Origin of the sequence: Micromonospora sp. BL4 (genome assembly GCF_003667505.1) — a bacterium.
Lineage (GTDB): Bacteria > Actinomycetota > Actinomycetes > Mycobacteriales > Micromonosporaceae > Micromonospora.
The window spans coordinates 1-55,959 of the sequence record NZ_RCVJ01000155.1; the positions used below are offsets into that span (position 1 = coordinate 1).

Annotated in this window: 55 protein-coding genes; 29 read left to right on the plus strand and 26 right to left on the minus strand. The window is 71.8% G+C overall.

Annotation, left to right across the window (positions count from 1 at the left end; translation table 11 throughout):
- On the plus strand, positions 1 to 339 hold a 339-nt coding region (locus EAD89_RS20540; protein ID WP_199733571.1), incomplete at its 5' end, for a cellulose binding domain-containing protein.
- Positions 340 to 523: 184 nt separating this feature from the next.
- Here EAD89_RS20540 and EAD89_RS20545 read toward each other — a convergent pair.
- The gene (locus EAD89_RS20545; protein WP_121653052.1) at positions 524 to 964 is read right to left on the minus strand and encodes a hypothetical protein; all 441 of its coding nucleotides are present in this window, start codon (positions 962 to 964) and stop codon (positions 524 to 526) included.
- A gap of 222 nt (positions 965 to 1,186) precedes the next feature.
- Between EAD89_RS20545 and EAD89_RS20550 the strand changes: the two genes are divergently transcribed.
- From EAD89_RS20550 to EAD89_RS20570, 5 genes are all read left to right on the plus strand, one after another.
- Positions 1,187 to 2,482 (plus strand): MFS transporter, encoded by a 1,296-nt coding sequence (locus EAD89_RS20550; protein WP_121676905.1) that lies wholly within the window; start codon positions 1,187 to 1,189, stop codon positions 2,480 to 2,482.
- Positions 2,483 to 2,493: 11 nt separating this feature from the next.
- The gene (locus tag EAD89_RS20555; RefSeq protein WP_233578861.1) at positions 2,494 to 2,781 is read left to right on the plus strand and encodes a hypothetical protein; all 288 of its coding nucleotides are present in this window, start codon (positions 2,494 to 2,496) and stop codon (positions 2,779 to 2,781) included.
- Positions 2,782 to 2,949: 168 nt separating this feature from the next.
- A complete protein-coding gene (locus EAD89_RS20560) occupies positions 2,950 to 3,750 on the plus strand; it encodes an alpha/beta hydrolase (RefSeq protein WP_121676864.1) in 801 nt (266 codons plus the stop codon).
- A 68-nt stretch (positions 3,751 to 3,818) separates the two neighbouring features.
- Positions 3,819 to 4,211 carry a nuclear transport factor 2 family protein gene (locus EAD89_RS20565; protein WP_121676865.1) on the plus strand — a complete coding sequence of 131 codons (393 nt, stop codon included), beginning with the start codon at positions 3,819 to 3,821 and terminating at the stop codon, positions 4,209 to 4,211.
- A gap of 105 nt (positions 4,212 to 4,316) precedes the next feature.
- Positions 4,317 to 4,808, plus strand: a complete 492-nt coding sequence (locus EAD89_RS20570; RefSeq protein WP_121676866.1) for a YcxB family protein — start codon at positions 4,317 to 4,319, stop codon at positions 4,806 to 4,808.
- A gap of 27 nt (positions 4,809 to 4,835) precedes the next feature.
- Here the strand turns inward: EAD89_RS20570 and sthA are convergent, their stop codons facing one another.
- From sthA to EAD89_RS20585, 3 genes are all read right to left on the minus strand, one after another.
- The gene (sthA, locus tag EAD89_RS20575) at positions 4,836 to 6,239 is read right to left on the minus strand and encodes a Si-specific NAD(P)(+) transhydrogenase (protein WP_121653058.1); all 1,404 of its coding nucleotides are present in this window, start codon (positions 6,237 to 6,239) and stop codon (positions 4,836 to 4,838) included.
- Between the two features lie 74 nt (positions 6,240 to 6,313).
- A complete protein-coding gene (locus tag EAD89_RS20580) occupies positions 6,314 to 6,952 on the minus strand; it encodes a response regulator transcription factor (protein WP_121676867.1) in 639 nt (212 codons plus the stop codon).
- Positions 6,949 to 8,148, minus strand: a complete 1,200-nt coding sequence (locus tag EAD89_RS20585) for a sensor histidine kinase (protein ID WP_121676868.1) — start codon at positions 8,146 to 8,148, stop codon at positions 6,949 to 6,951. The genes EAD89_RS20580 and EAD89_RS20585 overlap by 4 nt, the downstream gene beginning before the upstream one ends.
- A gap of 146 nt (positions 8,149 to 8,294) precedes the next feature.
- Here EAD89_RS20585 and EAD89_RS20590 point away from each other — a divergent pair, with 146 nt between their 5' ends.
- The 3 genes from EAD89_RS20590 to EAD89_RS20600 all read left to right on the plus strand — a co-directional run bounded on the left by EAD89_RS20590 (position 8,295) and on the right by EAD89_RS20600 (position 12,514).
- Entirely contained in the window at positions 8,295 to 9,053 is a 759-nt protein-coding gene (locus tag EAD89_RS20590; protein ID WP_121676869.1) for an ABC transporter ATP-binding protein, read from the plus strand.
- A gap of 8 nt (positions 9,054 to 9,061) precedes the next feature.
- Positions 9,062 to 11,581, plus strand: a complete 2,520-nt coding sequence (locus tag EAD89_RS20595; RefSeq protein ID WP_233578863.1) for an FtsX-like permease family protein — start codon at positions 9,062 to 9,064, stop codon at positions 11,579 to 11,581.
- 111 nt (positions 11,582 to 11,692) lie between these two features.
- Entirely contained in the window at positions 11,693 to 12,514 is an 822-nt protein-coding gene (locus EAD89_RS20600; RefSeq protein ID WP_121676871.1) for an alpha/beta fold hydrolase, read from the plus strand.
- Positions 12,515 to 12,518: 4 nt separating this feature from the next.
- Here the strand turns inward: EAD89_RS20600 and EAD89_RS20605 are convergent, their stop codons facing one another.
- The 7 genes from EAD89_RS20605 to EAD89_RS20635 all read right to left on the minus strand — a co-directional run bounded on the left by EAD89_RS20605 (position 12,519) and on the right by EAD89_RS20635 (position 19,072).
- A complete protein-coding gene (locus EAD89_RS20605; RefSeq protein WP_121653064.1) occupies positions 12,519 to 13,352 on the minus strand; it encodes a helix-turn-helix transcriptional regulator in 834 nt (277 codons plus the stop codon).
- Positions 13,353 to 13,451: 99 nt separating this feature from the next.
- On the minus strand, positions 13,452 to 14,876 hold the full coding sequence (locus EAD89_RS20610) for an aldehyde dehydrogenase family protein (protein ID WP_121676872.1): 1,425 nt from the start codon (positions 14,874 to 14,876) through the stop codon (positions 13,452 to 13,454).
- An 84-nt stretch (positions 14,877 to 14,960) separates the two neighbouring features.
- On the minus strand, positions 14,961 to 15,926 hold the full coding sequence (locus tag EAD89_RS20615) for a zinc-binding alcohol dehydrogenase family protein (RefSeq protein ID WP_121676873.1): 966 nt from the start codon (positions 15,924 to 15,926) through the stop codon (positions 14,961 to 14,963).
- Positions 15,923 to 16,285 (minus strand): hypothetical protein, encoded by a 363-nt coding sequence (locus tag EAD89_RS20620; RefSeq protein ID WP_121653067.1) that lies wholly within the window; start codon positions 16,283 to 16,285, stop codon positions 15,923 to 15,925. Before EAD89_RS20620 ends, EAD89_RS20615 begins: the two co-directional genes overlap by 4 nt.
- Complete coding sequence (locus EAD89_RS20625; RefSeq protein ID WP_121676874.1) at positions 16,282 to 17,148, minus strand: extradiol ring-cleavage dioxygenase; 867 nt, start codon at positions 17,146 to 17,148, stop codon at positions 16,282 to 16,284. Before EAD89_RS20625 ends, EAD89_RS20620 begins: the two co-directional genes overlap by 4 nt.
- A gap of 32 nt (positions 17,149 to 17,180) precedes the next feature.
- Entirely contained in the window at positions 17,181 to 17,951 is a 771-nt protein-coding gene (locus tag EAD89_RS20630) for a citryl-CoA lyase (protein ID WP_121653069.1), read from the minus strand.
- Positions 17,936 to 19,072 carry a CaiB/BaiF CoA-transferase family protein gene (locus EAD89_RS20635; protein WP_121676875.1) on the minus strand — a complete coding sequence of 379 codons (1,137 nt, stop codon included), beginning with the start codon at positions 19,070 to 19,072 and terminating at the stop codon, positions 17,936 to 17,938. Before EAD89_RS20635 ends, EAD89_RS20630 begins: the two co-directional genes overlap by 16 nt.
- A gap of 195 nt (positions 19,073 to 19,267) precedes the next feature.
- On the opposite strand from EAD89_RS20635, the gene EAD89_RS20640 reads away from it, so the two are divergent.
- From EAD89_RS20640 to EAD89_RS20650, 3 genes are all read left to right on the plus strand, one after another.
- Positions 19,268 to 20,704, plus strand: a complete 1,437-nt coding sequence (locus EAD89_RS20640) for an amidohydrolase family protein (protein WP_121676876.1) — start codon at positions 19,268 to 19,270, stop codon at positions 20,702 to 20,704.
- Between the two features lie 4 nt (positions 20,705 to 20,708).
- On the plus strand, positions 20,709 to 21,512 hold the full coding sequence (locus EAD89_RS20645) for an IclR family transcriptional regulator C-terminal domain-containing protein (RefSeq protein ID WP_121653072.1): 804 nt from the start codon (positions 20,709 to 20,711) through the stop codon (positions 21,510 to 21,512).
- A 541-nt stretch (positions 21,513 to 22,053) separates the two neighbouring features.
- A complete protein-coding gene (locus EAD89_RS20650) occupies positions 22,054 to 23,634 on the plus strand; it encodes a DHA2 family efflux MFS transporter permease subunit (RefSeq protein ID WP_121676877.1) in 1,581 nt (526 codons plus the stop codon).
- A 54-nt stretch (positions 23,635 to 23,688) separates the two neighbouring features.
- Here the strand turns inward: EAD89_RS20650 and EAD89_RS20655 are convergent, their stop codons facing one another.
- The 3 genes from EAD89_RS20655 to EAD89_RS20665 form a co-directional block, all read right to left on the minus strand.
- On the minus strand, positions 23,689 to 24,150 hold the full coding sequence (locus EAD89_RS20655; RefSeq protein WP_233578865.1) for a DUF5709 domain-containing protein: 462 nt from the start codon (positions 24,148 to 24,150) through the stop codon (positions 23,689 to 23,691).
- Positions 24,151 to 24,259: 109 nt separating this feature from the next.
- On the minus strand, positions 24,260 to 25,147 hold the full coding sequence (locus tag EAD89_RS20660; RefSeq protein ID WP_121676878.1) for an alpha/beta fold hydrolase: 888 nt from the start codon (positions 25,145 to 25,147) through the stop codon (positions 24,260 to 24,262).
- 113 nt (positions 25,148 to 25,260) lie between these two features.
- A complete protein-coding gene (locus EAD89_RS20665) occupies positions 25,261 to 26,199 on the minus strand; it encodes an RNA polymerase sigma factor (protein WP_121676907.1) in 939 nt (312 codons plus the stop codon).
- Between the two features lie 105 nt (positions 26,200 to 26,304).
- Here EAD89_RS20665 and EAD89_RS20670 point away from each other — a divergent pair, with 105 nt between their 5' ends.
- Genes EAD89_RS20670 through EAD89_RS20680 form a run of 3 tightly spaced genes read left to right on the plus strand, consistent with a single transcriptional unit; the run spans position 26,305 to position 28,463 of the window.
- On the plus strand, positions 26,305 to 26,514 hold the full coding sequence (locus EAD89_RS20670) for a hypothetical protein (protein ID WP_121676879.1): 210 nt from the start codon (positions 26,305 to 26,307) through the stop codon (positions 26,512 to 26,514).
- A 5-nt stretch (positions 26,515 to 26,519) separates the two neighbouring features.
- Positions 26,520 to 27,677 carry a winged helix DNA-binding domain-containing protein gene (locus tag EAD89_RS20675; protein WP_233578866.1) on the plus strand — a complete coding sequence of 386 codons (1,158 nt, stop codon included), beginning with the start codon at positions 26,520 to 26,522 and terminating at the stop codon, positions 27,675 to 27,677.
- An 18-nt stretch (positions 27,678 to 27,695) separates the two neighbouring features.
- On the plus strand, positions 27,696 to 28,463 hold the full coding sequence (locus EAD89_RS20680) for a YqjF family protein (RefSeq protein WP_121676881.1): 768 nt from the start codon (positions 27,696 to 27,698) through the stop codon (positions 28,461 to 28,463).
- A 27-nt stretch (positions 28,464 to 28,490) separates the two neighbouring features.
- Here the strand turns inward: EAD89_RS20680 and EAD89_RS20685 are convergent, their stop codons facing one another.
- Positions 28,491 to 29,135, minus strand: coding sequence for a dihydrofolate reductase family protein (locus EAD89_RS20685; protein ID WP_121676882.1), 645 nt, complete (start codon positions 29,133 to 29,135; stop codon positions 28,491 to 28,493).
- Between the two features lie 168 nt (positions 29,136 to 29,303).
- Positions 29,304 to 30,281: an aldo/keto reductase gene (locus EAD89_RS20690; RefSeq protein WP_121676883.1), complete on the minus strand. Its 978-nt coding sequence runs from the start codon at positions 30,279 to 30,281 to the stop codon at positions 29,304 to 29,306.
- Between the two features lie 71 nt (positions 30,282 to 30,352).
- On the opposite strand from EAD89_RS20690, the gene EAD89_RS20695 reads away from it, so the two are divergent.
- The 3 genes from EAD89_RS20695 (at position 30,353) to EAD89_RS20705 (ending at position 33,507) form a co-directional block, all read left to right on the plus strand.
- Positions 30,353 to 31,114, plus strand: a complete 762-nt coding sequence (locus EAD89_RS20695) for a maleylpyruvate isomerase family mycothiol-dependent enzyme (RefSeq protein WP_121676884.1) — start codon at positions 30,353 to 30,355, stop codon at positions 31,112 to 31,114.
- Between the two features lie 93 nt (positions 31,115 to 31,207).
- Positions 31,208 to 32,080 (plus strand): hypothetical protein, encoded by an 873-nt coding sequence (locus tag EAD89_RS20700; protein WP_121653081.1) that lies wholly within the window; start codon positions 31,208 to 31,210, stop codon positions 32,078 to 32,080.
- A 122-nt stretch (positions 32,081 to 32,202) separates the two neighbouring features.
- Positions 32,203 to 33,507: a cellulase family glycosylhydrolase gene (locus tag EAD89_RS20705; protein WP_121676885.1), complete on the plus strand. Its 1,305-nt coding sequence runs from the start codon at positions 32,203 to 32,205 to the stop codon at positions 33,505 to 33,507.
- Positions 33,508 to 33,564: 57 nt separating this feature from the next.
- Here EAD89_RS20705 and EAD89_RS20710 read toward each other — a convergent pair whose 3' ends face one another.
- Positions 33,565 to 34,212 carry a GNAT family N-acetyltransferase gene (locus EAD89_RS20710; RefSeq protein ID WP_121676886.1) on the minus strand — a complete coding sequence of 216 codons (648 nt, stop codon included), beginning with the start codon at positions 34,210 to 34,212 and terminating at the stop codon, positions 33,565 to 33,567.
- A 172-nt stretch (positions 34,213 to 34,384) separates the two neighbouring features.
- Between EAD89_RS20710 and EAD89_RS20715 the strand changes: the two genes are divergently transcribed.
- Both EAD89_RS20715 and EAD89_RS20720 read left to right on the plus strand, forming a co-directional pair.
- Entirely contained in the window at positions 34,385 to 34,939 is a 555-nt protein-coding gene (locus tag EAD89_RS20715; protein ID WP_233578868.1) for a hypothetical protein, read from the plus strand.
- 73 nt (positions 34,940 to 35,012) lie between these two features.
- Positions 35,013 to 35,567: a dihydrofolate reductase family protein gene (locus EAD89_RS20720; protein ID WP_121656440.1), complete on the plus strand. Its 555-nt coding sequence runs from the start codon at positions 35,013 to 35,015 to the stop codon at positions 35,565 to 35,567.
- An 8-nt stretch (positions 35,568 to 35,575) separates the two neighbouring features.
- On the opposite strand, the gene EAD89_RS20725 is transcribed toward EAD89_RS20720, so the two are convergent.
- Positions 35,576 to 38,617, minus strand: a complete 3,042-nt coding sequence (locus tag EAD89_RS20725; RefSeq protein ID WP_233578870.1) for a BTAD domain-containing putative transcriptional regulator — start codon at positions 38,615 to 38,617, stop codon at positions 35,576 to 35,578.
- 59 nt (positions 38,618 to 38,676) lie between these two features.
- Between EAD89_RS20725 and EAD89_RS20730 the strand changes: the two genes are divergently transcribed.
- Positions 38,677 to 39,432: an alpha/beta fold hydrolase gene (locus EAD89_RS20730; protein ID WP_121656442.1), complete on the plus strand. Its 756-nt coding sequence runs from the start codon at positions 38,677 to 38,679 to the stop codon at positions 39,430 to 39,432.
- Between the two features lie 10 nt (positions 39,433 to 39,442).
- On the opposite strand, the gene EAD89_RS20735 is transcribed toward EAD89_RS20730, so the two are convergent.
- Positions 39,443 to 39,892, minus strand: a complete 450-nt coding sequence (locus EAD89_RS20735; protein WP_121676887.1) for a hypothetical protein — start codon at positions 39,890 to 39,892, stop codon at positions 39,443 to 39,445.
- A 200-nt stretch (positions 39,893 to 40,092) separates the two neighbouring features.
- Between EAD89_RS20735 and EAD89_RS20740 the strand changes: the two genes are divergently transcribed.
- The 5 genes from EAD89_RS20740 to EAD89_RS20750 all read left to right on the plus strand — a co-directional run bounded on the left by EAD89_RS20740 (position 40,093) and on the right by EAD89_RS20750 (position 46,301).
- Complete coding sequence (locus tag EAD89_RS20740; RefSeq protein ID WP_121676888.1) at positions 40,093 to 41,967, plus strand: adenylyl cyclase; 1,875 nt, start codon at positions 40,093 to 40,095, stop codon at positions 41,965 to 41,967.
- Positions 41,968 to 42,100: 133 nt separating this feature from the next.
- Positions 42,101 to 42,193, plus strand: a complete 93-nt coding sequence (locus tag EAD89_RS31370; RefSeq protein ID WP_368666375.1) for a putative leader peptide — start codon at positions 42,101 to 42,103, stop codon at positions 42,191 to 42,193.
- Between the two features lie 189 nt (positions 42,194 to 42,382).
- A complete protein-coding gene (locus tag EAD89_RS30790) occupies positions 42,383 to 42,529 on the plus strand; it encodes a hypothetical protein (RefSeq protein WP_233578873.1) in 147 nt (48 codons plus the stop codon).
- Positions 42,529 to 43,755, plus strand: a complete 1,227-nt coding sequence (locus tag EAD89_RS20745) for a YeiH family protein (protein ID WP_121676889.1) — start codon at positions 42,529 to 42,531, stop codon at positions 43,753 to 43,755. The genes EAD89_RS30790 and EAD89_RS20745 overlap by 1 nt, the downstream gene beginning before the upstream one ends.
- Before the next feature lie 158 nt (positions 43,756 to 43,913).
- A complete protein-coding gene (locus tag EAD89_RS20750) occupies positions 43,914 to 46,301 on the plus strand; it encodes a discoidin domain-containing protein (protein WP_121676890.1) in 2,388 nt (795 codons plus the stop codon).
- Between the two features lie 37 nt (positions 46,302 to 46,338).
- Here EAD89_RS20750 and EAD89_RS20755 read toward each other — a convergent pair whose 3' ends face one another.
- The 3 genes from EAD89_RS20755 to EAD89_RS20765 all read right to left on the minus strand — a co-directional run bounded on the left by EAD89_RS20755 (position 46,339) and on the right by EAD89_RS20765 (position 47,910).
- Positions 46,339 to 47,232 carry a metallophosphoesterase gene (locus EAD89_RS20755; protein WP_121676891.1) on the minus strand — a complete coding sequence of 298 codons (894 nt, stop codon included), beginning with the start codon at positions 47,230 to 47,232 and terminating at the stop codon, positions 46,339 to 46,341.
- A 70-nt stretch (positions 47,233 to 47,302) separates the two neighbouring features.
- Complete coding sequence (locus EAD89_RS20760; protein ID WP_121656423.1) at positions 47,303 to 47,596, minus strand: hypothetical protein; 294 nt, start codon at positions 47,594 to 47,596, stop codon at positions 47,303 to 47,305.
- On the minus strand, positions 47,590 to 47,910 hold the full coding sequence (locus EAD89_RS20765) for a hypothetical protein (RefSeq protein ID WP_121656424.1): 321 nt from the start codon (positions 47,908 to 47,910) through the stop codon (positions 47,590 to 47,592). The genes EAD89_RS20760 and EAD89_RS20765 overlap by 7 nt, the downstream gene beginning before the upstream one ends.
- 166 nt (positions 47,911 to 48,076) lie before the next feature.
- Here EAD89_RS20765 and EAD89_RS20770 point away from each other — a divergent pair, with 166 nt between their 5' ends.
- The gene (locus tag EAD89_RS20770) at positions 48,077 to 48,928 is read left to right on the plus strand and encodes an alpha/beta fold hydrolase (RefSeq protein ID WP_121656425.1); all 852 of its coding nucleotides are present in this window, start codon (positions 48,077 to 48,079) and stop codon (positions 48,926 to 48,928) included.
- A gap of 101 nt (positions 48,929 to 49,029) precedes the next feature.
- On the opposite strand, the gene EAD89_RS20775 is transcribed toward EAD89_RS20770, so the two are convergent.
- From EAD89_RS20775 to EAD89_RS20790, 4 genes are all read right to left on the minus strand, one after another.
- Positions 49,030 to 50,046 (minus strand): methyltransferase, encoded by a 1,017-nt coding sequence (locus tag EAD89_RS20775; RefSeq protein WP_121676909.1) that lies wholly within the window; start codon positions 50,044 to 50,046, stop codon positions 49,030 to 49,032.
- A gap of 56 nt (positions 50,047 to 50,102) precedes the next feature.
- The gene (locus tag EAD89_RS20780) at positions 50,103 to 50,498 is read right to left on the minus strand and encodes a hypothetical protein (protein WP_121676892.1); all 396 of its coding nucleotides are present in this window, start codon (positions 50,496 to 50,498) and stop codon (positions 50,103 to 50,105) included.
- A gap of 47 nt (positions 50,499 to 50,545) precedes the next feature.
- On the minus strand, positions 50,546 to 51,421 hold the full coding sequence (locus EAD89_RS20785) for an alpha/beta fold hydrolase (protein WP_121676893.1): 876 nt from the start codon (positions 51,419 to 51,421) through the stop codon (positions 50,546 to 50,548).
- 96 nt (positions 51,422 to 51,517) lie between these two features.
- Entirely contained in the window at positions 51,518 to 52,552 is a 1,035-nt protein-coding gene (locus EAD89_RS20790) for a LacI family DNA-binding transcriptional regulator (protein WP_121676894.1), read from the minus strand.
- A gap of 131 nt (positions 52,553 to 52,683) precedes the next feature.
- Here EAD89_RS20790 and EAD89_RS20795 point away from each other — a divergent pair, with 131 nt between their 5' ends.
- Together EAD89_RS20795 and EAD89_RS20800 are read left to right on the plus strand one after the other, a co-directional pair.
- Positions 52,684 to 53,640: a LamG-like jellyroll fold domain-containing protein gene (locus EAD89_RS20795; protein ID WP_121676895.1), complete on the plus strand. Its 957-nt coding sequence runs from the start codon at positions 52,684 to 52,686 to the stop codon at positions 53,638 to 53,640.
- A gap of 37 nt (positions 53,641 to 53,677) precedes the next feature.
- Entirely contained in the window at positions 53,678 to 55,780 is a 2,103-nt protein-coding gene (locus EAD89_RS20800; protein WP_233578874.1) for a sorbosone dehydrogenase family protein, read from the plus strand.
- Positions 55,781 to 55,959: the final 179 nt, after the last annotated feature.

Genomic DNA, 55,959 nt, shown 5'->3' on the forward strand with positions numbered 1-55,959 from the left:
CCTGTCCACTGGTTCACCGACACGGTCGCGGTGCAGCCCCCGGGGCCCGGTGGCTGCACCGCGACCGTGTCGGTGAACCAGTGGACAGGTGGCTTCGTGGCGACGGTGAAGGTGACGGCCGGATCATCGGCCATCAACTCCTGGGCGGTGACGATCACGTTGCCGTCGGGCGCGACGGTCACCAACGCCTGGAACGCCAACCGCAGCGCTGACTCCGGCGCCACGCGCTGGACGAACGTGGCCTACAACGGCCGGGTCGGCGCCGGCCAGTCCACCGAGTTCGGATTCCAGGCCAACGGCACGGCCGGCGGCCTGACCCCGGCCTGCGCCGCGGGCTGACGCACACCGGCCGGTGTGGAGGACGGTCCCCGATCCTCCACACCGGCCGATCCGGACCCGTCGTGGTTGCCGACGTCGATCCGGTGCTCGTAACTTTGCGAGGGCCACGGTGTGGACGTCGACCACCGTGAGGGTGACGCGGGCCGTCAGGGCAGTGCGGGCGGCGGGCATCTGGCGACGACGGTCAGCGGCGGCCGGTGGCCAGGGAGACGAGGTACTGTCCGCCGCCGGCGTCGACGCTTGCGGTCACCGGCAGTCCGGGCACCAGCCGGGAGAACCGGTCGGCCAGCCAGTCCGCCGCCTCCTGGGCGTCCTTCCTGCTTGGACAGCGGGCGACCAGCTCGCGGCCACCCTTGCGTTCGAGTCGCTCGGCGACGGCGATCAGCGGCGCGGGTTCCACCACGTGCAGACGGTCCGGCCAGGCGATGACAACCTTGACGGCGCCCTTGCGGGTGTTGCAGGCACGGTGCGCGAGTCGCTCGGTGACCTTGGCCTTCTTGTCGGCGGTGCGGCTGTCGACACTGGGACCACGCGGGTCGTTCACCGACATGTCGGCGTCGACGGGCTCGTCGCAGACCCAGCAGCGCCAACTGTCACGCTTCGCGACGTCATCGAGGAGACTCATCCGAGCAAACTAGCCTCCGTCTTTCATCAAGGGCGACGGAGGGGTTACGGGGTTCGGCTTGGCGGACTTGCAGGGATGCATACGGCATCGCTGGCGTGCTCACCGGCATCCAGGTGATGACGTTCGCCCGCCCGTTTGCCGGTGACCGGCACAGCGCGCGGCTCACCCCTCCTGCCCGTCGGTTGAACAATGCGCTGGGGTGACCGGCTTGGTGCCGGCATCATGGTGTCTCACCCCAGCTTTCGCCGACAGAGGAGATTCAACGTGTCAGGCGCAGCGTCCACCCAGGCAGGGGCTGGACCGGCGCGTCCAACCCAACTGCTGCGCCGCAACCGGCCCTTCCGAGCTCTCTTCTCGGCACGGCTTGTCTCGTACGCGGGCGACTCACTCAGCCTTGTCGCGCTCATGCTCCACGTCGCCGACACGACGGGCCAGGCTTTGGCGATCTCCCTCCTATTGCTCGTCGGAGATTTCGCCCCATCCCTGTTGGGTCCCTTCACCGGCGCCCTCACCGATCGGCTCAATCTCCGGCGGCTGATGGTCGTCTGCGAACTCATCCAAGCCGGAGTCCTGCTGGTCATTGTGCTGACCCTGCCTCCGCTGCCGGTGCTGCTGGCCCTCGTCGCGATCCGCGCCACCGCCTCGCAGATCTTCCAACCGGCATCTCGGGCGGCGGTGCCCGCACTGGTCGCTGACCGTGACCTGGAAACCGCCAACTCGACCGTCGGGTTCGGCGCCAACGCAGCCGAGGCGGTCGGCCCGCTCATCGCCGCAGCACTGTTCCCGTTGGTCGGGGTGCGTGGCCTGCTGCTCGTCGACGCCGTCTCGTTCCTGGTCTCGGCCGTGCTGCTCGCGAGGCTCCCCTCACTCCCGGCGGCGACCGGTGACGGGCATCAGCCGTCCTTGCTGCGACAGGCCAAGGCGGGGATCGGCTACTTGTTGAGCGTTCCAACGGTGCGAGTGATCTTCCTCGGCTTTACGGCGGTGGTCGCCTTCAACGGGGTCGATGACGTGGCACTGGTGCTACTGGCCCGGGAAACCTTCCAGGTTGGCAATTCCGCGGTCGGCCTCCTGCTGGGCGCGGTCGGCCTCGGAGTCGTGGCCGGTTACGCCATGCTGTCCCGGTGGGGCACACGGGCGTCAATGCCACTGCTGCTGATCGTAGGTTTCGCGCTCAGCAGTGTCGGCAACCTGCTGACCGGGCTCGCCTGGGCCGTCGCCGCCGCGATCGCCCTGCAGGCTGCCCGCGGGTTCGGGCTGGCGGCCATGGACGTCGCCTCCAGCACGCTGCTGCAACGTACGGTCCCAGCGGGCATGCTCGGCAGGGTCTTCGGCAACCTGTACGGTGCCATCGGAGTCGCCGCCGCGACGTCATACATCGCCGGCGGCCTACTGCTGGACGCCACCTCCGCCCCGGTAACCCTGGTAGTCGCGGGCGTCGGCGGTTTGGTGGCCACCGGTGTCGTCGCGCTGCGATTGCCAAGGGCGATGAGACGCGCTGAGCGCATTCCGGGATAGCCTTGGCACATATGGCTACCTTTCGCAGTGCCTCAGTGCTTCTTTCCTCGGACGGCATCAGGACCCCCGGCACGGCCGCGCTCTTCGCCGAGCCCGCTCGCAGGGGTGGGATCCCGCCGTGGGCAGGTGACTTTCGACTCGCCAACAGCGCCGGCAATGGCCTCAAGAACGCGGTCGGGAAAACCTTCACGTTGGAGCTGCCCGACGGCAGCAGCGGCAAGGTCGTGGTCCAGAGCCTCAAGAACGGCAAGGGCGGCGTCGTGCTGGCGTTGATGGGCGAGGACGCACCTCCCTTCTGATCAGGAGACGGATCGCCGCCGACGCCACCGGCTCCTGAACTGCCGCTGACGACCGCGCCCACGATGATCCGCTTACCGCACCTGGGCGTTGCCGCGCTCGTGCTTCTCACCGAGAGTGGAACGCGTGGCCGGCGTTCGCGGGCACGGATACCCGTGGGAGGGGCGGAGATGGCAGCGACCGGCAGGCCGGTGGTGTTCGTCCATGGCATGTTCCTGCACGCCGCGTCGTGGGCCAGTTGGGTCGAGCTGTTTCGGGCGGCGGGACATGACCCGTTGAATCCAGGCTGGCCCGGTGAGCCGAGCACTGTCGCAGAAGCGCGGCAGGAGCCCGACCGGGTCGCGGGCAATGGCATCGACGACATCGTCGCGCACTACGCACAGATCATCCGCACGCTCGGCACACGGCCGATCGTCATCGGCCACTCGACCGGCGCCGTGGTCGCGCAGCGCCTCCTCGCTCAGGACCTCGCAGCGGCGGCGGTGGCGCTGCAACCTCCACCGATCAAGGGCGTGAACCACCTCGCGCCATCGACCGTTCCCGTGGGCTGGCCCCTGCTGCGCAACCCGGCCAACCGGCGGCGGGCGCTGTCGCTGACCGCACGTCAGTTCCGCTACAGCCACGGCAATGCGCTCACCGCGACCGAGTCCGACCAGTTGTACCGGCAGTGGGCCGTCCCCTCACCCGGCAGGCCGGTCTTCGAGCTGGTATCGGCAAATCTCTCCCGACGCTCACCAGCCGCGATCGACGCCGCCAACCCGACCCGGGGACCGCTGCTCATGATCGCCGGCGGAAGAGACCACAGCGCGCATCGAGTCGCCGTCAAGGCCACCGTCAAGCGATACCGTGCCTCGCCGGCCGTCACCGATTACCAGGAGTTCCGCGACCGTGGGCACTCGATGCCGATCGACAGCGGCTGGCGCGAGATCGCCGACGCCACACTGGTCTGGTTGCGACAGCACCTCCGGTGACCGCGTCTCCGACACCGGGCCCTCTCCAGGCGTCGGCGACGACGGGAGCAGCCCCGTACGCTGGCGCGGTGATCGATTTTCGCACGGCGGTTGAAGCCCGCGACCCCGACGCCATCGCGGCGGCCCTGGCCGACGACGTGGTGTTTCGCAGCCCGGTGGCGTTCAAGCCCTACCCCGGCAAGGCAATCACCGCGGCGATCCTGCGTGGCGTGCTGCGGGTGTTCGAGGATTTTCGGTACGTCCGTGAGCTGAGCGGCGACGGCGGTCGCGATCACGCGCTGGTGTTCGAGGCCCGATTGGGTGACGTCGCTGTCGAGGGCTGCGACTTCCTGCACCTGGACGAGAGCGGCCTGATCGACGAGTTGACGGTCATGGTTCGTCCGCTGTCCGCCGCGCAGGCGGTGGCCGCCGCGATGGCCGCCCAGTTCGAGCAGATCCAGCACGAGGCCACCGCCGGCTAGGACGGTGTGGCACCGCAACGGCTGGCCCGACGGCGTCCGCGACTGCCCGGCCAGGGAAGCGGGAGTCAGACGCTGCCCGGAGGGTGGGGGCACTATCGTTCTGACGTGCATATCCGTTTCGACGTCCCCGCCGATCCCGCGTACCCGGGCCGCGTGGCCGCTGTGCTCGGCAGTGTCCGGCTGCGCAGGTACGGCTATATCGGCGCGGTGCTGGCGGCGGTCGGGGCGATCGGTCTGGTCGTCTCGCGGGGGTTCGCGTGGGGCGAGCAGGCTTCGCCGCTGTGGATGGCGATGGTCGTGGGTGGGCTGCTGTCGATGCTGTACCTGCCGTGGGTGCGGTGGCGCGCCCGGCGCCGATCCAGTCGCTACGCCGTCGAGGGCGCCTACGACATCACCGACGACAACATCATGATGCGCAGCGGCTCGGAGTCCGGCGGTATCGCCTGGGACGGGGTCGCCCAGGTGAGCGACACCCCGGACTTCTGGATCGTGTACGTCGGCCGGATGCCGGCGACCGTGATCCCACGTTTTCTGATGTCAGCCGAGGATGCCGAGACGTTGCGAGCCTTCATGGCCAGACGTGGGCTGCTTCGGTAACCGGGTTGACTGCGAGTCGTGCGCGGCTCAACCGTCGATGCGGGTGATGTTGCGGATCTTGTTGGACGCGTCCAGGGCGGCCACCTTGTACGCCTCGGCCAGCGTCGGGTAGTTGAACACCGCGTCGACCAGGTAGTCGATCGTGCCGCCGCAGCCGATCACCGCCTGCCCGATGTGCACGATCTCGGTCGCGGCCGTCCCGAACACGTGCACGCCGAGCAGCCGGCCGTCGTCGGGGGAGACGAGGAGCTTAAGCATCCCGTACGAGTCACCCACGATCTGGCCGCGGGCCAGCTCGCGGTAGCGGGCGATGCCCACCTCGAACGGCGTCGAGGTGTCGGTCAGCTGCGCCTCGGTCCGCCCCACGAAGCTGATCTCCGGGATCGTGTAGATGCCGATCGGCTGGAGGCCGTGCATCTCCCGGATCGGCTCGCCGCAGGCGTGCTGCGCGGCCAGCCGGCCCTGCTCCATCGACGTGGACGCGAGCGCCGGAAAGCCGATCACGTCACCGACCGCGTAGATGTTGTCGACCGAGGTGCGGTAGTTGGCGTCCACCTTGATCCGGCCGCGCCGGTCCGCCTCCAGCCCGGCTGCTTCCAGGGCCAGGTCGTCGGTCTGGCCCTGGCGGCCGGCCGAGTACATGACCGTGTCCGCGACGATCTTCTTGCCGCTCTTCAGGATGCACAGCGCCGCCGTCTGGTGCTTCTCGACGGCGGCGACCTCCTCGCCGAAGCGGAACGCCACGGACAGGTCGCGCAGGTGGTACTTGAGCGACTCGACGATCTCCTCGTCGCAGAAGTCGAGCATCCGGTCGCGGCGTTCCACCACGGTGACCTTGGTGCCGAGCGCGGCGAACATGGACGCGTACTCCATCCCGATCACGCCGGCGCCGACCACGACCATGCTGCGGGGTACGGCCTGGAGGTTGATCACACCGTCGGAGTCCACGATGGTGCGGTCGTCGAAGTCGACGCTGTCCGGGCGGGCCGGTCGGGTGCCCGCCGCGATGATGATTTTGTCGAACGTCACCCTGGATTCGCGACCGGAGCCGCCGTCGACCCAGATCGTGTGCGCGTCGGCGAACCGGCCGGTGCCGGTGATCATCGCGACGCGGTTGCGGGCGAGCTGGTTGCGGATGACGTCGGTCTGCCGGGTGATGACGTGCTGGGTCCGGGCGGCCAGGTCGCTGACCGTGATCTCCTCCTTGACCCGGTAGCTGCTGCCGTAGAGGTCCCGCTGGCTCAGGCCGGTCAGATAGAGCACGGCCTCACGCAGCGTCTTGGACGGGACGGTGCCGGTGTTGATGCACACCCCGCCGATCATGTCGCGGCGGTCCACGATGCCGACCCGCCTGCCCAGCTTGGCGGCGGCGATCGCGGCCTTCTGCCCGCTGGGTCCGGAGCCCAGCACCACCAGGTCGTAGTCATACACAACCGTTAGCGTCGCAAGATGGCGCGGCGTGCGCCAGACCCGGACGGCGAGCGCCCGGCATCGGCTTCGCCGACCTAGTCGACGAGGCGGCGTTCCCAGGCCCAGGCGGCGATCTCGACCCGGTTGCGGGCCTTGAGCTTCATCTGCACGCTGGCCAGGTGGGTCTTGACCGTGCCGACGGCGATGAAGAGCCGGGTGGCGATCTCGGCATTGGTCAGGCCCCGGGCGACGAGCTTCACGACGTCGAGTTCCCGCGGGGACAGGCCGGCCTCGTCGCGCGCCGGAGCGGGTGGGCTGAGGTGCTCCAGCAGTCGTACCGTGATGGACGGGCTGATCAGCGCGTCGCCGGACACGGCCGCGCGGACCGCCTCCACGAGCAGTGCCGGGCCGGAGTCCTTGAGCAGGAAACCGCAGGCGCCGTTGGACAGCGCGGTGTGCACGTACTCGTCGAGGTCGAAGGTCGTCACCACGACCACCCGGACCGGGTCGGCGACGCCCGGCCCGGCGAGCAGCCGCAGCGCTTCGAGGCCGTCGAGGCGGGGCATCCGGATGTCCAGCAGCACCACGTCCGGGCGCAGGCGCCGGGCCAGCTCGACGGCGACGACCCCGTCGACAGCCTCGCCGATCACCGCCATGTCCGGCTGCGCCCCGATGATCATGCCGAAGCCGGTGCGGACCATCGCCTGGTCGTCGGCGATCAACACCCGGATCATCGGCTCACCGCCGGGCGCAGCGGAAAGGCCGCATCGAGCACCCAGCCACCGGCGACGCCAGGCCCGGCGGTGATCGTGCCGCCGAGAGCGCGTACCCGCTCGGTGAGGCCGATCAGGCCGAAGCCGTGCCCCCGCGCCGGCGCGGTGCGCCCAGACGAGCCGTCGTCGGCCACCCGGACCAGCAACCAGTCCGGGGTACGACGCACGGCCACGTCCACGGACCGGGCGTCCGGCGCGTGCTGACGGGTGTTGGTCAGCCCCTCCATCACCACCCGGTACGCCGAGGTCGAGACCTCCACCGGCAGCCCGTCCAGGTCACCATCGACGTGTAGCCGTGCCGGCGCGCTCGCCGTGCCGTTGAACCCCGTCAGCAGCGGCGCCAGGTCGGTCACGCCGGCCAGCGGGGCCAACGGCGCCTCCGGCGGGGCGTCCGGGTTGCGCAGAATCCCCACCATCCGTCGCATCGAGGCCATCGTCTCCGCGCCGGCCCGCTCGATCTGCTCCAGGGCGACGATCACCCGCTGCGGGTCCCGCTCGGCGACGAACCGGGCGCCCTGCGCCTGCACCACGATGCCGGTCACGTGGTGGGCGATGAAGTCGTGCAGGTCACGGGCGAACTCGGCGCGCTGCTCGGCTCGGACCAGCGCGATCGCCCGTTCCCGGCCGGCCGCGATGGTCCGCAGATAGAGCCCCACCCCGGCGGCGCCGGCCGCGGCGAGCACCTGGAGCAGACCGAAGATCACGAGCAGGCTGTCGGTGCCGGACCGCAGCGGCAGCGCGGCGACGGCGAACCCGGCGGCCACCGCCGCCCACGGGGCGAGCCGGGACGCGCCCCAGCGGGTCACCACGAAGACCACCGCGAGCAGCCCGGCCGACTCGGCGAGCCCCCAGCTGCCCCCGAGCACGTAGCTGTTGTGGGCGACGACCCGGATCGCCGCGGTCACGGCGAGTGAGGCGGTGGCGAGCGCCAGCGCGGCCAGGGGCAGCCGGCGGGAACCCAGCCGGTGCACCGGCAGCCAGAGCGGCACCGTCGCCACCGCCAGCCCCAACCGCACCAGCAGGAGCAGCAGAGCGGCCGTGCTCATGCTCCCGGACGCGCTGAACCGCAGGTCGAAGAGGGTGAGCAGGCCAATGGTCACCAGGCCGGCGGCCTGGGCCAGGCGTACCCACAGTCGTCGAAGGTCCGGCGCGCTCATGGTGACCCAGCGTAGCCAGCCGGGCGGGGCTGGCAGATCAGCCGAAAGACAGACCCGACGCCGGCGATACCTGGCCCCGGGCCGATGCGCGGACCGGCCAGTGGCAGCGACGCTTCCCGGGTCACATCGCAGCCACTGGAGGAACAATGACGACGCATGCCCCGCCGGGAACCAGCCAGGCCGCGGTCGCCGCGGTCGACCTGGTGAAGGTGTACGGCAGCGGGGACACCGCGGTCCGTGCCCTGGACGGGGTCTCGGTCGGCTTCGGCCGAGCCGAGTTCACCGCGATCATGGGCTCGTCCGGGTCCGGCAAGTCGACCCTGATGCACTGCCTCGCCGGCCTCGACACGGCCACCTCCGGCCGGGTCCTGCTCGGCGGGACGGAGCTGACGGGCCAGTCGGACCGGACGCTGACGCGGGTACGACGGGAGCGGATCGGGTTCGTCTTCCAGTCCTTCAACCTGCTGCCGCAGCTCACCGCCGCGCAGAACATCACCCTGCCGCTGGATCTCGCCGGCCGGCAGCCCGACGCCGAACTCTTCGCCCACCTGGTCGGCGTGCTGGGGCTCGGCCAGCGGCTCGGCCACCGACCCAGCGAGCTCTCCGGCGGTCAGCAGCAGCGGGTCGCGTTGGCCCGGGCGCTGGTGGCGCGCCCCGAGGTGGTCTTCGCCGACGAGCCGACCGGCAACCTCGACTCCCGCTCCGGCGCGGAGGTGCTCACCATCCTGCGCGACTCGGTACGCGACCTCGGCCAGACCGTCGTCATGGTCACCCACGACCCGATCGCCGCCGCGTACGCCGACCGGGTGGTGCTGCTCGCCGACGGCCGGATCGCCGGCGAGATCGACAAGCCGGACCAGGTGTCGGTCACCGACGCGCTGCGTGACCTGGCGGCCGCCGCATGAGGGCGACGGTGCTGCGTACCCAGACCAGCGCGGCGGCCCGGCGGCCCGGCCGGCTGATCCTGACCGGCCTGGCGATCCTGGTCGCGTCGTTCGTCGTCTTCGGCACCGTGCTGGTGCAGCAGATCACCGAACGGACCGTGCGGGACAACCTCAGCGGCACCGCGGCCGCCACCGACCTGGTCATCGGCGACCCCGAGCAGCCGCCGCCCACCGTGACGGAGCTGACGCACGTCCGCGCCGTGCCGGGCGTGGCCGAGGCGGTGGGCCGGATGACGATCGGGGTGTCCCTCGGGGAGGGGTACCTCAACCTGCAGGCCGATCCGGGCACCGGGCCGCTGGCCACGGTCCGGCTGATCGAGGGCAGGTACCCGGACCGGCCCGGCGAGATCGCGATCACCCCGCGCACCGCCGAGCGGCTCGGACTCTCGGTCGGCACCTCTACCGACGGCATGGCCGGTGAACTCACCACGCCCGCCCGCCTGACCGTGACCGGCATGGTCGAGCCCACCGCCGACGCCGGCTTCGACGCGTACGCCCCGGACAGCGTCGTGATCTCCTGGGCCCGCCTGACGGGCGTGGAGCACGTCGATGTGCGGGTGGCCCCTGGTGAGCCGGCGGACGACGTTCGCCAACGGGTCGCCGCGGTCGCGGCCGGCCGGCCGATCCGCTCCGGCGCCGAGGTGCGCCAGGCGGAGGCCAACGCGGCGGCCGAGCAGGTCGGTGGGCTCTTCATCCTGGTCGGCCTGTTCGTCTCGATCGCGGTCGTCGCGGCGGCGCTGGTGGTCACCTCGACCTTCCGCATCGTCTTCGCCCAGCGGATGCGGCAGCTCGCGCTGCTGCGCGCGGTCGGCGCGGGTCGGGGCACCCTGGTCGGGGCGTTGACCGCCGAGGGAGCCCTGACCGGGCTCGTCGCCAGCGTCATCGGGGTCGTCGGCGCCCTCGCCCTCGGATACGCGCTGCCGGCGATCCTGCGCTCCACCGACCACGCGGTCTCGTCGCCCGGCCTGCCCCTCGCGGCGGCGGTCGCCGTGGTGATCGGCGCCGTCGTGATCACCGTGCTGGCCGTCCTGGCGCCGGCACTCTCGGCCGCCCGGGTCTCCCCGCTGGAGGCACTGCGCACGGCGAGCACCACCCCCGGTCGGCGTGGCATCGGAGGGCTGCGTTTGGTGTTCGGGCTGCTCCTGGCCGTCGGCGCGGTCCTGGCCGCCGCCGCAACGATCAGCCGGTTGCCGGAGCCGGAGCAGACGTCGTACGACCCCACGGGGCCACTGCTCCTGCTGATCGGATCCGGCGCGCTGGCGTACGTCGCGCTGGTCGCCCTCGGGCCGCTGCTGGTGCGTCCGGTGCTGGCCGTGGTGGGATGGCCGCTGCGCCAGCTCGGGCCCCTCGGCCGGATGTCGGTCGGCGGTATCGGCGGGGCGCCGCGCCGGGCGGCCGCCGTCTCCGTCGTGGTCGCGCTCGGCGTGACCCTGATCTCCGGGGTGGCCATCGGCGGCACGTCGCTGCAGGTCCTCGTCGACCGCGAGATGGCGCTCTCGGCGCCGACCGACTTCGAGGTCACCAGCAACGGTGGGACCCTGCCGGCCGCTGTCGTGAGCCGGGCCGAGGCCGCGCGCGGGGCGCTGGCCCGAGTGGTGCCGTACCGACGGATCGACGACGTCACGCTGCTGCGCGGCGGCGACAAGCTCGGCGACGCCGAGTCCGAGTACCCGACGAACGACCTGGACCTGACGGCGTTGCCCAGCACCGGCGATCTGGACGTGGCGCAGGGCAAGCTGGCCGACCGTGGCCCCGGCCGGATCGTGCTGAACAGCTGGGTTGCCCGGGACACCGGTCTGCGGGCCGGCGACACCGTCACGCTCGCCGTCGCCGCGCGCAGGGTCGACGTGCGCGTCGCCGCGGTCCTGCCCGGTGACGGCCCGCTGCACGCGGGCATCCTCACCGACCGGACCGACCTGGACCGGCTCGGCGTGCCGACGGCGTACACCGGTCTGCTGGCCGACGCGGCCGGCTCCGGCGAGGACGGCCGCACCGCCGGCGTGCGGGCGCTGCGGCAGGCGATCGGAGGCAGCGACGGGGTGGGCCTCGCGGTCCTCGCCGACGAACGGGACCGCAATGACGCGTTGGTACGCACCCTGGTCTGGATCGCGGTCGGCCTGGTCAGCCTCACCGTGTTGATCGCGGTCGTCGGCGTGGGCTCCACGACCGCGCTCTCGGTGGTGGAACGGGTACGCGAGTCCGGGTTGCTTCGTGCGATCGGCCTGTCCCGAACCGGCCTGCGCACGATGTTGACCGTCGAGTCCGGCCTCTACGGAGTGATCGGCGCGACCATCGGCCTGCTGCTCGGCGTCCCGTACGCCTGGTTGGCGGTCCAGGCTCTCGGGATCAACGCACCGTTGACCGTGCCGGTGCTGCCGCTGGTCGGGCTCTTCGTGACGCTGGTCGTCCTGACCGCGTTGGCCGGGGTCCTGCCGGCTCGGCGGGCATCGCGGGTCAGCCCGGTGGTGGCACTGGGGGCCGACGGCTGAGCACGGCCGCGGGTCGGCCGCATTCGGGCGAAGCGGCCGACCCGCCCGCCGGCCGCACCTAGCATCGGGACAGGACCGTCCGATCCCGGCCCACCACCAGGAGGCAGCGGCATGAGCTACGTCAAGGCCAAGGACGGCACCAAGCTCTACTACAAGGACTGGGGCGAGGGGCCGGTCGTCACCTTCTCCCACGGCTGGCCGTTGAGCGCCGACGCCTGGGACGGGCAGATGCTCTTCCTCGTCCAGAACGGGTTCCGGGTGGTCGCGCACGACCGCCGCGGGCACGGCCGGTCGAGCCAGGCCCGCACCGGCAACGACATGAACGGGTACGCCGACGACCTGGCCGCGGTCATCGAGGCGCTGGACCTGCGGGACGTCACCGTGGTCGGTCACTCCACCGGCGGGGGAGAGGTGGCCCGCTACATCGGCCGGCACGGGACGGAGCGGGTCGCCAAGGCCGTGCTCATGTCCGCCGTACCGCCGATCATGGTGCAGAGCGCGGACAACCCGGAGGGGCTGCCGATCAGCGCCTTCGACGACCTGCGGGCCCAGCTCTTCGCCGACCGGTCGCAGTTCTACCAGGACCTGGCACTGATGTTCTACGGCGCCAACCGAAAGGGCGCGAAGGTGTCCAAGGGGATCCTCGACCAGTTCTGGCTGTGGAGCATGCAGTCCGGCCTGTGGAACGCCTACGAGAGCATCAAGGCGTTCTCCGAGACGGACTTCCGGGACGACCTGGCGAAGTTCGACATCCCGACGCTGGTGATGCACGGCGAGGACGACCAGATCGTGCCGGTGAAGGACTCGGCGCACAAGACCGCGAAGCTCGTCGCGAACGCCAAGGAGATCTACTACCCGGGCGCACCGCACGGCATGACGGCGACGATGCAGGACCAGGTCAACAAGGACCTGCTCGCGTTCCTGCGGAGCTGACGGGTCAGACGAGCTGGGCGCCGATGACCGCGAGCAGCCGCAGCTTCTCGTCGCTCTCCGACCCGGGCACGGCGGTGAAGACCAGCAACGTCTGGGACTGGTCGGGATCCACCAGCGTCTGGCAGTGCAGCTCCAGCGGCCCCACCTCGGGATGCACGAAGTGCTTCGGCGGGCAGTAGCCGCCCGGCACCGGATGCTCCCGCCACAACTGCGCGAACTCCGGGCTCGCGGCCAGCAGATCGTCGACGATCGCGGAGGCCCGCGAGTCCCGTCCATCGCGGGTGTACGCCGCGTGCAGGTGCGCCACGAGGAGCCGGCTCTGCGTCTGGTGGTCCCGCGCCGGGTGCAACTGCCGTGCCTGCGGATCGGTGAACCAGCGGTGGTGCAGGCTGCGGGCCAGCCCGGTGTGCCGGGTCTCGTCGCCGAGCAGTGCGACCGCCGGCGCGGTCTGCGCCAGGGTCTCGCCGAGGTGGTTCACCACCTGGGCGGGGGTGTCGTGCAGCCGGTCGAGGATGCGCATCATCCCCGGGTTGACGTGGTCGGCTCGGACCGCTCGGTGCGGGACGGCGTGACCGGCGAGCTGGAACAGGTGGTCCCGCTCGGTCAGGGTGAGTCGCAGGCCACGGGCCAGGGCGGCGAGCATCTGCTCCGACGGGTGCGGCCCGCGCTGCTGCTCCAGCCGGCTGTAGTAGTCGGTGGACATCCCGCTCAACGCGGCCACTTCCTCGCGCCGTAGCCCACCGGTCCGCCGGCGCTGGCCCCGGGGGAGTCCCACGTCCTCGGGCTGGAGCGCCTCGCGTCGGGTACGCAGAAAGCTGGCGAGTTGGGCGCGGTCCACGCTGACTCCTCGATCGGTGGATGCCGGCGGTCAACCGGCACGTGCAGTGCAACAGGTGGGCAGGGGCGCGCTGTTCCACGCGATCCCCGCCCAGCCTGATCAACGCTGGATGGACTTGGTCTCCAGGAACTCCTCAAGGCCGAAGCGGCCGAACTCGCGGCCGTTGCCCGACCGCTTGTAACCGCCGAAGGGTGCGAGCGGGTTCCAGTGACCGGCGTTCACGTCGACCTGTCCCACCCGCAGCCGCTTGGCGACCGCCAGGGCGTGCTCCGGCTCGCCGAAGACGCCGCTGGTCAGGCCGTACAGCGTGCCGTTGGCGATGGCCACGGCCTCATCGTCGTCGGCGTACGGGATGATCGTCAGCACCGGGCCGAAGATCTCCTCCTGAGCGATCGCCGAGGCCGGGTCGACGTCAGCGAAGATCGTCGGCTGCACGTAGGCGCCCGTCGCCAGGCCCTCCGGGCGGCCCGGGCCGCCGAACACGAGCCGGGCGCCGTCGGCGATGCCCCGTTCGATGTAGCCGACGACCTTCTGCCGGTGGGCCTCCGAGGCCATCGGACCCACCCGGGTCGTTTCGTCGGTGGGGTCACCGACGGTGAACTGCTTCGCCGCCTCGACAGCCAGCGCCACGACCTCGTCCTGGCGGGAGGCGGGCACCAGCATCCGTGGCCACGCGCCGCAGACCTGGCCGCCGTTGGCGAACGCCATCATGACGCCCTTGGTGACCGCCGTCGGCAGGTCGGCGTCGTCGAGGATGATGTTCGCGCCCTTGCCCCCCAGCTCCAGCGCGACCCGCTTGACGGTCGCCGCGGCGACCGCCCCGATCCGCTGTCCGGCCCGGGTGGAGCCGGTGAAGGAGATCATGTCGATGTCCGGGTGGGCGGAGATGGCCTCGCCGACGACCGCGCCAGTGCCGTACACCACGTTGAACACACCCGCGGGTACGCCGGCCTCGGCGGCGACCTCGGCGAGGATGCGGGCGGTCAGCGGGGCGTTCTCGGACGGCTTGAAGACCATCGTGTTCCCCGCGAGCAGCGCCGGGGCCAGCTTGGAGACGATCTGCTGCAGCGGGAAGTTCCACGGCGTGATCGCACCGACCACGCCGATCGGCTCGCGGACGATCAGCGAGTTGCCGACCTCCTCGGTCCAGGCGAAGTCGTCGGCGAGGCCGGCGATTGATTCGATCACGGCGGCCGGAAAAGCGACCTGGGCGGTCCGGGACATGCCGATCGGGGAGCCCATCTCGGCGGTGATCGCCCCGGCGATCTCCTCCTGCCGGGCGGCGAGGCCGGCGCCCAGGCGGCGCAGCACCTCCGCCCGCTGCTGTGGCGTGCTCGCCGCCCAGGCGGGGAAGGCGGCCCGCGCGGCGGCGACGGCCCGGTCGACGTCGGCGGCGGAGCCTGCCGGCGTCTCGGCGACGATGTCGCCGGTCGCCGGGTTCACGACGGGAAGGGTGCCGGCCGAGCCGGCGACGATCTCGCCACCGATCCAGTGGCCGGTGACGGTGCGGGTGGAAGGTGTCATGCACCGACCGTGGCACCGGCGCCGAACCCCAACCAGGTGCGGTCTATCCAGGGTTTCGCGATCCCTGGCTGGGGTCCGGCCAGGTCACAGCGCGAGGACGACGCGGCCGGCCGCGGTGCCGTTGTCCTGCCGCGCCCAGGCGTCCGCGACCGAGGCGAACGGCACGATCTCATGGTCGACGGTGAGTCTGCCGGCGGCCGCATGCCCGGCCACCACGGCCAGCGACGCCGCCCGCTGCTCGGTCGACAACCCGTTGTTGGTGTAGCCGATCATCCGTAGCGATCCGCTGCGCAGCACGGCCGACTCGATCGGCGCGGTCGCGCCCGCGGCGCTGCCCAGGTTGACGAGGCGGCCACCCGGGCGCAGCACCCGCAGCGCCGCCGCGGCCGGCACGCCGAAGACCGGATCGAGGACGAGGTCGACCGGGCCCTCGGCGGCGTCGCGCAGCCGTTCGGCCAGCGACGCGACGTCGTCATCCGGGAGTAACGGAACGGAGACCGCGGCACCGAGTTCCTCGGCACGGGCCCGCGCCGAGGCGGAGCGGGCCACGGCGATCACGCGCCGCGCCCCGCCGAGCAGCGCCAGCTGGACGGCCGCCTGGCCGACCACGCCGCCGGCGCCGAGCACGATGACCTGCTCATCGGCTGCCAGGTCGCCGGCGTGCGTGAGGGCCGCGTGCGCGGCGACCGCGGAGAGGCCGAGGGCGGCGAGCAGGATCAGCGGTACGCCGGGCGGCAGCGCCACCACGTCCGCGGCGGGCACCGCGACGATGGTCGCCATGCTGCCGTCGACCCCGGACCGCATCCCGGCCGAGGTGCCGAACCAGACGGGGGTGCCGTCGGCGAGCCGGCCGACACCCTGCACGCCCGGCACGTACGGGGTCGCGGGCGTGCCGAAGTAGCTGGTGCCGCTGGCGCAGAGCACGTCCAGCGGGGTGATCGGCACCGCCTCGACGGTGACCGCCACCTCGCCGTCCGCCGGCACGGGGGCCGGCCGCTCGACGATCGTCGGTGGGGTGCCGCAGGCGGTGAGCAGGGCCGCGCGGATCACGTCGCGATGTCCGGGTAGGGCATCGCGAAGTGCGCCAACCGCGCGCCGTAGGACTTCTGGTACTCCAGCGGCTCGGTGTTGTCCCGCTCGAAGACGGCGATGAAGAGGGTCAGGGTCAGGAACGGGTGCGCGCCCAACTCGAACAGCTTCACGTGGTCGTGAGTGGCCAACGCCTCGCGCTCCACGTCGTCGAAGCGCAGCCAGGTGCTCGCCTCACCGGTGTGACAGTTCAGCACCGTGTTGGCGCACTCGGCCTCCCACCAGGCCACCAGCTCGCGCGGCTCGCTGCGGTAGCGCTCGACCAGCTCCGGGTCCCGGTCGACCATGAAGAGGAACTTGTTCAGCAGGTATTTGCTCATGCCGCCGGCGCTCCGTTCGGGTACCAGGTGAAGTACGCCTCCATGGTGTGGAACAGATCGAGGGTGTCGACGTAGTCGGCCTTCACGCCGGCACCGGCCACACCCATCATGAGCATGAAGTCCATGAAGCCGTGGGTGGCGTTGCCCGGCGAGTGCAGGCTGTCCAGGGTGACCTCGCGCAGGCACCCGTCGAGGTCGCCGTTGGCGATCCACTCGACCGCCCGCTGGTCGAACTCCGGGTCCGGGCCGTGCGGGCCGAACTGTCGCGGACCGCCCAGCTCCAGGGAGAGGTGGCCGGTGCCGATGACGGCGACCCGCAGGTGCGACGGCCACGACTCGACGATCTGCCGGATCGTCGCGCCGAGCTGGACGAAGCGCTTCGGCTCCGGCAGCGGCGGCGCGAAGATGTTCGTGTAGATCGGCACGATCGGCAGGTCGGCCTCGGGCCGCAGCGTGATGATCGGGCACGTGATGCTGTGGTCGATCCGCAGCTCGTTGCTGAACGCGAGGTCGAAGCCGGCGTCCAGACCGGCCCGCAGGATGTGCCCGGACAGGTCCTCCTGGCCCTTGAGCAGCATCCGGGGCAGCCCGAACTCGCGCTCCTCGTTGTACCAGTTGGCGTCGTAGAAGGGCGCCTTGCCGACCAGGAACTGCGGCATGTTGTCCAGCCACAGCTGGTGGAAGTGGTCGGAGCCGACCATCACCAGCACGTCGGGCCTGGCCCGGGTCAGGGTCTCGCGGAAGGCCAGGATCTTGCTGGTCCACTCGTCGGCGAACGGCGGCCGGTCCTCGCCAGTGGCCGTGCTGGCCCGGTAGTAGAAGGGGTGGTGGGTGGAGGCGATGACCGCGACGATGGAGGCCATTCCCACTCCTCTCGGGGCTGGAAAAGGGGGGATCAGGGTTCGTAGACGGCGTTGCGGTCGACGGCGCGGTAGATGTCCATGCCGAGAGGTCGGCGCCGCTCCTCGGCGAGGTGCCCGAGCAGCCCGGCCGCGCGGGCCAGCAGGGCGAAACCGCGCAGCAGCTCGACGGGGAGCCCGAGGTCGGCGAGCGCCGCGCCGCACACCCCCGCGCCGTTGAGCGGCAGGGTACGGCCGAGCACCTGCGGGTGCACCCGCCCGATCGCCTCGAACAGGCGCAGGTGCGGGCCGTGCAGGCCCTCCTCGGTGGCGATCCGGATCAGGACGGGGGTGCGCGGGTCCTGCTCCTTGTGCACGGGGTGCCCTAGGCCCGGGACGAGCCGGCGCTCCTGCCTCGCCCGGGTGACCGCGTCGAGCGCCACAGCCTCGTAGTCGGTCACCTCGCCGGCCTGCGCGAGCGTGTCGGCGAGAAACCGTCCACAGTCCTCGGTGACACCGAGGAAGCGGGAGCCACCGCCGAGCAGGCCGGCGGCGAGCGCACCCTGTAGCGACTCCGGCGCGGACAGGTAGGTGAGCCGGGCCGCGATCGCCGTCGGGGTGAAGCCGTGGTCGGCGAGCGCCACCAGCACCGCCTCGAAGACCCGCACCTCGCCCCGGGTGGGGCGGCGGCCGGCGACCAACCAGTACGCCAGCTCGCCGAAGCCGACCTGGCCCATCAGGTCGGCGGCCAGGTCCTGCCCGAGCAGGGAGATGGTGGTCGGGTCGGACGTGCCGATCCCGGTCGGGAAGCTCAGCTCTTCAGCCACGCGCGGATCTCCTCGCCGTGTTCGTCGAGCCCGGGCGGCGGCAGCTCGTACCGGGCGGGGGTGTCGGAGAAGGTGATGGGGTTGCGGACCCCCGGCACGTCGCCGACGGCGACCACCGGGTCGAGCCCCAGCTCCTGGGCGAGGGCCACGCCGCCGTCGATGGTGTTGATCGGTGCGCACGGCACGCCCGCGGCGAGCAGGTCGCGGAACCACTCGTCCTTGGTTCGCTTGGCGAGTCGTTCGACGAGCAGGGGCCGCAACTGCTCGCGGTTGGCGGTGCGGTCCTGGTTGCGGCCGAAGCGCGGGTCGTCGGGCAGGTCGGGCAGGTCGAGCACCTGGCACAGCTTGCGGAACTGCCCGTCGTTGCCGGCGATGACGATCAGCTCGCCGTCGGCGGTGGGCAGCGGCTCGTACGGGAAGAGGCTGGGGTGTGCGTTGCCCATCCGGAACGGGACGGTGCCGCCGGCGACGTAGCCGCTGGAGTGGTTGACCAGGCCGGACAGCGCGGAGCTGAGCAGGTTGACCTCGACGTGCTGCCCCTTTCCCGTCGCGCCCCGGTGGTGCAGCGCGGCGAGGATGCCGATGCTCGCGTGCAGCCCGGCCATCACGTCGAACACGGAGATGCCGGCCCGGTACGGCGGGCCGTCCGGGTCGCCGGTGAGACTCATCAGGCCCGAGATGGCCTGCACCATCAGGTCGTAGCCGGGAAAATCCGCTCCGGCGCCGGTGCCGAAACCGCTGATGCTCGCGTACACGACCTTTTCGTTGCCGGCGGCGACGGTGTCGTAGTCGAGGCCGAAGCGGGCGAGGCCACCGGGCCGAAAGTTCTCGATCATGACGTCGGCGCGCCGGGCGAGTTCCTGCGCGGCGGCCAGGTCGTCCGGCTTCTTCAGGTCCAGGGCGACCGACCGCTTGTTGCGGTTGATGCCGAGGTAGTACGTCGAGACGCCCTCGCGGGTGGGCGGCATCCAGGTGCGGGTGTCATCGCCACCGGGGCTCTCCACCTTGACCACCTGGGCGCCCAGGTCGGCCAGGAGCATCGTGGCGTACGGCCCGGCGAGGATCCGGGAGAAGTCCGCGACGAGCAGGCCGGCCAGTGGTCCCGTTGATTGCTGCACCATGTTTCCGCCCGTTCTGCGGACACCTGTCCGCCGAATCAGCTTGCGTCACCGGTGGGGGCCTGTCAACGGGAAGTTCGGGAGGTCGAGACGGGCCCTTGACACGACTCGTGACCGGGACCACACTAGCGCCACTCGGGCCGGCCGCACAGCGGACAGTGGTCCGAATCCCTCGTACCCGGAAAGGAATGGGTGGCGATGAGCGCAACCTCCCGGCCGGTGATCTTCCGCAACGGCCTGGTTCTCACCATGGACGACGCACGCACGGTGCTGCCCGGCGCTGACGTGCTGGTCATCGGCGACCGGATCGCGGAGGTCGGCGTCGGCCTCGCCGCCCCCGACGACGCCCTGGAGATCGACGCCGCCGGCGGCATCCTCATGCCGGGGATGGTGGACACCCACCGGCACATGTGGCAGACGGCCATGCGCGGGTACGGCGCCGACTGGACCCTGACGCAGTACTTCGTCTGGTACTACCTGGAATCCGGCAAGCTGTTCCGGCCCGAGGACGTCTACGCCGGCAACCTGCTCGCCGCGATCGAGGCGGTCGACGCGGGCGTCACCACCACCGTCGACTGGTCGCACGGCCTCCAGACGCCCGACCACGCCGACGCGGCCGTCGACGCCCTCGAAGCGGTCGACGGACGGTTCGTGCTCGCCTACGGCAACATCCAGCAGGGCCCGTGGGAGTGGGCCACCTCGCCGGAGTTCCGGGACTTCCACCGTCGCCGCGTCGACGGCGGCAAACTGGCCGGGTTCCAGATGGCCTTCGACGTCACCGGCGATCCCGCCTTTCCGGAGCGGGCCGCCTTCGAGGTGGCCCGCGAGCTGGGCGCCGCGGTGACCACCCACGCCGGCGTGTGGGGCGCCACCAACGACGACGGCATCCGGCTCATGCACGAGGGCGGCTTCATGAACCCCTCGACCGTCTACGTGCACGCGGCGACGCTCACCCACGACTCGTACAACCGGATCGCCGCCACCGGCGGCTCCGTCTCTGTCTCCACGGAGAGCGAGCAGAGCGCCGGGCAGGGCTACCCGCCCACCTGGCAGCTGCGCCACCACGACATCCCGGTGTCGCTCTCCATGGACACCAGCGTCTGGTGGAGCGGCGATCTCTTTTCGGCGATGCGGACCACCCTCGGCGCCGACCGCTCCCGTGAGCACCTGGAGGCGCACGCCAAGCAGGACACCATCACCCACTGCCACCTGCGCGCCGAGCAGGTCGTCGAGTGGGCCACCCGGGGCGGCGCCCGCGCCCTCGGCATGGACTCCACGATCGGCGCCCTCACCCCCGGCCGGCAGGCCGACATCGTCCTGATCAAGAACGACGCCTCGCCGGTGATGTTCCCGATCCTCAACCCGCACGGTCACGTCGTCTTCCAGGCCCAACGCGGCGACGTGCACACCGTGCTGGTGGGCGGCCGGATCGTCAAGCGGGACGGCCGCCTCGTCGACGTCGACCTCGCCGCCGCGCGGGCCAAGGTGGCGGCCACGATCGACCACCTCCGCGAGACCATGGGGGAGGAGGCGTGGCTGCGGGGCATGAACCCGGACGTCCCCGAGACCGCGATCCTGGAGAACCCGTACCAGTACACCGAGTGGGACGCCGGCTCGGCGCAATGGAAGCATTAAGGACATGAGTGACAACGGAAGGGGCGCCGGGCCCGACTTCATCGAGGCTCTCGCCCGCGGTCTCGACGTCCTGCGCTCCTTCCGTCCGGCCTGCCCGTCGATGACGCTCAGTGAGATCGCTGCCGCCACCGGCCTGGCCCGGCCCACGGTCCGGCGCATCCTCATCACCCTTGAGACGCTGGGCTACGTCCGCGCCGTCGGCCGTGGCCACGCCCTCACCCCACGCGTCCTGGAACTGGGGATGGCGTACGTCAACGCGCTGAACATGTGGGACGTGGCCCGCCCGCACATGGAGAAGCTCGTCGCGCAGACCAACGAGTCGACCTCGATGGCCCAGCTCGACGGCAGTGACATCGTCTACGTCGCCCGCGTCGCCGTCCCGAAGATCGTCACGCTCGCCGTGACCATCGGCACCCGCTTCCCGGCCCCCGCGACGTCGATGGGCAAGGTACTGCTCGCGGGGCTGCCGCCGGAGACGCTGACCGCCGTGCTCGCCGAACCGACCCGCTCCGGCATCACGCCCCGCTGGCAGCCCTCGCCCGGCGAGTTGGACGCCGTGTTGCGCGAGGTGCGCGCGAAGGGCTGGGCGCTCGCCGACCAGGACCTCGCTCCGGGGATCCGGTCCGTCGCCACCGGCGTCCGCGACGGCGACGGCCGGGTCATCGCCGCGATCAACGTGACCGTGCACGCCGCCGAGACGTCGCTGGAGACGCTGCTCGACGACCATCTGCCCCTGCTGCTCCGCGCCGCCGCCGACATCGGGCACGACTGGGCTCTGACCGCCGCGGTGCCGGTGACCACCGCCTGACGCGGTCGCTCGTGCGCCGCGGCCTGCGGCTCATAGCGCGCGGCTTGCGGCTCATAGCGCGCGGCCTGCGGCTCGTGGCGCGCGGCCTGCGGCGCGCGGCCTGCGGCTCGTGACTTCGCGTCTTCGGCGTGCGGCCGCCGGGCCCCCGGCCCCCCTGTGCGCCCTTTGCTCTGCTTACCCCGATGCACCACTGCCCGCCTGTCGGGTGGTGCGTCGGGGTATGCAGAGCAAAGGACGCGATCGGGGTGGATCCTTCGGCACGTGACTCGTCGCGTCTCCAGGTAGGAACCGCCCAGCCAACGGCGTCGACGGTGGCTCGGTCGACCCACCGCTGACCGACACCCAGACGACCGGTTGTAATCGGAGGGCCGTTCGGATGCGCGGCCGGGCGGTCACGAAATCCGGCGGCGGATCGTCACAACCAGCGGATAGTCTGCCTGCGCGCGTCGTCGCCTCGGTACGCCGCGCCCCCGCGCCTGGTCGGCGCGGCACCGCCGCCACCGCCCACCGGACGCCGGATCAACCGACCTCAGGAGAGTTTGTGACACAGCAATCCGTCGCGACATCGGACAAGCTCGACGCCGCGGTGCTCAAGGTGGCGGGCGTCGTCGTCCTCGGCGCGATCATGTCGATCCTCGACGTGACGGTGGTCAGCGTCGCCATCCCGACGTTCCAGAGCGAGTTCGACGCGTCGTACGCCCGCGTCGCCTGGACGATGACCGCCTACACCCTCGCGCTGGCCACGGTGATTCCGCTCAGCGGGTGGGCGGCGGACCGGTTCGGCACCAAACGCCTCTACATGGTGGCGTTGGCCCTGTTCACCATCGGGTCGGGGCTCTGCGCCACCGCCGACACGATCGGCGAGCTGATCGGCTACCGCGTCCTGCAGGGTCTCGGCGGCGGCATGCTCATGCCGCTGGGCATGACCATCATGACCCGGGCGGCCGGGCCGCACCGGATCGGCCGATTGATGGCCGTCCTCGGCATCCCGATGCTGCTCGGCCCCATCGGCGGCCCGATCCTCGGTGGCTGGCTGATCGATACCGCGAGCTGGCACTGGATCTTCCTGATCAACCTGCCGATCGGCGTCATCGCGTTGATCTACGCGCAGTTGGCGCTTCCGAAGGACGCTCCCGAGCCGTCCGAGTCGTTCGACTTCATCGGCATGCTGATGCTGTCACCGGGGCTCGCGCTGTTCCTTTACGGCGTCTCGTCCCTGCCGGAGACGGGCACCTTCGCCGAGACCAAGGTGTGGGCGCCCATGCTGGTCGGCGCCGCGCTGGTGGTGGCGTTCGTGCTCTACTCGTTCAAGCCCCGGCATCCGCTGCTCGACCTGCGGCTGTTCAGCAACCGCAACCTGACCATCGCCTCGGTGACGCTGTTCGTCTTCATCATCGCGTTCATGGGCGCCGGGCTGCTGTTCCCGAGCTACTTCCTCCAGGTGCGCGGCGAGTCGACGTTGACCGCCGGTCTGCTGATGGCCCCGCAGGGCATCGGCGCGATGATGACCATGCCGATCGCCGGCATGCTGGCCGACCGGGTACCGATCGGTCGCACGGTCCCGTTCGCGCTGGCGCTCATCGTCGTCGGGTTCTTCAGCTTCACCCAGGTCGACCCGCAGACCTCGTACTGGCTGCTCGGTGGCTCGCTGTTCGTGATGGGTCTGGGCATGGGCGGCACGATGATGCCGATCATGACCTCGGCACTGCGGACGTTGCAGGCCCACGACGTGGCGCGCGGCTCGACGCTGGTCAACATCCTTCAGCAGATCGGCGGGTCGGTGGGCGCCGCGGTGATGTCGGTGATCCTCACCAACGAGCTGAACGGGTCCCGGCCGATCCCCGGCCTGGTGGACCCGAGCGGCAAGCCGGTCACCGAGGCCGGGTTGGCCATCGCCTCCCAGCAGCGGCCGGAGCTGCTCCAGCAGATGCCGGTGGACCCGTCGCTCATCGAGCGCGGGCTCGACTTCGCCGCGAAGTCGTTCGCCACCACGTTCTGGGTCGCGTTCGCGCTGGTGGTGCTCACCTTCATCCCGGCGGCCCTGCTGCCGCGCCGGCGCCAGCCGGCGCAGCCGCTCGACGAGCAGGGCGAGCTGGTCAAGGCGCCCGTCGTCATTCACTGACCGACCCCGCCGCGCTCGGCACCCCGTGAGGTGCTGGGCGCGGCGGGTACGGCGTCAGCGCAACGGGCCGTCACCGGGCCCGTCCGGGTCCTCGACCACGTGGATCGCCGCTTCCTCCGCGCTGGCGGCACCCGCGTCGATTCCGGCGTCCCATGCCACCGACTCGGCCTCGTCGTCCTCGCGGACGCCCTCGTCGTACTCGACGAGACGGCCGGCGCGCGCCTCGGCTTCGTACCCCCGGCGGGTCAGCTCGTCCTCGTCGTCGCCGCCCTCGGCGTACGGGTCGACATCCGGCACCTCCTGCGCGAGGTGCTGCTCCAGGGACTCGCCCGCCCGCTCCTCGGCGGGAGTGGTGCCGAACCGGTTCGCCGCAGTCCAGTGGTCCGCGGCGACGATGCCGGTGTCCAGGGGGTCGCCCACGCGGTCGTCGTCCAGGGTGTCCGAGGCGTCCAGAACCCCGTCGTCCTCGGCGACGTTCCACTCGTCAACGGAATCCATCCGATCGATCTGGCTCACGGCGGTCTCCTCTTCCTCACGGTGCGGCAAAATGCCCAGCCTATGACCGTTCAACGCGGGTGCGCCCCGAGGCCTGCCCGCTGTGACGAACGGACCTCGGGCGCGACGGTCAGCGGCGGCTCAGCAACTCCACCACGGCGTCGGTGAACTCCGCCGGCTGCTCGATGTGCCCGAAGTGCCCGCTGCGCTCCAGCAGCACCAGACGCGAGTCCTTGAGGCCCTCATGCAGCTGCCCGGCCCAGCGGGGGCCGCAGATGAAGTCGTGGGCCCCCACGATCACCACGGCCGGCACGGCGACCTGACCGAGTTCGTCCCGCACGTCGAAGGGGGTCGGGTCCTGAGCGCCCGCCGGCGCGGACCAGGCCCGCACGGCCGCCTGGAACGGGGCGAATTCGGACTCCCGCGCCCAGAAGTCCGCGAAGTAGACCGGCAGAGCCGCGCGCAGGCCGGCGCTCAGCGCCTCGTCGTCGGCGGCGGTGACCGCCTGCTGGAAGGCGGCCGGGATCGCCGCGGCCTCCGGCCGGTCGGGGTGCCGCAGCGGGTACGCGGCGAGCTGAGCCATCGCCTCGCCCCAGAACTCGGCGCCGGTGACGGGCGAGGTGTCGTACAGGGCGAGACCGGCGACCCGGTCGGGGTGCGTCAGCGCGTACCGCTGGACGACGAAACCGCCGTGCGAGTGCCCGAGCAGGTACACCCGGGGCGCACCGAGGTGCTCGACGACGGCGTCGAGAAACCGGACGTACGTGTCGAGACGGTAGTCGTCGGCGTTGTCGAGCCGTCCCGAGGCGCCGGTGCCGACCGGCTCGACGTACACCATCGTGAAGTGCTCTTCGAGACTCGGCATCCGCAGGTAGGCCCACTCGATGCCGGGGCCGCCGGAATGCGCCACGCACAGCGGGCCGGTGCCGGCGACGTGGTAGACCTGCCGAACGCCACCGACGGTGACCTCGTGGGCAACCGGTACGAGGACGCCGACGTCGTGGCTGGTGGAACCCATCAACTATCTCCCGATCCATGACCCGTGCGGCGCGTGCCGACACGGCAACTGGTGACTGACGCGGACCAGATGCGCGGGTCGATCGGAAAGTTCGCTCGGTCGGAGAAGTTTCTTCAGACGGGCCGGCGGGTCTCCCGAGCCGGAACGGGGTGGAAGAGGGTGAGTTGGCGTACCCGCCCTCCGCGCAGCAGCTGCATCCACAGCGCCCCGGGTGGGCAGTGCTCCGGGTCGTCGGGCGGGCTGATCAGATCGGTCTCCCAGATCAGCACATCACCGCTGGCCACCACGTTGCGCAGCCGCTGCCGTACCCCGCTCGTCAGGTCCTTCGTCATGCCCTGGACCGCCAGGTCGGTGCCGCCGCGCAGGCCACCTGGTGCGAGCATCTCCGCGTCCGGCCACCAGCTCTCGCGCACCACCCGGTCGAAGTCGCCGCGCATCGCCGTCGTGATCATGTCGTGGCCCTCGCGCCAGCGGGCGTCCCGCGACGCGGCCACGTCGAGGTGCGCGGCGGTCGCCGACGCCCGCAGGCCGCCGGCGAGCGTGCGGCGCGCGTGGCTGAGCCGGCTGCGGACGGTGCCGACCGGCACGCCGCAGACGGCGGCGATCTGCTCGTACGAGGAGGCGTCGCTGAAGTACCGCAGCAGGGTCACCAACCGGTCGGGCTCGGACAGCTCCCCGATGGCGTGCCACACCCAGTCACGCAGCGCGCCCCGGTCCAGCGCCTCCTCGGGGGTGGGGGTGCTGGCCGGCTGGGCGAACCACTCGGGGTCGGCGACCGGGACGGGCCGGGGCCCGCGCAGCGTCATCCGACTGTTGTTTCGGACGATGGCCCGCAGCCACGGGCCGATCGCCGCCGGATCGCGAACCTCGCCGATGCGGCGCAACGCCACCACCATCGCGTCCTGCACCGCGTCCTCGGCGTCCGGGCCGTAGCCGAGCAGGCTGAGCGCGACCGCCCGCATCTCGGCCTCGTGTCGCGCCAGCAGCACACCGAGCGCTGCCGCGTCGCCCGCCTGCGCGAGCACCACCAGCTCCGGGTCACCGTGCGTCACGCCCACTTACCCCCGATTTGTGGCGTCCTGACCGATTCGACCGGTACGACCGGCCGTTCGAGCCTACGGCGGACGGCTGTGGGACCGACCAGGCTGGCTACCCGGATGGCGGACCGTCAGCTCAGGGCGCGCGCCGTCGCGTCGCTTGAAAAAACCGGTGATGCGTGCCAGAACCTGACCTCTATCGGTCGTACCGTGGCCGGCATGACGCCATTGCGCATCCCGGAGGGCAACCCGGGCAGCCACCTCGCGGCGACAGGTGAGCCGCTGGCACACGCGACGGACATCAGGGTCTTCTGCGGGGGCCTGCGGTGACCCGCGTGAGCTGGGCGCAGGTGTGCGCCCGCCGCCTGGAGCGGCACGCGCTCTCCGCGCCGGCGTCGTCCGCTGGGGGACCGGCCCCGGAGGCCGACGTGGTCTCCGCCGTGGTGTCCGCGATGTGCGGCGCGCACGCCCAGGTCGCCTCCGCCGCTGAGCTGTCCGTCGGACTGCGCGTTCCGGGCGCCACTCGTGCGCTGGTGCGCCAGGCACTCTGGACCGATCGCACCCTTGTCAAGAGCCGTGGGCCGCGCGGCACCGTGCACCTGCTCGCCGCGGCGGATCTGCCGATGTGGACCGGCGCCCTCTCCGCGCTGCCGCTCCCGCCGTACGAGCAGGGCCGTGACCTGCTGACCCCCGAGCAGAGCGAGCAGGTCCTCGCGGCCATCGCCGACGCGCTGGCCGAGGCCGAGCTGACCACCGCCGAGTTGACCGAGCAGGTCGTCGCCCGCACCGGGCCCTGGGCCGGCGATCGGGTCATGGACGCGTTCCAGGACAAGTGGCCGCGGTGGATCGCCGCGATGGCGGCCGCCACCCGGGGTGGGGTGCTCTGCTTCGGGCCGAATCGGGGCCGCTCCACCACCTACACCAGCCCGGCCCGGTGGCTGCCCGGGTTCGCGCCGATGGACGGTCCGGCCGCGCTGGCCGAACTCGTCCGGCGCTACCTGTACGCGTACGGACCGGCCACCCCGGCGCAGTTCGCCCGGTGGCTGTCGGTACCCGCCACCTTTGCGGCGAGACTGTTCGAGTCCGTGGATCTGGCGCCAGTGACGGTGGATGGCACGCGGGCGTGGGTGGCGGCCGGCGACGACGGCTTTCCGGACGACCGGCCGTCGGGGGTGCGGCTGCTGCCCTACTTCGACGCGTACACCGTCGGCTGTCACCCGCGCGAGCTGCTCTTCCCCGGGGCGGCCGCCGACCGGGCGCTGGCCCGCGGGCAGGCCGGCAACTACCCGGTGCTGCTGGTCGACGGGACGGTCGGCGGGGTGTGGCACCAGCGTCGCTCCGGTCGCACGATCCACGTGACGGTGGAGCCGTTGCGGACGCTCGGCGCCCGTCGGCGGCGGGCGCTGGAGGAGCAGGTGGAGCGGGTCGGCCAGATTTTGGAAGGAACCGCGTCGCTGACCGTCGGTGCGGTGAAGGTCGGTCCACACGCCTGAGGCGGGCAGGATGGGGGTGTGGACATCGAGCCGGTCGACTGCGCGCCCCGGCGAGCCTTTCCCTGGGCGATGCTGCGGCAACGCTGGCAGGATCTCACGTTTCTGCACTGGCCGGTCGCGCCGGAACTCGTCGCGCCACTGCTGCCCGCCGGGACCCACCCGGACACCCTCGACGGCGTCAGCCACGTCGGGCTGATCGGCTTCCGGATGGTCGGGCTGGGCCTCGGCCGTGGGCCGGGCGTGCCGTACTTCGGCACCTTCTGGGAGACCAACGTCCGGCTCTACTCGGTCGACGACACCGGCCGGCGGGCGGTGGTGTTCCGCTCGCTCGACGCGTCCCGACTGGTACCGGTGCTGGTCGCCCGGGTGACGCTGCGGCTGCCGTACCTCTGGTCGTCGATGCGGTTGGACCGCGACGGTGACCGGCTCACCTACCGGTGCCGGCGCCGCTGGCCCGGACCGGTCGGTACGACGAGCCGGATGGTGGTCCGGGTGGGGGAGCGGATCGCCGATCCGACCCCCCTGGAGCACTTCGTCACCGCCCGCTGGGGGCTGCACACCCGGGCGTACGGGCGCACCCTGCACCTGCCGAACTGGCACCCGCGCTGGCCGCTGCACCGCGCCGAACTGCTGCACCTGGACGACGAGTTGGTGGCCGCCGCCGGGCTGCCGGCGCCGACCGGGCCGCCGGTCAGCGTGCTGTATTCCCCCGGCGTCGGGGTGCGGTTCGGCCCGCCGGTCACGGCGTCGACACCTCGAACCGCCGAGGCCGCGCCGGAAGGCTGACCGGGCGGATTCGCCGCCGGCGGGCTCTCAGCCGTCGCGTCCGGCACCGCGGTCGGGTGCGCTCATGTCCCCCGTGCCGGGCGTGCCCTCGGCGAGCCCGTACCGCAGGTAGACGGTGCCCGTCGGACTGGCCGCTGGCGGTTCGAGGAGCGTGAGGTTCGCGGGCACCGCGCCACCGTCGAACACCTTCTTCCCGACGCCGAGCACGATCGGATGCACCCAGAGGCCGAGACGGTCGAAGAGCTTCTCGCGCAGGAGCGTCTGCACCAGGTTGAGGCTTCCGACGACCTTCACGTGCTGGTGCCGGTCACGGATCGCGCGCACCGCGCCGGCCAGATCGGGGCCGACCTGCGTGGACCCGGCCCACGAGAGGTCGGGCCTGCCCCGGGAGGCCACGTACTTCGGGATGCTGTTGAAGAGCGTGGCGATCTCGTTGTCCTGGCCGCCCTCCTGATGGGGCCAGTAGGCAGCGAAGATGTCATACGTCCGCCGGCCGAGCAGGAGGGCGTCCGTGCCCTCGTACGCGGCCATGACCTGCGCACCGGCGACCTCGTCCAGCAGGGGCGCCTGCCAGCCGCCGAACTGGAACCCCACCGGATCCTCGTCGGGGCCGCCGGGCGACTGCCCGACGAGGTCGAGGGTGGCGAACAGCTCGATGTGGATGAGGCCCATGCCGTGCTCCCGATGAAGTGGTCGTCCGCGTCGGGAGGTAGACCCGTGGGCGTCGGCAGACTCATCGCTGCGACGGCACCCGGCTTTCCTCGTACCGCCCATACCGACCGTATCGCGCGGCGCCGCTGCCGCCGGCCCGTCGGGCCGGTTGCGACAGCGTGTCGTACGTCAGTAGCGGCTCCCCTCGGGCGCTGGCAGGGCGTCGAGGTCGGCCAGGTCCTCGGCGCTGAGCCGCACGTCGCCCGCCGCGCAGTTGTCCACCAGGTACCGGGGGGTCTTGGTGCCGGGGATGGGAATGACGTGGCGGCCCTGGGCGACCACCCAGGCCAGCGCGACCTGTGCGGGGCTGACGCCGGCCCGGTCGGCGATCTCACGGACCCGGGCCACGATGGCGAGGTTGGCGCGCAGCGCGTCCTGCTGGAAGCGCGGCAGGCCACGGCGGAAGTCGTCGGCCGGCAGGTCGTCGAACGAGGCGAACCGACCGGCGAGGAAGCCCCGGCCCAGCGGGGAGAACGGCAGGAAGGCGATGCCCTGCTCGGCGCAGTACGGCAGCACCTCGGTCAACGGGTCACGGGTCCACAGGGACAACTCGGACTGCACCGACGCCACCGGGTGCACCGCCTGGGCCCGTACGATCTGGGCCACCGTCACCTCGGACAGGCCGAGCTGACGCGCCTTGCCCGCCGCCACGACCTCCGCCATCGCACCCCAGGACTCCTCGATGGGCACGTCCGGGTCGACGCGGTGCAGCTGGTAGAGGTCGACGTGGTCGGTGCCGAGCCGGCGCAGGCTGTCGTCGATCGCCGCGCGGATGTGCTCCGGGCGGCCGTTGTTGCCGATCCTGGGGGAGTTGCCGGGGCCGCCGGTCAGGGAGGTGACGACCAGCCCCGCCTTGGTCGCCAGGACGGCCCGTTCCCGGTGGTCACCGGCCAGTGCGCGGCCGACCAGCTCCTCATTGGTGTACGGCCCGTACACGTCCGAGGTGTCGATCAGGGTGGCTCCCAGGTCGAGCGCCTGATGGATGACGGAGACCGACGTGTCGTCGTCGCGCGGGCCGGTGATGTCGTATCCGTGGGTCATGCCCATGCACCCGAGTCCGATGACTCCGACCTCGGGACCTGCGCTGCCCAGCGTGGTGGTTCGCATGCGCCCCACGCTACGGCGCTTGGAGGCGCGGTGCCCCCCGCTTGTCGGCGGCCTGTGCTGCACTGTCCGGCATGGAGCCCACCCGATTCCTCAGCTGCCTCGCGGATGACTTCGCCCGGCTGCGCGCTGTCGCCGCGACCGACCTCACCGCGGCGGTGCCCAGCTGCCCCGGTTGGAATGTCGCCGACCTGACCCGCCACGTGGGCGAGGTCTATCTCCACAAGACCCTGGCCATGCGTGACGGCGCCGAGCCCGAGCCCTGGCCGCCAGCTGAGCTGGCGACCGAGGAGCCGCTGGCGCTGCTCGATCGGACGTACGCGGGGTTGCTGGCCGAGTTCGCGGCCCACGCCCCGGAGGATCCGGCCGGCTCCTGGTACGCGCCGGGCCAGACCGTGGGCTTCTGGATGCGGCGGATGGCGCAGGAGACCGTCATCCACCGCATCGACGCCGAGCTGGGCGTCGGTGTCCCGTTTGCGCCCGTCCCGGACGACCTCGCCGTCGACGGCATCGACGAGCTGCTCAAGGTGTTCGTGGAGTATTCGGCGGCCGAGTGGGCCGATGACTTCAACAAGATCCTGGCCGACGCGCCGAGCTGGACGTGCGCGATCCGCACCGACGGCGCGGCGTGGACGGTGCGTACCGAGCCGGGGCTGTTCCGCGTGACCGACGGCGCGGCCGACGACGCCGACGTGACCGTGACCGGCCCGCCGGCCGCGATGCTGCGTTGGGCGTGGGGTCGGGACCTGACCGGTGAGCCGGACGGCGTCGCCGTCGAGGGTCGGGCCGAGGCGTTGACGCCGATGCGTCGCTGCATCGTCATCGCGACACAGTGAGATGCCCCGGCCGCTCGATGACGCCACCACCCTAGAATCGATGATGTTCACTGCCGCGTTGGCGGCGGTGTCGCGGGTGGTAGGCGGAGGGCGGTGCGCAAGATGGGACCGGACGAACGGGATCGGCTGTTCGAGCAGGCACGGGAGCAGTCGACGCGGCAGGACACCTGGGCGGAGGCGGACCGGCTCTGGGTGCGGGTGATCGACGCCTACCGGGAGGCCGCGCAGGGCTCGGGCCGGGTGAATCGCCGCGACCAGCAGCAGTTGGCCCGGGCGCTGTGGCGGCGAGGGATGCTGCTGTCGGCGCGGGGCCGGGCCGCCGACGGGATGGCGCCCGGCGGTGAGGCGGTCGCCCTGTTCGAGCGGGTGCATGACGCGGTGGCGGCCGAGGGTGGCGACGTGGCCGATCCGGCGTGGGACGAGGCGCTCGCGGAGCTGATCACCGCGCTGGTGGACCTGGCGGAGGTCGCCTTCGCCGCCGGTCAGCCCGCCACCCGGCTGGAACTGGTCGAGCGGGCCGTGGCCGTGGGTCTGCTCACCGTTGCGTCCCCGCCGTCCGCCGGGCCCCGCACCAGGGAGGCGATGGGCACCGCCTATCACAACCAGGCCGTCGCGTTGCTGCACCGATCCGTCACGCGACCCGCCGGGGACGACCCGATCCGGGAGGCGGCGCTGGCCGCGTCCCGGGCCTGCGAGCTGCGCCAGGGACTGCTGGATCCGCTGCGCCCGCTGAGTCTGTGGGAGATGGCCAACACCTACGGGGTGTACGCGCAGTGCCTGGCGCTGATCCGGGACTTCGACCGTGCCGCCATGGTGCTGGGGCTCGGCAATCGACTGGTGGAGCTGCTGGGGCCGGCCGGCGCGCAGCCCGCCCAGGCCCTGCGCGTGGCGGCCGAGATGGTGGCCCGGGAGAAGTCGGCGTCGGGCGTGACCGCCTCGCGTCGCTGGGGGTGGCGGCGGCGCTGACCTCCCGGCCAGCGGGAATCCGCTCGCTCCGTCTTGCCTTGCATCGTTCCTGATCGATATTGTGCGCCCAGGCGCCGCCCCGCCTCAGGCCATCACTGTCGATCGACCAAAGCGGGTTCAGCATGCGCACACTGAGATTTGTCACGGCCCTGGCCGTCGCCGGCCTGCTCGCCGGTGCGGTGGCGGTCACCGCCACACCGGCCAGCGCGGCGACCGCCGTGTTCTCCGTGACGAACAACTGGGGCAGCGGCTATCAGGGCCAGGTCACCGTCACCAACAACACCTCCACACAGATCACCAGCTGGCGGGTCGAGTTCGACCTGCCGTCCTCCTCGAGCGTCAGCCAGTCGTGGAACGCGCAGCAGAGCACCGCCGGCAGCCGGTACACGTTCACCAACCTCTCCTGGAACGGGACCCTGGCCGCCGGGGCCTCGACCTCGTTCGGCTTTCTCGTCGCCGGCTCCGGCACCCCGGTCAACTGCACGGTGAACGGCGCATCCTGCGCGGGCGGGCCGCCGCCGACCCCCGGCACCCCGGTCGAGCGGTACGGTCAGCTGCGGGTCTGCGGCACCGGGATGTGCGACAGGAACGGCGCCCGGGTGCAGTTGCGCGGCATCAGCAGCATGTGGCTGAACTGGGAGACCGCCCCGTACGCCGAGAACCTCTCCGCGTTGACCTGGATGCGGGACAACTGGAACCTCCAGGTGATCCGCGCGGCGATGGGCGTGGAGCCGGCGGGCGCGTACCTGAGTGACCCGGTCAAGGCGCGTACGCAGGTCGAGACCATCATCACCAACGCGGTCAGCGCCGGCGTGTACGTGATCGTCGACTGGCACGCGCACGAGGCGCAGAACAACCAGTCGCAGGCGGTGGCGTTCTTCAGCGATCTGGCCCGCCGCTACGGTCACCTGCCCAACGTCATCTGGGAGCCCTACAACGAGCCGCTCCAGGTGAGCTGGACCAGCGTCATCAAGCCGTACCACCAGGCCGTGGTGTCCGCGATCCGCGCCGCCGACCCGGACAACATCGTCGTGCTGGGCACCCCGACGTGGTCGCAGGACGTGGACGCGGCGGCGGCCAGCCCGGTCTCCGGCACCAACCTGATGTACACGCTGCACTTCTACTCGTGCACGCACGGCGCGTCGCTGCGCGCGAAGGGCGACGCGGCGATCCGGGCCGGCCTGGCGCTGTTCGTCACCGAGTGGGGTGCCAGCCACGCCGACGGCGGCCTCGACGGTCGGGCCTGCCTGCCCGAGGCACAGACCTGGGTCGACTGGATGAAGGCGAACGGCATCTCCTGGACCGCCTGGAAGCTCGACGTCGGCACCGACACCACCAACCTGCTCAGCCCGGGCGCGCCGGTGACCGGCGGATGGAACAACTACCTGCACGGCCACGCGCCGTTCGTGGTCGCCAACATGAGGTGACCCTCGACGGCCGGGCCCAGCTCCGACCCGGGAGCTGGGCCCGACCGGCGCGACCGGTCAGGCTCGTGGAGCTGCCGTACCCGCGAAGTCGATCCGCATGACCACCCGCCGCAGCGTGGGGTGGCTGACCTCGGCGAAACCGGCTTCCTCGAAGATCTGCCGTACGCCGACGTGCGCCTCGCCCCAGGTGATCTGCTTGCCCGCCTCGGCGAGCATCGGGTACGCCTCCAGCGACCGCGCGCCGCGTTCGCGAGCGAAGTCGACCGCGGCGCGGGCGAGGGGGTAGGTGAGGCCCCGACCCCGGTAGCCCTTGCGGACCACCAGGCACGTCACGGCCCAGACGCCGTCGTCGTCCCGGTCCTCGTCGCGGCCGAGCCAGGGGACCCGTTGGTCGCGCAGCTTCGGGTACGCCGTCCTCGGCTCGACCGCGACCCAGCCCACCGGCTGCTCGTCGAGGAAGGCGACCAGCCCGCTGGTGCTCGGGGCGTCCGGCTGGCCGCAGGCGGTCTGCTCCCGGAACGAGGCGATCCGTTCCTCCGGGGTGGAGGCTCGCCACAGCCAGCCCGCGACCTTGAACCACTGGCACTGGCAGCGACCCGCGTCGGCAGTGCCGAGGACGACCTGGAGGTCGTCCCACGACACCTCGTTGGCCGGCACGGTCCGGAGGCCCGGGTGGGGGATCGGAACGCCGGTCGGGTCAGTCATGCTGCACCTCGCCGATGAGCCCCTTGATCATGCCGCTCGATTCTGCCTCGCCGGCGCCAGCGCCACCAGACCCGGCCGGGGCGGACGGCCTCGTGCGCCCCGTTGCACAGGGGCTGACCCGGCACCTCGCCGCGATCGCGACCACCGCCGGTGGAGGCGTTATCCTGCGCCGGTGGACGTCACGGCGGAGGGTGCGCGGCTGGCCGCCGACCTGGGCCGCTGGCTGGACGACCTGACCTTCGTCGACCTGGACACCGACGAGGTCACCGCGCGGGTGATCGACGCGGTGGTGGGATGGGCCGAGGCCCAGGGCTGGCGGGTCTACCGGCGCGCGCCCAGCGTTCTGCCGTTGCCACCGCCACTGGAGCAGCGGCACTCCGTCCTCGACGTGGCCTGTGCCCGCCCCGGCGGCCCGCCGGTGGTCGTGGAGGTCGACCACACCGACCGGGCGCGGACGGTGCAGAAGCTGCGGGCCGAGGCGGACGCCGGGCGTATCCCGATCTGGGTGCGCTGGGGCGTCGGCCGTTTCGCCGCGCCACCACCGCCGGTGCTGATGGTGACCTGCGAGGTGACCCGGCGCGCCGCGCCGGCGGGGCGCGGGCGGCTGCACAGCCGGACCGGCGACCGCCCCGCGCCGACGCACTCCATCGGCGGCGGCACGGCGGCCGCCCAGGCGCTGCCCATCCCGCTGACCGACCCGGTTACGGACGCGGTTGAGGGCACCTGAAGCGAATCGTAAGCGCGGACCGGCACAGTTCTGGGTGTCACCGGAGAACACGACCGACAGCCAGGAGATTCCGATGCGCAAGCTCATCAACTCGACCTACATCACCCTCGACGGCGTCATCGAGAACCCCATGTGGACCGCGCCGTACTTCGAGGAGGAGGCCGCCAGCCTCGCCGGCGAACAGACCAACGCCGCGGACGCGATGCTGATGGGCCGGGCCACCTACGACGGCATGTCCGTCGCCTGGCCGAGCATGGACGAGAACGACCCGACCACCGGCGCGGCGTACTTCAACAACGTCAAGAAGTACGTCGCCTCGACCACCCTGACCAACCCCACCTGGAACAACACCGAGGTGCTCCAGGGCGACCTGGTCGAGGCGGTCACCAAGCTCAAGGCCCAGGAGGGCAAGGACATCATCCAGTACGGCTACGGCTCGGTCACCGCGCAACTGGTCCGGGCGGGACTGGTGGACGAGGTCCGGTTCTGGATCCACCCCGTGCTGGAGGGCGGCCCCAGCCTGACGAGCCCCCTGACGGACTTCAAGGCGTCGTTCGAGCTGATCGACACCCGCGTGCACAAGAACGGCGTGATCATCGCCTCGTACCGGCCGAAGACGGCCGGCTGACCACCGAATCAGAGCTGAGCCCGGGCCTCGCCCGGGCTCAGCTCCGCGCCCTCGGCGACCAGCGCGTCGAAGCGTTCCCGCCCCAGGGCGGCCAGCACGCGGTCGCTCACCCGGTCGATGTCGTCGCGTTCCGCCGGGGCGGCCGGGGCCTGCGCGGCGAGCCGGGCGGCGGCCGCGGCGCCCAGCAGTCGGGCGGCGACCTCCGGGGAGCGCACCGCCGATGCCATCCCCTCCAGGGGGCTGACCGCATCCCGTGGGGTCGCCATCGCCTGGGCGGCCTCGAACGCCTCGATGTGCAGGGCCAGCGCCGCATCCGGGTCGCCGGCCTGCTCGACCGCGTAGCCCAGCTCGACCAGGATCATCGGCAGGTACAGGGCGGGCTGGGTCTCCGCGCGGCCCTGTTCGACGAGGTGGGTGAGGTGGGGGACGGCCACGTCGAGCTTGCCGTCGCGGCGGGCGGCCAACCCCAGGCTCATCTCCGCGAAGACCAGCGCACTGGGCATGCCCTGCTCCACGGCCAGCTGGTATGCGCGTTCGGCCAGCTCCCGGCCCTGCGCGTAGTCGCGGGTCTGCACGGCCAGCCAGGCCAACCAGGACAGCTCGCTGCACACCTGCGGCCACAGCGCCAGCTCCTCCGCCCAGCGCAGCCCCTCCCGGTGCAGGGCGGCGGCCCGCTCGTGCTCGCCGCGCATGTCGGCCAGCCCACCCACCCATTCAATCGCCTGGAGCCGTCCCCACCGGTCACCGAGGTCCGCGAACAGCTCAGCGCTGCGGGTCGCGGCGTATTCCAGCGTGGCCTGGTCACCGTTGGCGTGCGCGATCATCGCCCGGGAGCTGAGCACCGCAGCCTCGGTCCACGGATCGGCGGAGGCGGCGGGAAGCAGCTCCGACGCCAGAGCCAGGTCGCTGTAACCGATCACCGCGTTGGCCGCGAACCAGGCACCGCGGCCGTCCGGATCGCCGGCCAACGCGGCCCGGAGCTCGGCCGGCACGATCGGGTCACCCTGCGACAGCGCGAAACCGACCCGCCAGGGCGCGGCCCGGGACTCCTGCGTCGCGTCACCCGGCACCGCCAGCGCCCGCCGCGCCTCGGTGAGCCGCCCGCGCAGATACCAGTACCAGCTCAACGCGATGGCCAGCCGCAGTCCGCCGCCGTGGACCAGCGCCGTGCGCAGGTTCGCCGTCTCCGCGTCGAGCAGGGCCAGCCACCGCTGCTGGTCGGCGCCGCGCAGCTGCGGGTCCGCGCGTTCGGCCAGCTCGGTGTAGTACGCGGCGTGCCGCGCGCGTACCTCGTCGGCGTCGGTGAGGCGGTCCAGGCAGAACGCGGCGACCGATTCGAGCAGCCGGTAGCGCGGCTGCACGCCGGAGTCGTCCAGCACCACCAGCGACCGGTCCACCAGCCGGGCCAACGTGTCCAGATCGGTCTGGCAGACCCGCTCGGCGGCCTCCGGGGTGCAGCCGTCCCGGAACACCGCCAGCCGTGCGAGCACCACCCGGTCGGCCTCGTCGAGCAGGTCCCAGCTCCAGCCGATCACCGCGGTCAGCGTCCGCTGTCGCGGCGGCACGTCCCGTTGCTGGGTGGTGAGCAGCCGGAACCGGTCGTCCAGCCGGTCCACCACCCCGCGCACACCGAGCGCGCGGACCCGGGTCGCCGCCAACTCCAGCGCCAGCGGCAGGCCGTCGAGGCGGCGGCAGAGTTGCGCCACCACGGGAGCGGTCCGGCCGTCGAGGCGGAAAGCCCGCTGCTGCGCGGCGGCGCGGGCGGTGAACAACCGGGCCGCCGGCGAGCGCCGGACCGCGTCCAGGTCGCCGCCCTCCGGCACGGACAGCGGGGGTACCTCCCAGAGCAGTTCCCCGGTGAGGCCGAGCGGCTCCCGGCTGGTGGCGAGCACCCGCACCCCGGGCGCGTCGCGCAGCAGCCGGACCACCAGGTCGGCGACCGGCTCGATCACGTGCTCGCAGTTGTCCAGCACGAGCAGCAGGTGTCGGTGTCGCAGCGCGGCGGTGAGCCGGTCGGCGGCGGACAGGCTCGCGCCCGCGGCCTCGCGGGTGTCCAGCGCGCCGAGCACCTGCTCGGCGACGCGCGGGTCGCCGGCGGGCAGCGGGGCCAGCTCGACCAGGTGGACACCGTCCGGGAGGGACTGCGCGCGGGCCGCCTCGGTGGCCAGCCGGGTCTTGCCGACACCGCCCGGCCCGACCAGCGTGACCAGCCGCTGCCGCCCCAGCAGGGCCCGCAGCTCGGTCAGCGCCTCGGCCCGTCCGACCAGCTCGTCCAGCTGCGCCGGGAGGCTGTTGCGGATGATCGCGGTCTTCGGCGGCGCGCTCAGGCCGGCGTCCTGTTCGAGGATCCGGCGGTGCAGGGCGACCAGCTCCGGCCCGGGGTCGAGGCCCAGCTCGTCGGCGAGCCGGTCGCGCAGCTCGGCGTAGCTGTCCAACGCCTCGGACTGGCGGCCGGCCGCGTAGAGGGCGCGTAGCTGCACCGCCCGCAGGCCCTCCCGCAGCGGATGCCGGGCAACCAGCTCCGCCAGGTCGGCGGCGACCAGGTCATGCTCGCCCCGGAGCACCCGAGCCTCGGCCAGCCGCTCGTGCACGGTGAGGCGCTGCTCGGCGAGCCGGGTCGCCTCCGCGCGGACGAACTCGGCGTCGGCCACGTCGGCGTACGCCTCGCCGCGCCACAGCTTGAGGGCCTCGGTCAGCCGCTCGACATCGGTGCACCGGGCCAGTTCGGCGAACCGGTCGGCGTCGATCGCGTCGGCCCGCAGCAGGTACCCGGGCGGCCGGGACTCGATCATCTCGCGGGCGCCCGGCTCGGCATCGTTGAGCGCCTTGCGCAGCTGCGACACCCGCACCTGGAGGGCGCCGGCGGGATTGGCGGGCGCGTCGTCGCCCCACAGGTCGTCGATGAGGCGGTCCGTCGAGATCACCTGGTTGCGGTTGGTCAGCAGGTCGGCGAGCAGCGCCCGTACCTTGGCGCCGGGCACCACCACCGGCTCGCCGGCGTCGGTGGTGACGGCGAGCGGTCCGAGCACCCCGAACTGCACGGCGGTCATCCTAGCCTCGGTAAGGTCACCTGAAGCCGACCGTAAGCGCTGCGGCGCACCCTGTGGTCATGGACATCCACCACGAGGAACACGGCAGCGGCGGCGGTCGCCCGCTGGTGCTGATCCACGGCGCGCTCTCGGCCATCGGCACCTCGTTCGGCACGGTCCTGCCGCTCCTGGCGAAGACCCGACGGGTGATCGCGGTCGAGTTGCAGGCACACGGCCGCACGCCGGATGTCGACCGCCCGATGACCGTGGAGCATTTCGCCGCCGACGTGGTTCAGTTGCTCGACCGGCTCGGCGTCGCGCGGGCGGACGTGTTCGGGTGGAGCATGGGCGCCGCGGTGGCCCTGCGCCTGGGCACCGACCACGCCGCCCGGGTCGGCCGGCTGGTGCTCGCCTCGGTGAGCTTCGACGAGGCGGGTCTGCATCCCGGGCTGCTCGACGGGATCCAGGACCTGCGACCGGAGCACCTGCACGGCTCGGAGTTCCACGAGGAGTACCTGCGGACCGCGCCGGACCCGGCGGGCTGGGCCAACCTGGTCACCAAGATGAAGGTGCTGGACGCGAACCTGCCGCGGTGGACCCCCGAGCAGATCGCAGCCCTCGCCGCGCCCACCATGATCGTGCTGGCCGACGCGGACATCGTGCAGCCCGAGCACGCGGTGCGGATGTTCCGGCTGCTCGGCGGCGCGGTGCCCGGTGATCTGACCGGTCTGCCGGCCTGCCGGTTGGCCATCCTGCCCGGCACCACCCACACGTCGATCCCACAGCGCGCCGACTGGCTGGCCCCGATGATCGACGAGTTCCTGGACGACGCCTAGGCGGTGGCTCCTATTCGGATCTGCGGCGGACCGCCGCGAGCATGCGCCGCACGCCGATCACATGGCCGCCCGATGTCAGGAGGAGTTGTCGGTACAGGCCGCCGGCCAGGCCGGGGAAGGCGGCTCGCGTCTCGGCCCGCAGCCGTGACCGGCCCGCACCGACGGCATCGAGGCGGAAGATCAGCGCGTAGGTCGAGAACCGATGGCTGCCGCGCAGCGCCAGTTCCTGACCGGGGATCGCGGTGACCACCCGGAAGCCGGGGAACGTCGAGCCTTCGGCGAGCGGCCGTGGCCCGGACATGCCCGGGTCGGCGGCACCCACCAGGCGCGCGTAGCTGGCCATGCCGGGCCGGGAGAAGGACTTCTCGACGATGTCCGCCAGGTGGGGCCAGACCTCGACGGTCTCCGCCGCGATGACCGTGGCGTGCTCGTCCAGGTGGGGCAATGAGTCGATCCGCATCAGCACCTCCCCGCTGCGCCGTCCATTCTCACCCGACCGGATCGAAGTTCGTTGTCCGTGGTCATGGCGTGCGGCGGATTTACCAGGTAGAAACATGCCGACCCCTTCGCGCCGGCCCGCTTGCGGCCGGAGGGTCCAGAGAGCGCTCTCACCGCCCCAGCTGGCCGGCACTCCTCCGACCAGCGGAGAGGACGAACCGCATGACAACCCAGCCCCGACGGGTACGCCGGAGAACCGGTCGCACCCTCTTCCTCGTGGTCGTGCTGACCGCCGCCGTCACGACGACCAGCACCGCCGCCACCGCCGGGCGGCCGGCGCACGGCGCCCCGGACTTCGGGCCCAACGTCACCATCTTCGACCCGAGCATGCCGGTCACCGAGATCCAGCAGACGCTGGACGCGGCCCACGCCCGGCAGGTCGACAACGAGATGGGCACCGCGCGGCACGCCTTCCTGTTCAAGCCGGGTACGTACGGGACGGCCGAGCAGCCGTTGCAGGCCAAGGTCGGCTACTACACCGAGGTGTCCGGCCTGGGCGCCTCACCCACCGACGTCACCGTCAACGGCAAGATCGAGGTGTACAACCGCTGCCTGGCCGACGGCGGCACCGGCAACTGCCTCGCGTTGGTCAACTTCTGGCGCACCCTGTCCAACCTGTCGCTCACCATCAACGCGGCCGGCCAGGACGGCTGCCGGTCGTCGGCGAACTTCTGGGCGGTGTCCCAGGCGGTGTCCATGCGCCGCCTGAACATCAACGGCGGCGGGCTCTCGCTGATGGACTACTGCACCGCGGGCCCGCAGTACGCCAGCGGCGGCTTCATCGCCGACTCGCGGCTGCCGGCCACCACGAACGGGTCGCAGCAGCAGTGGCTGACCCGCAACAGCGAGGTCGGCAGCTGGTCCAACGCGGTGTGGAACCAGGTCTTCGCGGGGGTCGAGGGCGCGCCGGACGACGCCTCCTTCCCCGACCCGCCCTACACGACGTTGGAGAGCACCCCGCTGAGCCGGGAGAAGCCGTACCTCTTCGTGGACGGCAAGGGCCGATACAACGTCCGGGTGCCCGCCGCGCAGCGGAACAGCCGGGGCGTCTCCTGGGCCGACGGCATGACGCCGGGGCGGACGATACCGATCCGCGACTTCTTCATCGCCAAGCCGTCGGACCCGGTGCACGTCATCAACAGCCAGCTCGCGCGGGGCAAGCACCTCCTGCTCACCCCGGGCACGTACGACATCGCGCGCAGCATCGAGGTGCGGCGTGCCAACACGGTGGTGCTCGGCATCGGCCACGCCACCCTCACGGCGGTGAACGGCGCCATCCCGCTGGACGTCGCCGGCGTCCCCGGTGTCGTCGTCGCCGGCGTCACGATCGACGCCGGTCGGGTCGAGTCACCGGTGCTGCTGCGGGTGGGTCGGCAGCACGGCCGCAACGCCAGCAGCGCGGCCAACCCGACCACGCTGTCCGACGTGTACTTCCGGGTCGGCGGCCCGCACATCGGCCGGACGAACACGGCGCTGGAGGTCAACAGCGACAACGTGCTCATCGACCACACCTGGGTGTGGCGCGGCGACCACGGCATCGAGGGCTTCACCGAGGGCGTCAACGGCGACACGGATCGCTGGCGGACCAACACCGGCCGCTACGGCGCCGTCATCAACGGCGACCATGTGACCGCGACCGGCCTGTTCGTCGAGCACTTCCAGCGGTACAACACCGTCTGGAACGGCGAGCACGGCACGACGGTCCTCTACCAGAACGAGCTGCCGTACGACCCGCCGACGCAGGCGGACTGGATGCACGGTGGCGTCGAGGGCTGGGCCGGCTACAAGGTCGGCGACCGGGTGCGGCACCACACCCTGTACGGCGGCGGGGTCTACGTCTTCAACCAGAACAATCCGTCGATCCACACCGAGAACGGCTTCGAGGTCCCGGTCACCCCGGGCGTACGGCTGCACCACATCATGACCGTCAACCTCAGCGCCGGCACGATCGACCACGTGGTCAACGGCGTCGGCGACGCGGCCGACATGACCAAGGTGGGCGCGCCGGTCTACGTCACGCAGTACCCGACTCCGTAGGGGTCTCGGGCGTACCGAGCGGGGGTCGGAGCCGGCGCGGCTCCGGCCCCCGCTGTCGTACCCCGAGCGGGCCGAAGCGAGATTCCGGGCCCGCGGTCTTGAATTCCTATCGATCCGATAGGAAAATAGGCGAATGCCGGTCGGTTCGTTCCTCACCTCGCGTCGGGTCGTGGACCTGATGCGGGTCGCCTCCGCGCTCTGTCCCGGCTCGCCGGCGACCGCCTGAGCGTCCCGCCGCCCGCACACCCGCACGCCCGCACACCCGCTCGGCCCGCCGCGACGTCGTCGCGCGGGCCCGTGGCCCATCCCGGCCCTCGCGCCACACGCCGCCTGTCGCGGCCCTCGCGCGTCCCCGTCTCGCCCCGCAGTCGATCCCGCCATGCCCGGATCGGCCCTTTCCCCTCGGAGGTACGTCATGAGCACTGACCCGTCACCGTCCACACCGCCGACAGCCGGGGACTCCCGGCTCGCGTTCAACGAGGACTGGGTGGCGACCGTCCTCGGCCTGGTCCTGCTCGGCCTGGTCCTGCTCGGGGCGATCCCCGCCGGGCTGGTGCCCTGATGGCCGCCGACGCGACGCGCACGGGTGACGAGCCCCGAACGATCGACGAGCCCCGCGAGGGCGACGAGACCCGCGTGAGCGACGAGACCCGCGTGGGCGACGAGACCCGGGCCGGCGGCGTGCCCGTCGAGCCTGCGGGCGCGGCGCGCGACGGCACGTTCTGGGCCTGGACGGCGCTCGGCCTGGTGGTCGTGGTGGTGCTCGCCGCGCTGACCCGCTATCTGGAGCAGAATGTCCCCGGGTGGGCGGAGGGCACCGGCGCCGAGGACATCGGGGCGGCGATCGAGTACCCCGTCTACGCGATCCTGCTCGGCCTGCTCGGCAACGTCGCCGTCACGCTGTTCGGCTGGCGCGACCGGATCGCCGCCGCGTTCCGGACCGAGTTCTTCATCAAGACCGGTCTGGTGCTGCTCGGGGCGTCGATCAACCTGGCCGTCATCGCCAGCGCCGCCGGGCCGGCGATCGCCCAGGCGATCCTGCTGATCAGCGGGGTGTTCCTGTTCACCTGGTGGCTGGCCGGCCGGTTCGGCCTCGACGACAAGCTGCGCGCGTTGCTGGCCTCGGCGGTGTCGATCTGCGGGGTCAGCGCGGCGATCGCCGCCGCCGGCGCCGTCCGGGCGCGCCGCGAGCAGTTGGCCTACACGGCCAGCCTGGTCATCGTCTTCGCGTTGCCGTCCATCTTCATCCTGCCCTGGCTGGCCGACGTGTTCGGGCTGTCCGACGCGGTGGCCGGCGCCTGGATCGGCGGCAACATCGACACGACCGCGGCGGTCACCGCGGCGGGGGCGCTCGCCGGCGAGGAGGCGCTCCAGATCGCCAGCATCGTGAAGGTCACCCAGAACGCCCTGATGGGCGTGGTCGCGGTCGCTCTCACCGCGTACTTCACGCTGCGGGTGGAGCGGCAGCCCGGCGCTGCCCGACCGGGCCTCGGGGAGTTGTGGCGGCGTTTCCCCAAGTTCGTCCTGGGCTTCGTCGCCGCCTCGGTCATCGCCACCTGGTACCTGGACGCGGCGGGCGCGGACGGCAAGGCCACCATCGCGATCGTCAACGACCTGCGCGTCTGGTTCCTCATCCTGGCCTTCGTCAGCATCGGCCTGGAGGTCCGGGTCGCGTCGCTGCGGGAGGCCGGCTGGCGGCCGGTCGCGGTGTTCGCCAGCGCCACCGTGTTCAACCTGGCCCTGGCGCTCGCCCTGGCATCCCTGCTGTTCCGCAACTTCTCCGCCTGATCCGCCCCCGTCCCCGTCCCCCAGCTCGGGGACGGGGGCGATCGCCTACTTCCGACGCCCTGATCGATAATTTCATCGATCAGTCTCACTCTTGCGGGTTGGCAATCGGTACTGCCACGATGACCGTCAATGCCTTCCGTCCCGAAGGAGTGGTCGTCATGGCGGTGTCCCGCCGCAGGTTCGTCACATCGGTGCTGGCGGGGTCCGCCCTCGCCGCCGCCTCCACCACCGAGCTGCTCACCACCGCCGCCAGCCCCGCGCACGCCGCCAGTCCTCCCGGGGACGTGGTCGGCAAGGTGACCGTCGGCTACCAGGGCTGGTTCAGCTGCCCCGGCGACTCGGCGCCGATCGGCGGCTGGTGGCACTGGAGCCGCGACCGGTTCCAGCCGCCCTCGCCCAGCAACACCACCATCGTGTCCTGGCCGGACATGCGCGAGTACACCCGCACCTACCCGACCGCCTACCCCAACCTCGGCAACGGCTCGCCAGCCACCCTCTTCTCCTCGTACGACCAGCAGACCGTGGACACCCACTTCCGCTGGATGCAGGAGTACGGCTGCGACACCGCGGCGTTGCAGCGGTTCAACCCGATGGGCGACGAGGGCCCGACCCGCGACGCCATGACGCAGAAGGTGCGCTCGGCCGCGGAGCGCCACGGCCGCAAGTTCTACATCATGTACGACGTCACCGACTGGTTGACCATGCAGGCGGACATCAAGACCGACTGGACGACGAAGATGTCCGCGCACACCGCGTCCAGCGCGTACGCGCGACAGAACGGCAAGCCGGTCGTCTGCATCTGGGGCTTCGGCTTCAGCGAACCCAGCCGACCCTTCGCACCGGGGCCCTGCCTGGAGGTCGTCAACTGGTTCAAGGCGCAGGGCTGCTACGTCATCGGTGGCGTGCCCACCTGGTGGCGGCAGGGGATCGAGGACTCCCGCCCCGGCTTCCTCGACGTCTACCACGCGTTCAACATGATCTCGCCGTGGATGGTCTACCGGACCAGCACCCTGGAGGGGCTCGACTCGTACTACAACAACGTCAACATTCCGGACCTGGCCGACTGCGCGGCGCGCGGCATCGACTACCAGCCCTGCGTGATGCCCGGTGACCTCGCCGGGGGGCATCGCCGGCACGGCGACTTCTACTGGCGGCACATCTACAACATGGTCCGACTCGGCTCGCAGGGCCTTTACGTGTCCATGTTCGACGAGTACAACGAGGGCAACCAGATCGCCAAGACGTCCGAGACCCAGGCCACCACCCCGGCCGGCGCGAACATCCGGGCCCTGGACGAGGACGGCGTGGCCTGCTCCTCCGACTACTACCTGCGGATCACCGCCGACGGCGGTCGGATGCTCAAGGGGCAGCTCGCGCTCACCCCGGTGCGTCCCACACCGCCGATGATCGGCACCCCGCCCCCGACCGGCGGGAACCTGGCCGCCGGCCGGCCCACCTCGGCGAGCAGCCAGGGCGGCGGGTTCCCGGCGGGCAACGCGGTGGACTCGAACGTCGGCAGCTACTGGGAGAGCGCCAACGGCGCGTTCCCGCAGTGGTGGCAGGTCGATCTCGGCGCCAGCCACCAGGTCGACCGACTCGTGCTGCGGCTGCCCTCCGGCTGGGGCGCGCGTACCCAGACGATCACCGTGCTGGGCAGCGCCGACGGCAGCTCCTTCGGCACCATCGCCCCGGCCGCCGGCTTCACCTTCGACCCGGCGACCGGCAACACGGTCACCCGCACGCTGCCGGCCACCACGACCCGCCACCTCCGGCTGAGCATCGCCGGCAACACCGGCTGGCCGGCGGGCCAGCTCGCCCAGGTCGAGGTGTACGCCGCCGGCGGCACACCCGACAACCCGCCGACCGCGCCGAGCGGCCTCACCGTGACCGGCCGAACGGCGAGCAGCGTGTCCCTGGCGTGGACGGCCTCCACCGACGACAAGGGGGTGACCGGCTACCAGGTGCGCCAGGGCGGCACGGTGGTCGCCACCGTCACCGGCACCACGGCGACCGTGAGCGGGCTCAGCCCGTCCACCGGTTACAGCTTCACCGTGACGGCGCGGGACACCGCCGGCAACACCTCCGCTCCGTCGAACGCGGTCACGGTCACCACGGACGCGCCGACCAACGCGGACCTCGCCCGGGGTCGACCCACCACGGCGAGCAGCAACACCCAGAGCTACGCGTCGGGCAACGTGGTCGACGGTGACCCGAACACCTACTGGGAGAGCGTCAACAACGCGTTCCCGCAGTGGGTCCAGGTCGACCTGGGTGCCTCGCGCCCGGTCGGACGGGTGGTGCTCAAGCTGCCGCCGGCGGCCGCCTGGGCGACCCGGACGCAGACCCTCGCCGTGCAGGGCAGCGCCGACGGGGGCAGCTTCGGCACGCTCGTCGCGTCGGCCGGGCGCGCCTTCAACCCGGCCACCGGCAACCAGGTGACGCTCACCTTCGCCGCCACCCAGACCCGCTACCTGCGCATCACGGTCACCGGTAACACCGGCTGGCCGGCCGGCCAGCTGTCCACACTGGAGGTCTATGCCAGCTGATCGGGGGCGGAGGGCCGGCGCCCGACGCGTCGCAGGCTCACCGGCCGACCGGCGGCGGTTGGGCCGAGCGCCCGCTCTCCGCCATCCGGCGTACGTCGTCGGCGGGGTGGATGGTGCGCACCGGGTCCGGCACCGGCCCGCGCCGCTGCCACTCGCGTGGATAGCCGAGGGAGACCTCCTCGAAGCGCACACCGTCGTGAAACGTCGTACGGGGGATGTGCAGGTGCCCGTAGACCACGGTGGCCACGCCGAAGCGCAGGTGCCAGTCACTGGTACGCACGGTGCCGCACCACTGGGCGAACAGCGGGTACCGCAGGACGTCGGTGGGTTGCCGCACCGGCGGATAGTGGTTGACCAGCACCGTCGGCAGGGCCGGGTCGCGCTCGGCCAGGCGCCGCTCGGTCTCGGTGACCCGGGCCGCGCACCACGCCTCCCGGCTCGGGTGGGGATCGGGGTGCAGCAGGGCCTCGTCCGTGCACACCACCCCGGCCTCGTACGCCAGCTCCAACGACTGCTGCCGGGTGCTCGCCCCGGGCACCCGGAACGTGTAGTCGTACAGCACGAAGAGCGGGGCGATCGTGGCCGGACCGCCCTCGCCGTCCCACACCGGGTACGGATCCTCCGGCGTGACGACCCCCAGCCGCCGACACAGCCGCACCAGCTCGCGGTAGCGCTCCTCGCCGCGCAGCTGCACCGGGTCGTCGGGCGGCGTCCACAGCTCGTGGTTGCCCGGCGCCCAGACCACCTTCGCGAACCGGCTGCTGAGCAGGCCGAGCGCCCACTCGATGTCGGCGTACCGCTCGGCCACGTCGCCGGCGACGAGCAGCCAGTCACCGTCGTTGCCCGGGCGCAGCTCCCGCACGAACGCGCGGTTCGCCGGGTAACCGATGTGCAGGTCGCTGACGGCCCGCAGCCGGGGCGGAAGGCTCACGCCCCGAGGCTAGGGCCCGTGTCAAAGTCCCCGCCGTTCGGTGTCGTGCCGGGCCGGGCGGCCGGGGTGGTCAGCAGAACCAGCCGTCCTGCACCCAGCCGCGCCGGTTGATGTGTCCGTAGGCGAAGCCGTAGATGTAGCCGCCGCTGCGGGGACCCTCGACCAGGAAGGTCTGGCCCTGGTACAGAGTGCCCATCCAGGCCCCGTTGGGTTGGGTGCGGACGAACAGGTCGCTGGCGCACACCGTCTCCCGCTGGCCGATGGTGCCGTTGGCAGCCTGCGCCGGAGCCGGCGCGGCGAGCGTGGCGGCGGTGATCCCGGCCAGCAGGCCGGCCATCGTCCGGGTGGCGGATCGGCTCACCATGAGTCGTACCCGCCGATGCACTCGGCCCGGACGTAGCCCCAGTCGTTCGGACCGAAGTCGAACGAGGCCGCCCACCCGTTGTAGACCGGGTGGGCGCCGGGGGTGTGACCGATCTTGTTGCCGTACCCGAGGGTGCGCTTCAGACCGGTGGGGCCGTTGGCGGAGTCGTAGTTGGCGTAGAAGCTGGCGCTCTGGCAGACCACGATGGCGTGCCGGGGCACCACCGGGTCGGCGTGGGCCGGCGTGGCGCCCAGGGCGGCCGTGGCCGTCCCGATGGCCAACGCGGCGACCCCGGTGCGGATCCGTCGAGGCATGCCCACCTCCCGTACGCCGAAACTTTCCTACCGGCGACCCTAACAGCGGCGTTGATAAATGTCGATGGAGCGGGGTTGGCCGGCCGGAGCCGCGCGGCCGGTATATCCGGCGATCGGGCGGGAAAGCGCTGACGTCCGACAGCCCGAACCGGAGCAGGAGAACAACATGCCTTTCATCACCGTGGGTACGGAGAACTCCGCGCCCATCGACCTGTACTACGAGGATCACGGATCCGGTCAGCCGGTGGTGCTGATCCATGGCTTCCCGTTCAACGGGGCGACCTGGGAGAAGGAGACCACCGCGCTGCTCAACGCCGGATACCGGACGATCACCTACGACCGGCGCGGTTTCGGCAACTCCGCCCAGCCGGCGTTCGGGTACGACTACAACACCTTCGCCGCGGACCTCGACGTCCTGATGACCGAGCTGGACCTGCGCGACGTGATGCTGGTGGGTCACTCGATGGGCACCGGCGAGGTGGTTCGCTACCTGGGCAACTACGGCTCGCAGCGGGTGAGCAGGGCGGTGCTGCTCAGCCCCCTGGAGCCCATGCTGGTGAAGGCCCAGGACAACCCGGAGGGCGTCGACAAGAGCCTCTTCCAGGGGTTCCAGCAGGCCATCATCAAGGATCGTTTCGCCTACCTGACCCAGTTCTGCGACGCGTTCTTCAACTACAGCGAGAACAAGGGCAAGATGGTCAGCGAGGAGGCGTACCGCGCGCACTGGCAGATCGGCGCGATGGGCTCCGCCAAGGCCACCCACGACAGTGTGGACGCCTGGCTGGAGGACTTCCGGCCCGACCTGCCGAAGATCGACGTGCCGGTGCTGATCATCCAGGGTGACAAGGACAACGTGCTGCCTTTCCCGGTGACCGGCCAGCGGCTCGCGCCGATGCTGCCGACCAGCCAGCTCATCACGCTCAAGGGTGCGCCGCACGGCATCCCGTGGACACACGCCGACGACATCAACAAGGCCATGTTGAACTTCATCAAGCAACCAGCCAAGGCTCGGGCCTGATCCGCAGCGGCACCTGATCGGACGCCAGCGCGGCGATTTCGCCGCCGCATCCCGGCCCGCGCGGGCCCCTCGGGCTCGCGTGGGCCGGGTGGCGTCGACGGTCAGGCTCGGCGGGCCACCACCGCGCCGTTGGCGCCGGGGGCGTCGAACGGCACCGTGCGGACGTCGACAAAGCCGACGTCCGCGAGCCAGGCGGCGTACTCGGCGCCCGAGTAGTTCCGGCCGCCCTCGGTCTCCACCAGCATGTTCATGCCCATCAGAGCGGCCTCCGGCGGGCCGGTGCGCTCATCGTTCAGCAGCAGCTCGCAGACCACGACCGTCCCGCCCGGCGGAAGGGCCGCGTGACACCGGGCCAGCAACGCGCGATTCGTCGGCTCGTCCCAGTCGTGCAGGATCATGCTGAGCAGGATGACGTCGTGCCCGCCCGGCAGCGCCGGGTCGGCGAGGAAGTCGCCGGGCAGCGTGGCGATCCGCCCGGTCAGGCCGGCCGCCGCGATCCGTTCCTCGGCCCGTGCGCAGACGTGGGGCAGGTCCAGGACGGTCGCCCGCAGGTCGGGCAAGCGGCGGCAGAACTCGATCGGGAACGCGCCGGCCCCGCCGCCCACGTCGAGCAGCCGGCGATGCGCGGAGAAGTCGTACGCCTCGGCCAGCGCGGCGGCGGTGAAGCTCGACGTGGAGTACATGGCGTCCCAGAACTGCGCCAGCATCTCCGGGTCGGTGGTGTCGAACATCGACTGCTGGGCCTGCGGGTCCCAGGTCAGTGGCCGGTCGGTGCGCAGCGCCTCCCCGATGCGGTGCCAGGGCAGGTAGGTACGCAGGTCGGAGTAGCGGACCTGGGCGCCGAAGTAGTACGGGCGGCCCTCGACCAGGAACTGCTCGGCCAGCTCGGAGTTGCGGTAGCCGTCGCCGGCCTTCTCCAGCAGGCCGAGTGAGGCGCTCGCGGCCAGCAGCAGATCCGCCGGGCGGTCGGCCAACCCGAACTCGGCGGCCGCCTGCTCGACGGTCATCGTCCGGCCGGCGGCGAGCCGGGTGAACAGGCCGAGTTCAACGCCGACCGCGAGGGTCTTGAACCCCCAGACGCCGGCAACCAAGCTCATGAGGGGAGTCGGAGTGATCATGGCCACATCAGATCACAACCGCCACCGTCCATCATGGTCGATCGTGCTGCGGACGGTCAGCCGGCCCGACGCCGGCTGAGCCGGTGCGCGCCGAGGCTCACCAGCGTGCTGCCGACCGCCATCCCGACCAGCACCAGGACCGCCCCGACGGCCCACAGTCCGCTGTCGTCGGACGACAACGCCCCCCACGACCACGCCGCCGTGAAGGCCACCGTCATCACCGGCGCCACCAGCCACGGGCTCAGCCGCGTGCCGGCGAGGGCGGCGAGCAGCGCGAGGGTCAGCACGCAACCGATCACCTGCCACGGCTCGTACGGGCCGCTGCGCGAATCGGTCTCCGGGTCGACGGTGTACCCGGTGTCCCAGCCCAGCCAGAGCAGCCACACCCCGACCGTGGCCACCGCCAGGAACAGAGCCCCGAGCGGTGCGCGCCTACCCGTCGTCGCTGTCATCCGGGGATCATCCCCCGCGGTGGCGCGGTTCGGGAACCCGGTCGTCCTCAGGGCTGAACGCGGGCGAGGAAGTCGCGGACCAGCCGCACCACCTCGTCGAGGTGCGTCTCGAGCAGCCAGTGGCCACCGTCGAGCAGGTGCAGGTCGGCGTCGGGCAGATCCCGCAGGTACGCGCGGGCCGCGCCCGCCGGCATGTAGCCGTCGTGCGGCCCCCACACGATCAGTGTGGGCGGCCGACGGGTACGCAGGTACTCCTGCTGCCGGGCGAACCACGCGACCGTGCTGCCCTGATCGGCGAGGAGCCGCAGCCAGGCGTCGCGCCGCCGAGGATCCGCGACCAGCGCCCCGGAGAGCCGCCACAGGTCCGGGCTCACCCGGTCGGTCAGCCGGTCGGGCAGTTCGCCCAGGAACTCGCGCCGGAAGCCCTCCTCGTTGATCGCGGCGGCCAACCGGTCGCGGCCCTCGTCGGTGGGCTCGCGCCAGAACTGTTTCAGCGGCTCGTACTTCGGGCCGTGCTGGTCGGGGTAGATGTCGCCGTTCTGGATGATGAGACCCGCGACCCGCTCCGGCGCGGCCATCGCCAGCCGCAACCCGAACTGGCTGCCGTAGTCCTGGAGATAGATCACGTAACGGGTCAGCTCCAGTGTCTCGGTGAACCGCCGGAGCAGGTCGGCGTGCGCGTCGAAGGTGTACGCGAACCGGCCGGGGTCCGGCGTGTCGCTGTAGCCGAAGCCAGGGTAGTCGGGTGCGACGGCCCGCCACCGGTCGGCCAGCGCGGGCAGCAGGTGACGGAACTGGAACGACGACGACGGGTAGCCGTGCGGCAGCAGCACCACCGGCGCGTCGGTGGCGCCGGCCTCCCGGTAGAAGATCGTGATGCCGTCGACCTCCACCGTCCGGTGCCGCACCGCGATGTCGGCCATGACTTCTCCTGATCGGCCACGGGGTGGGTGGACCCCTCGACCGTGCCAGAAGCGGTGCGGGATCGCGGCCGAATCCGACCGGCCGGGTCGCCCGGTTCAGGCCGTCGGCGCGGGGCCGGTCGAGTCGCGGACGACCAGCAGGTGCCCGGTCGAGCGGCGGCGGGGACGCGTCGAGCGGGGCTTGAGTGCGAGGCTGAGCGCCGTACGACCCATCTCGGTCATCGGCAGCCGGATGGTGGTGAGGCTGGGCGCGAGGTCGGCCGCCACCGAGACGTCGTCGAAGCCGACGACCGACATCCGCCCGGGCACCGGGATGCGGCGGGAGCGCAGCGTCGACAGCACCCCCATCGCCATCGCGTCGTTGAGCGCGATGATCGCGGTCGTTTCCGGGTGTTCGTTCAGGATCTGCTCGGTGACCGCCCGGCCGCCGCCCCGGGTGAAGTCGCCGTGCACCACGGCGAGGTCGGTCGGGGGCAGCCCGCGCTGGCGCAGCGCCGACGAGACCCCGGCGAGCCGGTCGGCGACCGTGGTGAGACCGGCGCTGCCCGCGGCGACCGTGATCCGCCGGTGGCCGAGATCTATCAGGTGGTGGGCGAGCGCGTTGCCGCCGGCCTCGTTGTCCGGCAGGACGGCGTCGACGCCGAGCGCGTGCCGCCCGATCGCGGCGACCCGGCCGCCGTGGGCCTGGAACGCCGTCAGCTCGGCCCGGGCCTCGGCCTCCACGCGGGGGTCGTCGTACCCCGAACCGCTGATCAGGATGATGCCGACCCGCTGGGCGATGAGGTGGCGTAGCTGTTGCAGCTCGTAGTCGGGGTCCCGGCCGGACTGGCAGATCTGCACCAGCAGCCCCTGCTCGGCGGCGAGCTGGATGACCCCGCCGGCGATCTCGGAGAAGTAGGGGTCGTCGACCTGGTGGACGATCAGGCCCACGGTGGAGCTGGCGCCGCCGGCGAGCGTGCGGGCGTACGGGTTGGCGACGTACCCCAGGTCGCGGGCGACCTGGCGGATGCGGTCGGCCACCTCGGCGCTGACCCCGTCGCGGCCGGCGAGGGCCCGGGAGGCGGTCGCCAGCGAGACGTCGGCGCGTTCGGCCACGTCGACGAGGCGCGGCCGCTGGCCAGCCCTGGGCATCCGCAACTCCCGGAGGCATCCATGTCACCCGATCTATTGCCAGTGACGTTGGTCGAAGCCTAGGGTACGTAAGCGCTTACGTAAGCGCTTACGTGACCGGCACCCGCGTGCCGGGAAATGAGGTGAACGCGATGCCCAGGGCCCGACGAGCCGCCGTCGCCACCGTCTCCCTCCTGACGATCGGCGCACTCACCGGCGCGGGGGCGCCCGCGGCGCAGGCGGACCGGCACCGTCCGTCCGACGTCCACCCCGCCCTGCGAGCGCACCTGGTCGCCGCCTACGACTTCGACCACCCGGTGCCGGGCGACCCCGCGCTCGAGCGCGACCAGGGCCGCTCCGGCACCGAGATCGAGCTGGTCAACGGCGGTGCCACCATGCGTGTGCGCGACCACGCGTACCGGGGCAGCGGCAACGCGGTGCAGACCCAACAGGTCGACCCGTCGGTGAACGGCAACGACGACTGGAAGGCCGGCACCTGGTCGGCCAGCGGGGTGCGCACCCTGCGCGCCTTCAGCGCGACCGCGGGCACCACCGTGATGGGCTGGTTCAAGCTGGAGATGGACAGCCCGCTGCCCAACTCCACCACCGCCGACCCGACCGACCGGTACAACGCCATCGGCCTGGCCGGGGTGCTGACCGGCGACTCCGACGGCCACGGCGTCCGCGCCCTGCTGGAGCTGATCGACGTCAACGGTGAGCTGCGCCTGGTCGCGCTCGGCCGCCGTCTCGACGGCGGCAACTCGCAGACGTTCGCCGCGAGCCAGGACTGGCGGGACCTGCTGCCGACGGGGGAGTGGGTCCACCTCGCCGCCACCTTCGACTTCGGCACCGGCGCTCTCGCCCTCTACCGCAACGGAGAACCGGTGGACGGCTTCTACACCCGTACCGACGACCCGTGGCTGGTGTCCGGGCCCGGCCCGCACCTGACCACGGCCTCCGACCCCCGAGGCATCAAGATCGGTGGAAGCTTCCCCCAGGACACGGTGGAGCGGAACCCGTGCGACTGCCGGATGGACGGCCTGATGTTCCTCGACAGCGTGGTCTCCGCGACCGATGTGCGGAGGCAGTACCGCCATCTGGCCCGCTGACCACCCTCGGCACCGTCCCACCGATAAGGAGACCCGCGTGCTCACCCTCCACGACAGCGCCCGCAGGATCCGCAGGTCCGTGCTGACGGCCGGGCTCACCGCCGTCGTGCTGATCCTGTCCACCGTGCTCGCGACCCCCGCCCGGGCCGCCGACGCCATCTACGACCCGGTGCCCGAGATGCCGATCCAGTCCCGACTCGGGTTGGTCCTCACCGAGTACGCCAGCTTCCCGCAGTCGCAGCCGACCCCGGCCCCGACCGATCAGCGGCTCATGCGTACCGCCCGGATCAACACCATCATGGAGGTGCCCGACGGCTCCGGCCGGCGGGCGGTGCCCGACCTGAACGGCAGCCTCTACCTGGTCGAAGGCGGCGTGCCGCACGTCTACCTCGACGTGGCGGCGACCTTCGCGCCGCAGTTCTTCTCCGGCCGTGGCCTGGGTCAGGGCTTCGGGTACGTCGCCTTCCACCCCGAGTTCGGCGTCAACGGCCGGTTCTACACCATCCACACCGAGCTGGCGTCGGCGACGACCACCCCGCCGGACTACGCCCAGGCCGGCACGATCTACCACGGTGTCATCACCGAGTGGACGGCGACCGACCCGAGCGCCGACACGTTCGCCGGCACCCGTCGGGAGGTCCTGCGCATCGGGTTCGGCGGCCAGGTGCACGGCATCCAGGAGATCAACTTCAATCCCACCGCGAAGCGCCACGATCGCGACTACGGCCTGCTGTACCTGGCGGTCGGCGACGGCGGGCTGGGCGTGCGCAACACCGACCCCCAGAACCTGGGCATGCCGCACGGCAAGCTGCTGCGGATCGACCCGCGGGGCACCAATTCCGCCAACGGGCGGTACGGCATCCCCGCGACGAACCCGTTCGTCGGCCGCGCGGGCGCGCTCGGCGAGATCTACGCCGTGGGCTTCCGCGACCCGCACCGCTTCAGCTGGGACCGGGCCACCGGTCGGATGTACCTCGGGCACATCGGTGAGCACGCCATCGAGGCCATCTACGAGGTCCGCGCCGGCGACAACTTCGGCTGGAGCGAGCGCGAAGGGTCCTTCGTCTTCGACAAGGCGGCCACCAACCCCTGCGACCGGCTCTTCCCGCTGCCCGCCGACGACGACCGCTACGGATACACGTACCCGGTCGCCGCGTACGACCACGACCCCGCCGCGGACTGGAACTGCACCGCGGACGTCGGCGTCGCGGTGGCCGGCGGTTTCGTCTACCGGGGACGCGCGCTGCCGGCGCTGCGCGGCAAGTACGTGTTCGGCGACCTCGTCGACGGCCGGGTGCTCTACACCGAGGCGAACGAGATGCGCCGCGGCCGGGGCCTGGCGCCGATCCACCAGCTCGCCCTGTTCGACGCGGCGGGCGCCCCGGTCCGGATGCGGGACCTCTCCGGGCCCGGCGCGCCCGGTGACCCCAACCGCGTCGACCTGCGGTTCGGCACCGACACCGCCGGCGAACTGTACGTGCTCGCCAAGGCCAACGGGAAGGTCTGGAAGGTCACCGGCACCCGCGTCTTCGCCAGCGACGACGTCGGCGACACCACCCTGCGCCGCACCGCCGGGGCGTCGAACTGGGCGCCGGTGACGCCGGCCAAGTGGGAGTTCACCCGGGACCAGGTCATCCTCGCCGAGGCCGGGGTCAGCCGGCCGGGCCCGCGCCGGCCGTTCGAGTACGCCGTGCTGACCGCCGGGCCGGCCTGGTCGTCGGTCGAGGTCGAGGCGCGGGTACGGCTCGACACGCCGGTGGAGGTCACCAACCGCGACGTGATCATCGTCTTCGGCTGGCGCTCGGACACGCAGTTCTACTACGCCCACCTATCCACCGACAACACGATCTATCCGCACAACGGCATCTTCAAGGTCGACAACGCCGACCGGGAACGCATCGACCACCAGTGGAACGGCCGGTCGCGTGGCGCCAACCCGGCGATCACCGATGCCGACTGGCACCGCGTACGGGTCGTGCACCTGCCGGCGACCGGCGAGATCGCGGTGTACGTCGACGGGCAACGGGACCCGCTGATGACCGCTAAGGACACGACGTTCGGCTCCGGGCGGGTGGGCTTCGGCTCGTTCGACAACGTGGGCCGGCTGCGCGACCTGACGGTCACCGGCACGCCGGCCTGACCCGGTCGCGGTGGAGCGGCGGCGATGATCCACTCCAGGTCGGCGATGTCGGGGCGTCCGGGCGCCCGGGGTGTCCCGATGCCGGCGACCTGGAGTGGATCGCCGCCGCACCGTCGGTCGACCCGAACCGCCCCGTCGTTCGGGTGACCGCCTCGACGCCGTCGGTGGCCCGGTCCGCC

Coding starts and splice junctions, on each gene's coding strand:
- EAD89_RS20545 (WP_121653052.1), bottom strand. CDS start 964: ATGAGTCTCCTCGATGACGTCGCGAAGCGTGACAGTTGGCGCTGCTGG.
- EAD89_RS20550 (WP_121676905.1), top strand. CDS start 1,187: ATGGTGTCTCACCCCAGCTTTCGCCGACAGAGGAGATTCAACGTGTCA.
- EAD89_RS20555 (WP_233578861.1), top strand. CDS start 2,494: ATGGCTACCTTTCGCAGTGCCTCAGTGCTTCTTTCCTCGGACGGCATC.
- EAD89_RS20560 (WP_121676864.1), top strand. CDS start 2,950: ATGGCAGCGACCGGCAGGCCGGTGGTGTTCGTCCATGGCATGTTCCTG.
- EAD89_RS20580 (WP_121676867.1), bottom strand. CDS start 6,952: ATGATCCGGGTGTTGATCGCCGACGACCAGGCGATGGTCCGCACCGGC.
- EAD89_RS20585 (WP_121676868.1), bottom strand. CDS start 8,148: ATGAGCGCGCCGGACCTTCGACGACTGTGGGTACGCCTGGCCCAGGCC.
- EAD89_RS20590 (WP_121676869.1), top strand. CDS start 8,295: ATGACGACGCATGCCCCGCCGGGAACCAGCCAGGCCGCGGTCGCCGCG.
- EAD89_RS20600 (WP_121676871.1), top strand. CDS start 11,693: ATGAGCTACGTCAAGGCCAAGGACGGCACCAAGCTCTACTACAAGGAC.
- EAD89_RS20610 (WP_121676872.1), bottom strand. CDS start 14,876: ATGACACCTTCCACCCGCACCGTCACCGGCCACTGGATCGGTGGCGAG.
- EAD89_RS20620 (WP_121653067.1), bottom strand. CDS start 16,285: ATGAGCAAATACCTGCTGAACAAGTTCCTCTTCATGGTCGACCGGGAC.
- EAD89_RS20625 (WP_121676874.1), bottom strand. CDS start 17,148: ATGGCCTCCATCGTCGCGGTCATCGCCTCCACCCACCACCCCTTCTAC.
- EAD89_RS20635 (WP_121676875.1), bottom strand. CDS start 19,072: ATGGTGCAGCAATCAACGGGACCACTGGCCGGCCTGCTCGTCGCGGAC.
- EAD89_RS20640 (WP_121676876.1), top strand. CDS start 19,268: ATGAGCGCAACCTCCCGGCCGGTGATCTTCCGCAACGGCCTGGTTCTC.
- EAD89_RS20645 (WP_121653072.1), top strand. CDS start 20,709: ATGAGTGACAACGGAAGGGGCGCCGGGCCCGACTTCATCGAGGCTCTC.
- EAD89_RS20660 (WP_121676878.1), bottom strand. CDS start 25,147: ATGGGTTCCACCAGCCACGACGTCGGCGTCCTCGTACCGGTTGCCCAC.
- EAD89_RS20670 (WP_121676879.1), top strand. CDS start 26,305: ATGGCGGACCGTCAGCTCAGGGCGCGCGCCGTCGCGTCGCTTGAAAAA.
- EAD89_RS20685 (WP_121676882.1), bottom strand. CDS start 29,135: ATGGGCCTCATCCACATCGAGCTGTTCGCCACCCTCGACCTCGTCGGG.
- EAD89_RS20690 (WP_121676883.1), bottom strand. CDS start 30,281: ATGCGAACCACCACGCTGGGCAGCGCAGGTCCCGAGGTCGGAGTCATC.
- EAD89_RS20695 (WP_121676884.1), top strand. CDS start 30,353: ATGGAGCCCACCCGATTCCTCAGCTGCCTCGCGGATGACTTCGCCCGG.
- EAD89_RS20705 (WP_121676885.1), top strand. CDS start 32,203: ATGCGCACACTGAGATTTGTCACGGCCCTGGCCGTCGCCGGCCTGCTC.
- EAD89_RS20710 (WP_121676886.1), bottom strand. CDS start 34,212: ATGACTGACCCGACCGGCGTTCCGATCCCCCACCCGGGCCTCCGGACC.
- EAD89_RS20720 (WP_121656440.1), top strand. CDS start 35,013: ATGCGCAAGCTCATCAACTCGACCTACATCACCCTCGACGGCGTCATC.
- EAD89_RS20725 (WP_233578870.1), bottom strand. CDS start 38,617: ATGACCGCCGTGCAGTTCGGGGTGCTCGGACCGCTCGCCGTCACCACC.
- EAD89_RS20730 (WP_121656442.1), top strand. CDS start 38,677: ATGGACATCCACCACGAGGAACACGGCAGCGGCGGCGGTCGCCCGCTG.
- EAD89_RS20735 (WP_121676887.1), bottom strand. CDS start 39,892: ATGCGGATCGACTCATTGCCCCACCTGGACGAGCACGCCACGGTCATC.
- EAD89_RS20740 (WP_121676888.1), top strand. CDS start 40,093: ATGACAACCCAGCCCCGACGGGTACGCCGGAGAACCGGTCGCACCCTC.
- EAD89_RS31370 (WP_368666375.1), top strand. CDS start 42,101: ATGCCGGTCGGTTCGTTCCTCACCTCGCGTCGGGTCGTGGACCTGATG.
- EAD89_RS30790 (WP_233578873.1), top strand. CDS start 42,383: ATGAGCACTGACCCGTCACCGTCCACACCGCCGACAGCCGGGGACTCC.
- EAD89_RS20745 (WP_121676889.1), top strand. CDS start 42,529: ATGGCCGCCGACGCGACGCGCACGGGTGACGAGCCCCGAACGATCGAC.
- EAD89_RS20750 (WP_121676890.1), top strand. CDS start 43,914: ATGGCGGTGTCCCGCCGCAGGTTCGTCACATCGGTGCTGGCGGGGTCC.
- EAD89_RS20760 (WP_121656423.1), bottom strand. CDS start 47,596: ATGGTGAGCCGATCCGCCACCCGGACGATGGCCGGCCTGCTGGCCGGG.
- EAD89_RS20765 (WP_121656424.1), bottom strand. CDS start 47,910: ATGCCTCGACGGATCCGCACCGGGGTCGCCGCGTTGGCCATCGGGACG.
- EAD89_RS20770 (WP_121656425.1), top strand. CDS start 48,077: ATGCCTTTCATCACCGTGGGTACGGAGAACTCCGCGCCCATCGACCTG.
- EAD89_RS20775 (WP_121676909.1), bottom strand. CDS start 50,046: ATGATCACTCCGACTCCCCTCATGAGCTTGGTTGCCGGCGTCTGGGGG.
- EAD89_RS20780 (WP_121676892.1), bottom strand. CDS start 50,498: ATGACAGCGACGACGGGTAGGCGCGCACCGCTCGGGGCTCTGTTCCTG.
- EAD89_RS20785 (WP_121676893.1), bottom strand. CDS start 51,421: ATGGCCGACATCGCGGTGCGGCACCGGACGGTGGAGGTCGACGGCATC.
- EAD89_RS20790 (WP_121676894.1), bottom strand. CDS start 52,552: ATGCCCAGGGCTGGCCAGCGGCCGCGCCTCGTCGACGTGGCCGAACGC.
- EAD89_RS20795 (WP_121676895.1), top strand. CDS start 52,684: ATGCCCAGGGCCCGACGAGCCGCCGTCGCCACCGTCTCCCTCCTGACG.